The sequence below is a fragment of the Brucella oryzae genome (assembly GCF_041929965.1).
GTDB classification, from domain to species: domain Bacteria; phylum Pseudomonadota; class Alphaproteobacteria; order Rhizobiales; family Rhizobiaceae; genus Brucella; species Brucella oryzae.
Map to the genome: position 1 here is coordinate 56,246 of NZ_JBHEEO010000007.1, position 57,671 is coordinate 113,916.

The following is a 57,671-nucleotide window of genomic DNA, read 5'->3' on the forward strand; positions in this document are numbered from 1 at the left end:
CCACGCAAGGTTTCCGCTGTTATCTCTGTTCCTGGCGAAGCGCGTATCAAGCGCATTGGCTATAAATGGGATGATGTTGCGGTGCGTTGCGGCATCACCAATGGCAAACTACAAGCCATTGAATTCGTGCAGACAAAGGCTGCGAAATAAGCAGATCAGTCTGGCGGAAATACTGGAGCGATCCACTTAATCGCTCCAACTATTTTTATACACATTTCGTTTTTGTGAATATTTCCAGCAAAACTATTTCGCGCTTTTGCTGGAAATACTCCGGAACAATTAGGAATTTTTGTCGTCGGAGACATGGTCCGGCAGGTTTTTTCGTTTGGTTTCTGCAAACTCTTCCAGTTCCTTCTCGGTCATTGATTCATACATTTCTTTCGACGCGCCGAAGAGTTCGCTTTTCTTGATTTCACCCCGTTTGGCAGCAAGCGCTGCGCCGGCTGCTTTCTGTTGGGCCTGTGATTTTGCGGGCATGGGATTTCCTCCTGTTTGAAAGACAAACGCAAACGGAGCGAGACCGGTTCCCTTTTAATCAACGCTTCCATCAAAGCGCGAGCGTGCATCGCGAAGTAAAGCCCGGTTTTTGACGGCCCATTGGCCAAGAACGTCAATGGGAATGGCCAGAGAATGTCCGAGTTCGGTTAGCGCATATTCCACCTCGGGCGGAGATGTCGGGCGAACATGACGGGACACAAGGCCATCCCGCTCCAAGGAGCGCAACGTAACCGTCAACATACGTTGAGAAATCCCCTCAATAGCACGTCGCAATGCATTGAAACGCATCGAGCCTTCCTGAAGATTGAAAATGACGAGGATGCTCCATGTGTCGCCCACGCGGTCCAGCACTTCGCGGATTGGACAGGAACCGTCACCATCGGTTTCAAAAGCAGGTGTCGACGAGAGCAAAGGTGTCTTGCCATCTGGACGTGTCGGTATCGTCATCTTGTTTCTCCGGGGGAACCGGCTTGCAGACCGGCGTTCCTTCTCATTATCGATGCCGGTGCATTTTCAGCATAAATGCGAGGCTTGTTACGGCGAATAGCATTAGAAAACATAGTGTTATACCAGCTCTGGAATGATGACTTTAACACACATCATTCTCGAACCCGTCTTTGAGGCGGTTACTTCCATGTATCCTGACCATGTAAAAGTGCGTTCTTCACAAGCCTGTAGGCATGGCCTATGTGGTTATCCAAAATAACCTGATTATGAAACATACCTTAATTCATTCGATATAAGAAGGTCGGAAAGGAAAATGCCATGACCAAGATCGCACTGATCGGCGCAACAGGTTTCGTAGGCGCTGCAATCCTCAAGGAAGCTGCTGCGCGCGGCGACCAGGTTACGGCACTTGTTCGTCACCCGGAGAAAGTCGAAAAGCTGCCCAATGTGACGGCGGTAACGGCTGACGTGTTCGATACCGATACGCTTGCAAAACAGCTTGCAGGGCATGACATCGTGATTTCCGCCTACAATCCGGGCTGGAGCGATCCAGAAATTCGCGAGAAGCATATCAAAGGCAGCCGTTCGATAACGGAAGCCACCAGGAAGGCAGGCATCAAGCGCCTTATAGCAGTCGGTGGCGCGGGCAGCCTTTCCATTGATGGCAACCAGCTGGTCGACTCGCCTGAATTCCCGGCTGAGTGGAAGCAAGGCGCGCTCGGTGCCCGTCAGGCGCTCGACGATTTGCGCGGTGAGAAAGAACTGGAATGGTCATTCGTGTCGCCCGCGATCATTCTTCAGCCGGGCGAACGCACTGGCAAATACCGGCTCGGCGGCGACGAACCTGTTTTCGACGACAAGGGTGAAAGCAAGATTTCAGTTGCCGATCTGGCCGTCGCTATTCTGGACGAGGCTGAAAAAGGCCAGCACATTCGCAAGCGTTTCACCGCCGCCTATTGATGCCAATCACAAAAACGCCCTATTTTTGACAGGCGTTCGCCGCAAAATCGGTGGTGAAATACGCACATCACCACCGATTTTTAGCGCAAAAAGACGGCAAAACGGGCTCGCCCGCGTTTTGCCTTAATTATCTCAAACCAGCTCCACGTCCACGACGCCCTGAATGGATTTCATGGCACTGGCGATCTGCGGGCTGACGCGATAGCGATGCGGCAGCTCGATCTCGACTTCCCGCTGGCCGTTATCCTTGATGATGATGAAACTCACCTGCCCGTCACCGCGCGTGTTGAAATGCGGGGCGATATGCCGAACCGCATCGGCGGAGCGCAGGTAAAGCCGCAACGCCTTCTGCATGCGGCAGGCTTCGTCTTCAAGCGACTGCACCGTCTGGATGCGCAAGCCGATACCTTCCGGGCGATTTTCCGCCTGAACCGTGATTACCACCGACTTGCCGCTTTCCAGAAGATCACGATATTGCGCGAGCCCCTCAGAAAACAGGACCGCTTCGAACTGCCCGCTGGCATCGGACAATTGCACAATACCCATCTTGTTGCCGGTGCGGGTCTTGCGTTCCTGCCGAGCGGTCACGGTTCCCGCCAGACGACCGGCATTGGCGCCGCGTTTCACGGCTGCGGAAAAATCCGCCCAGCTCTGAACACGCATGCGGTTCAGCACATCACGATATTCATCAAGGGGATGGGCTGAAAGATAGAAGCCGACCGCCTGAAACTCGCGGTGCAGCATTTCCGATGGCAGCCAGGGAGCCGCCTGCGGCAGGATAAGCGTTTCCTTCGGAGCGCCTGACAGGCCGAAAATATCGGACTGGCCGCTTGCGGCATTTTCCTGCGTGCGCTGGGCAAAGCCCATGATGCGGTCCATGCCTGCGCTCATGGCCGGGCGCTCGCGACCGAAACAATCCATCGCCCCGGCATTGATGAGACTTTCCAGCACGCGCCGGTTGACGATGCGCGGATCGACCCGCTCGCAAAAATCCTCAAGGCTTTCAAAAGGCTTCTCGGCACGCACCTCGACAATATGATCGACCGCCGCCTCGCCCACGCCCTTGATGGCGGCAAGCGAATAGAAAATCTGCTTTTCGCCCACTTCAAACGGACGGAAGGACGTCATCACCGAAGGCGGCACGACCTCGATGCCCAGACGGTTCGCCTCGCGGCGGAAATCGTTGAGCTTGTCGGTGTTCGACATATCGTAGGTCATCGACGCGGCGATGAACTCGACCGGATAATGCGCCTTCATATAGGCCGTCTGGTAGGAGACGATGGCATAGGCGGCGGCGTGCGACTTGTTGAAGCCGTAGTCGGCGAACTTGGCCAGCAGGTCGAAGATCATATTGGCCTGTGCCTTGTCGACACCGCCCTCGATCGCGCCATCCACGAAACGGACACGCTGCTTGTCCATTTCCTCGCGGATCTTCTTGCCCATGGCGCGGCGCAAAAGGTCAGCTTCACCGAGCGAATAGCCCGAAAGCACCTGCGCGATCTGCATCACCTGTTCCTGATAGACGATAACGCCCTGCGTTTCCTTGATCAGGTGATCGATTTTCGGGTGAATGGAGGCGATCTCCTCCTCACCATTCTTGCGCGCATTATAGGTCGGGATGTTCTCCATCGGACCGGGGCGATAAAGCGCCACAAGCGCGATGATATCCTCAATCCGGTCCGGGCGCATGCCGAGAAGCGCCTTGCGCATACCGGCACTTTCAACCTGGAACACGCCGACGGTTTCGCCGCGCGACAGCATTTCATAGGTCAGCGGATCATCGAGCGGTATATGAGACAGATCGATGTCGATGCCCTTGCGCGCCACCAGTTTGACCGCCGTTTCAAGAACAGTCAGCGTCTTGAGGCCAAGAAAGTCGAACTTGACCAGCCCCGCCTGCTCAACCCATTTCATGTTGAACTGGGTGACCGGCATGTCGGAACGCGGATCGCGATACATCGGCACCAGTTCCGACAGCGGACGGTCACCGATCACGATGCCGGCGGCATGGGTCGAGGCGTGGCGGTAAAGCCCTTCGAGCTTGAGCGCCATGTCGAGGAGGCGACCGACGACCGGCTCCTTTTCGCGCTCCTCATTGATCTTCGGCTCGGTTTCGATGGCCTGCGCCAATGATACCGGGTTGGCCGGGTTCTGCGGCACCAGTTTGCAGAGACGATCAACCTGTCCGTAAGGCATTTCCAGAACGCGACCGACATCGCGCAACACGGCGCGCGCCTGCAGGGTTCCGAAAGTGATGATCTGTGCGACCTGATCGCGCCCGTACTTTCCCTGCACATAGCGGATCACCTCTTCACGGCGATCCTGACAGAAATCGATATCGAAATCGGGCATCGAGACGCGATCCGGGTTGAGGAAGCGTTCGAAAAGCAGAGAGAATCGCAACGGATCGACGTCGGTGATGGTAAGCGCATAGGCGACGAGAGAACCGGCACCGGAACCGCGGCCCGGCCCGACCGGAATGCCATGGGCCTTCGCCCATTTGATAAAGTCCGCAACGATCAGGAAGTAACCTGGGAATTTCATGCGGGTGATGATGCCGATCTCATATTCGAGCCGTTCGGCATATTGTTCCGTCGTATAGCCTTCTGCGAGACCTGCTGTCTCAAGCCGCATCTTCAGGCCGTCACGGGCCTGGCGCGCCAGCTCGTCGGCCTCTGCCTGAACGGCCGCCTCCGGATCATCGGATTCCCCGGTAAACCGCGGCAGGATCGGCTTGCGGGTCTGCGTGTACCAGCTGCAACGCTCTGCAATTTCGACCGTGTTGTCGAGCGCTTCCGGCAGATCGGCAAAAAGTGCGGTCATTTCCGCACGGCTTTTCAGATGATGGTCCGGCGTCAGACGGCGACGATCATCGTTTGAGAGAATCTGGCCTTCCGCAATGGCCAGAAGTGCGTCATGAGCCTCGAAGTCTTCCGCCTTGAGAAAGAAAGCCTCGTTGGTGGCCACCAAAGGCAGATCCATCTCATAGGCAAGCGCAACCGTCTTTGCTTCAAGCATGCGGTCGTAGCCTGCCTGACGCTGCAACTCGACATAAAGCCGGTCGCCAAAGGCTTCCCGCAGGAAAGCAAGCCGCGCCTGTGCCCTGTCGGGACGGTCGGCAGCAAAAGCGCGCCCGATTGGTCCCAGTGCACCGCCGGAAAGAACAATGACATCTTTCGACAATGGCGGTAGCCAGTCCGCTTCGACATGCACCGGATCACCTGCCGGTGTTTCCAGAAACGCGCGGCTGACGAGCCGCACAATATTCGCATAGCCCACTTCCGTTGCCGCGAGCAGCACGATTGGAGCAAGGTCCAGCACAGTCCTGCGATTGACGCTGCGGCCATTATCATTGTGATCGCCGAAGGCAACATCGAGCTGACAGCCGATAATGGGTTGCAAACCGTCTTTCGATGCCTTCTGCGCAAATTCGAGCGCACCGAACAGATTGTTGGTGTCGGTGACCGCGATAGCCGGCGCCTCGTCGGCAATCGCCTGTTTGATGATCTTGCCGAGCGGCAATGCGCCTTCCAGCAAGGAATAGGCCGAGTGTACCCGCAGATGCACAAAACGTGGCGCCAAAGCACCGTCTTTTGCTGCATTGCCTGCTGCCGCATCACTCATTCCATAGACCCCGATCATCTGCCGAGCCGCCCGGATGGACATACATCCGGCGCTCTAAATCCATGCATCCGGCCCTGCGAAAATCGTTTCCGATCTTCAAGCCGATGCCGAAGCCGCCTGATAGCACATTGCTCCAGTGATGGACCACATTGTCCATCGCGGCTGGCGACTCTGTCGCCCGATAATGTCAGTTTCGGGGAATGACGCAGCGATGTCCAGCGGGACTATCGCTACCTTGCGACGGGTTCACAGGAACCCGCAGAGCATTTCCAGTTTTTCCGGAGTTTCTGGCAATGCTCTATCTCTTCATCACATGTCCCGGTGCTCAAGAACGGTTTCCCCGCTTCTGGCAGACATGCTCTATTTCCTTCAAATAGCGCTCACCCAGATGGCGAAAGTTGCGATGAACAGGCTGATCGAGATGAAAGACAGAATGTCGTAGACAAGATCGGTCATTTGGAAAACTCCTCTGTGTTCACGTATGTTTATTTTTTGTTCTATTTTTGTTCCAAAGTCAACACCCGTTCTACAACGGCATTCATTTTAGGGTTTACGAATAGTGAATACACAACCGGCGGCAGGAGCCGGGAAGCAAACGGCAGCTTCTGCCGGTGTCCGCACCTCGCCCTTCGAGACGCCGCCTGCGACGGCTCCTCAGGATGAAGTGCTACCGTGATCCGGAAACTTAAAGATCGACGACCTTGCCGTCCTTCAACGTCACGCGCCGGTCCATGCGGCGGGCAAGTTCATGATTGTGGGTCGCGATCAGGGCCGCAAGCCCCGACTGACGTACGAGGGCCTCCAGAGCGCCGAAGACGTAAGACGATGTCGTCGGGTCGAGATTGCCGGTCGGTTCATCCGCCAGAAGAACGAGCGGCGCGTTGGCAACGGCGCGGGCAATGGCGACGCGCTGTTGCTCGCCGCCGGAAAGTTCCGACGGGCGATGGGACGCGCGCTTGCCGATCTTCATATATTCCAGAAGCTGCTGCGCGCGCTCCGCCGCGGCCTTCTTGGACAGGCCGCGGATCATCTGCGGCATCATCACATTTTCCAGCGCGGAAAATTCCGGCAGGAGATGATGGAACTGATAGACGAAACCGACATCGTTGCGGCGGACCGCCGTGCGCTCGTCATCGGACAATTTGCTGCAGGAACGCCCATCGAGAAAAACGTCCCCATTGTCGGGACGCTCAAGCAGGCCTGCCGTGTGCAGCAATGTCGACTTGCCCGCGCCGGATGGCGCAACAAGCGCAACCATTTCGCCACGGCGAAGCGTGAAATCGGCATCCTTCAGAATGACCAGTTCGCGGTCGGCTTCCTTATAGGCGCGGCCGACCCGCTCCAGCCGCATGATGATTTCAGCCGCCATTTATTCGTACCTCAATGCTTCAACCGGATCGAGCTTGGCAGCGCGCCAGGCTGGAAAAATGGTGGCAATGAATGAAAGCACCAGAGCCATGACGATAACGGAAATCGTTTCACCGGGGTCCATCTTCGCAGGCAACTGGCTCAGGAAATAAAGTTCCGGATTGAACAGTGTCGTGCCCGAGAGCCACGAGAAGAACTCCCGCAGGCGCTCGACATTGAGGCAGACGACAACACCCAGAACAACACCGGCTACCGTGCCGGTGACGCCGATGGCGGCGCCCGTCATCAGGAATATGCGCATCACCGCGCCACGGGTTGCGCCCATTGTTCGCAGGATTGCGATATCGTGCCCCTTGTCCTTCACCAGCATGATAAGGCCGGAAATGATGTTCAGCGCCGCAACGAGCACGATCAGCGTCAGGATCATGAACATGACATTGCGCTCGACTTCCAGCGCCGAGAAGAAAGTCTGGTTGCGCTGGCGCCAGTCGACAAGCGAGAGCTGGCGACCCGCCGCCTCTTCCACCGGCGCGCGCATCGCGTCCACCTTGTCGGGATTATCGACAAAGATTTCAAGCGATTGCACCTTGCCTTCCTGATTGAAGAAGAGCTGCGCCTCGGACAGCGGCATCATCACAATGGAACTATCATATTCCGACATGCCGATCTCGAAGATCGCCACAACAGGATAAGCTTTCACACGCGGATTGACGCCAAACGGCGTCACATCGCCATCCGGCGAAATCACCCGCAACGTATCGCCGATGGAAAGGCCGAGATTTTCCGCCATGCGGGTGCCGATGGCAACACCGCCACTCTGGTCAAAACCTTTCAGCGTACCCTGACGGATATTGCCGGAAACAAGCTTGAGCTTGTCGAGATCCTCTTCACGGAGACCGCGCACCAATGCACCCGTTCCAGCGCCGATATTCCCCTGAACAAGCGCCTGCCCTTCCACCACGGGAATGGCGAACTTGATGCCCGAAATACCGTCGATCCGCTTGATAAGGCTGGCATAATCATCCAGCGGACGATCAATCGGCTGCATGATGAGATGGCCGTTTATGCCAAGAATTCGGGTCAAAAGCTCGGCACGGAAGCCGTTCATCACCGCCATCACGATGATGAGGGTCGCCACGCCCAGCATGATGCCGGTGAACGAAAAACCGGCAATGACCGAGATAAAAGTCTCGCGGCGGCGCGCTCGCAGATATCGCCATGCGATCATCCGTTCGAAAGCCGAGAATGGACCGGACTTCGGTGCCTTTTGGGCTACCTTTTCCTGGTCCCCGGGTTTTGCTGCCGCCGCGTTGCTCATGCTTCTGCCGTCAACAGGTTGATTGCGGCTTCAACGCTCAGATTCTGGCGCTCACCGGTCTTGCGATCCTTGATCTCGACTTCACCGGCAGCGACGCCGCGCGGGCCGACAATCACCTGCGTCGGCAGACCGATCAGGTCCATCGTGGCGAATTTCGCGCCCGGACGGTCATCCGTGTCGTCGAGCAGCGGGTCGACGCCTGCATTGGTCAGCGCCTCATAGAGCTTTTCGCTGACAGCATCGCAGCCCTCGTCGCCCGGCTTCATATTGACGATACCGGCACCGAACGGCGCAATGGCCTTCGGCCAGATGATGCCTGCATCGTCGTGGAAAGCTTCGATGGCTGCCGCGACGAGGCGCGACGGGCCGATGCCGTAGGAACCCATGGAAACCAGATGTTCCTTGCCGTCCGGACCCTGCACTTTCGCGCCCATCGGTTCGGAATATTTCGTGCCGAAATGGAAGATGTGGCCGACTTCGATGCCGCGTGCCGAAACCTGATCCTCCGGCTTGACCTTGGCCCAGTCGGCCTCGTCGTGCATTTCGTCGGTCGCCGCATAAGGCGTTGTCCAGCGCTTGACGATATCGGTCAGCTGCGCATCGTTGCGGAAATCGGTGTCCGCACCCGGCACGGCGAGATCAAGATAGGCCTTGTCGCAGAAAACCTGGCTTTCACCGGTTTCAGCCAGAATGATGAATTCGTGGGAAAGGTCGCCGCCGATCGGGCCGGTGTCGGCGCGCATCGGGATCGCCTGCAGGCCAACCCGCGCAAAAGTGCGCAGATAGGACACGAACATGCGGTAGTAAGCCATTTTCGCGCCCTCATAGTCGAGGTCGAACGAATAGGCATCCTTCATCAGGAACTCACGCGAACGCATCACGCCGAAACGCGGGCGCACTTCGTCGCGGAACTTCCACTGAATGTGATAGAGATTGAGCGGCAGGTCCTTGTAGGAGCGCACATAGGAGCGGAAAATATCGGTGACCATTTCCTCGTTGGTCGGACCGAAGAGCATGTCGCGCTCCTGACGGTCCTGAATGCGCAGCATTTCCTTGCCATAGGCATCGTAGCGACCGCTTTCGCGCCACAGATCGGCGGACTGGATGGTCGGCATCAGAATTTCATTGGCGCCCGCGCGGTTCTGCTCTTCGCGAATGATAGCGCAGACCTTGTTGAGAACCTTCAGACCGATCGGCAGCCAGGCATAAATGCCGGCTGACTGTTGACGGATCATACCCGAACGCAGCATCAGCCTGTGGGAGACGATTTCCGCCTCCTTGGGGTTTTCCTTCAGAATAGGCAAAAAATACCGCGACAGACGCATCGTAACCACCAATCAAGAGGGACTGCCTGACTGCTTCAAGAATCAGGCAAAAATTAAGCATATTCGTCGGTTTCTTACCGGGTTATACACCGGTTGGAAACCCGCATGAAAAAGCTTTCGCGATAGCGGATTTCCCCATCCACAGCCATGAATGTCAGCCGAATGAACCAGAGACGTAAAATGCGGCCTCCAGATTCACATTCAATTTCAATATATTACAGATATATCACCCTCAGTGAGGAAAATTTGCGAAAGAAATATGACGTCATAGAAGATTTTTCGTGACAAAAGCTGTGCAGTTCGCTATTTTTTTCAGCATAAGAGCAACAACGGAATAAAACCGTTGGTTTCACGCGGTCAAAGTCTTGGGAGGATGGATCCAGGCGCGACTTCCGCAGCCGCCAGTCAAATGGAAACGGATCGAACGCGTATTTGATTAGCAAGGCGAAAGCCTTGCTTTTTTTTTGCACTTCCAAAACCTCCATGATTTTCGCATTTCCGCTATTTTATAGGCCGCAATAACACATTGATTTTGTGGGATTTATCGCAGTGCCCTCTGCGCATCCAAGTATTAAATTTCACTTAAGTATAAATCGATTTATTTGAAGAACTTCGCATATGCGAAGGCATCACCGTCTTAAATGACGCCGGGTTGTGACACGTCGGAAATTCAATATGTTACGTGGACAGGCTCAATATGCGGTACAACCTTTGATTGGCGCATCCACGTTTCTTTATATAAAAGAAAGGCTGCCTATTTTTTAGGCAGCCTCTTTAACCCGAGCTGGGATGGTGTAAAATTCAGGTCAGGTCCGGAAAGAAATGCGGAATATCATCGAGGCCGAAACCGCTGACCTGCGTCAAATAATAATAGAGCAGGAAGATGAGCGTGGCGACAATGGTTGTCCGCAAAAAGGCCCGTCCGATGCGCGGCTTGGCCGGAGCGCTGGCGACCGTGCCCAGCGTCACTTCATTTTCTTCGGCCTGCGTACGCAATCCAACCGGCAACAGCGCAAAAAGCGTCGTCCACCAGATTATGAAATAAATCGCGATGCCTGAAACTAGCGACATGATTACACCTCTTCGAGTTCGATCAGTGTACCGTTGAAATCCTTGGGGTGCAAAAACAACACCCGCTTGCCGTGAGCGCCGATCTTCGGCTCTCCATCTCCAAGGATACGCGCGCCTTCAGCCTTGAGACGGTCGCGGGCGGCAATTATGTCCGCAACCTCATAACAGAGGTGATGCATTCCGCCGGAGGGGTTCTTTTCCAGAAAGGTCGCGATGGGAGACCCCTCGCCCAACGGTTCCAGCAATTCGATTTTGGTGTTGCCGACGTCGATGAAAACCACGGTGACGCCATGTTCGGGCAGTGCTTGCGGCTCAGTAACCTTCGCCCCGAGCTTACCGCGATAAAGCGCTGCTGCGGCATCAATATCCGGAACGGCAATCGCCACGTGGTTCAAGCGTTCGAGCATCAGCACCTCCCATGCCGGTCATCTTGCAATCTGTGTGATTACCGTACCCTATTCACGAATACGGTCACCACGGGCTTTTTGCCCCACGCTTCATTTGCCGCAGCGCGGACTGCACGGCGAACGGACTCCCGCACCAGCTCGATATCCTTGCGGCGAACGCGCGGAATGCTGTCGATGGCCTCGATGGCTGCATCCAGCAGAATATCTTCCAACAGGTCGCCCTGCGCGTTTTCTTCCGGCACGCCGAAAGTCACGAGATCGGGCTCGTCGATGATCTTGTGTTCACGGTCCAGCAATACCGAAACGGCGACATGACCGACATAGGCGAGCTTGCGGCGCTCGACCATGCCGATTTCTTCCTCGTCACCGATCAGCTTGCCGTCCTTGTAGATGCGGCCAACCGGCGCTTCGTCGATAATCTCGGCCTTGCCGGGCGCCAGACGCAGCATGTCGCCGTCACGCACCTGCGCAACCTGCCCGATGCCTTCCATCGCGCCAAGCGAGCCTTGGGCAACCAGATGAGCGGCTTCGCCATGCACCGGCACCAGAATTTGCGGGCGAACCCAGGAATACATGCGGCGCAATTCGCTGCGGCGCGGATGGCCCGACACATGCACGAGCGCGTCTTCATCGCCGATGATCTTGATGCCGCGATCGATCAGGCGGTTCTTGATGTCGAGAATGGCCTTCTCATTGCCCGGAATGGCGCGCGATGAGTAGATGACCGTATCGCCAGCGGTGAGCGCGAGGCTGCGCATTTCGTCACGTGCCAGTTTTGCAAGCGCCGCGCGCGGCTCGCCCTGACTGCCGGTGAGGATCATCACCACGTTTTCGCGTGGAATATAGCCATAATCCTCTTCGCTGAGATATTCCGGCAGGCCTTCCATATAGCCAAGCTCGGTCGCAACGGAGATGGCGCGCTTCATCGAGCGACCGACCACCAGCACCTGACGGCCCGCATCGCGCGCCGCTTCGGTAATCGACCGGATACGACCGACATTGGAAGAGAAAGTGGTGATGGCAACACGTCCGCGCGCATTTTCGATCAGTTCGCGCAGGCTTTCGCCCACCTGACGCTCCGATGGAGATTCCCCCTCGCGCAGCGCATTGGTGGAATCGCAGATCAGCGCCAGCACGCCCGCATCACCGAGGGCGCGAAAACGCGCCTCGTCGATAACGGGTCCAAGCGACGGTTCCGGGTCCATCTTCCAGTCGCCTGTGTGCACGACCGTACCGAGCGGTGTCGTAATGGCCAACGAAACCGGCTCGGGAATCGAGTGGGTTACGGCAACCGCTTCGACATTGAAGGGGCCGACTTCGAATTTTTCGCCCGCCTTGTAGATCGTGATCGGAATCTCGGGCGCGCCGTCTTCCGACTGCCGCTTTGCTTCAAGCAGACCGGCAGTGAATGGCGTCGCATAGACCGGAACCTTGAGGCGCGGCCACAGATCGAGCAAAGCACCGAAATGGTCTTCATGCGCATGGGTGATGACGATGCCGCGCAGATTGTGCTTTTCAGCTTCAAGATAGCGGATATCCGGCAGGATGAGATCAGCACCCGGCTGTTCCGGCCCCGCAAAGCTCACACCCATATCCACGACCAGCCATTCACGGTTATCCGCAGGACCGAAGCCATACATGGCCAAATTCATGCCGATTTCGCCTACGCCGCCGAGCGGCAGAAAGACGAGTTCCGTAGTATTGGATCGGGCCATGAAATTTCCTCTGTGATTAGAGCGCGTTCTTGCGGCATCAACTGGACCTAAACTGGTCCTGTTGCAACCCCGGCAAGATGCAATAAAGCAATTATTTGCGTATCGTAGCAGCAGTTCCGAAATAGACATCGCCAGCCGTTACCGCAACCCGTGAACCGTCGTCTTCGCAAATAACAAAGCGGCATGCTTCATCGATTGTCTCAAAACGACCTTCGATAATGCGACCTTCGACCTGCATGGTGACATTCTGGCCGAGGCCATGGGCGCGCTTCAGCCAGCGCTTGCGAATATCGTCGAGACCGCGCCCCTCGTTCCAGACGCGGTAATTGACCGACCAAGCATCCGACAAAGCTGCAAACAGGGTTTCGGCATCGCATTTGCTGCCGAGTGCCTGCAATGCGGTTGCCGGATAAGGCAGATCATCTGGGAAAGCGACAACATTGGTGCCAATGCCGATGGCAACGGCAAACAGGTCCTTAGCCAGAATGGAAGATTCAAGCAGGATGCCGGTCAGTTTGGCGCCGTTGACCAGAACATCATTCGGCCATTTGAGGCCAATTGTCGGCGGCACGGCAGGCCCCGTTGCTGCGAATACGGCATCGAGCGCATCGGCAAGCGACAAGCCGGCAACGAAACCAAGCGTTGCCGCCGTCTTCATTTCATAGGATTCAACAAGAAGCAGCGTGGAGGCAAGATTGCCTTCCGGCGTGGACCAGGCACGGCCCCGCCGTCCACGGCCGCTTTCCTGCCTCTTCGTGACAAGCCAGAGCTTGCCCGGATCACCGCTCGCTGCCCTTTCCAGTGCAACCGCATTGGTGGAACCTACCGTCTCGAAACTTTCGAGACGGTAGCCATCATTTGCCGCGACAGGCGAAAGCGCAAAACTCATCTATGCTTCCGCCTTGTGCATTGGTCAGAAGAACGTCTTGGCTGCGGCTTCGGCAAGTCCGCCAATCGGACCAGCAAGGAAGACGTAGAAGAGCACGAACGCGCCCGTTACGCCAAGAACGAGACGAAGCTCGCCTGCGACCGGAACGAAACCACCCGTCGGCTCATCGAACCACATGATCTTGATCATGCGCAGGTAGTAGAACGCGCCCACGACCGAAGCCACGATACCGATGATGGCGAGCGGCAGGAGACCGACCTGCACAGCTGCGGCGAAGGTGTACCACTTGCCGAAGAAGCCTGCGAGCGGCGGGATGCCAGCGAGCGAGAACAGGAAGATGGTCATGATCGTTGCCAGCACCGGATTGGTGCGGGACAGACCAGCCAGATCCTCAATGCTCTCCACATTGCCGTCTTTGGTGCGCATTGCGAGAATGAACGCGAAGGTTCCGAGCGTCATGGCAAGGTAGATCGCCATGTAGATCATCACGCCCTTCACGCCGATCACCGTTCCGGCGGCCAGACCAACGAGCGCATAGCCCATATGGCTGATCGAGGAATAAGCCATCAGGCGCTTGATGTTGCGCTGGCCGATGGCGGCAAAGGCACCGAGGATCATCGAAGCAAGCGCGATGAAGATCACGACCTGCTGCCAGTCATGGGTGACCGGGGCAAAGGCTTCCGCGACAACGCGGATGATGAGCGCCATGGCGGCCATCTTCGGAGCGGCGGCAAAGAATGCCGTTACCGGGGTCGGCGCGCCTTCATAGACGTCCGGCGTCCACATATGGAACGGAACGGCGGAAATCTTGAATGCCAGACCGGCCAGAATGAAGACCAGACCGAACACTAGGCCCAGTTCGCGCTGTCCGCCGGAGACGGCCTGCGCGATTTCGGCAAAGCCGATATGGCCGGTATAACCATAGACGAGCGAAATACCGTAAAGCAGCATACCCGAGGACAGCGAACCGAGAACGAAATATTTCAGGCCGGCTTCCGTCGAGCGGACGCTATCGCGGTTGAACGCTGCCAGAACGTAAAGCGCCAGCGATTGCAGTTCGAGACCCAGATAAAGCGACAGCATGTTGGATGCGGAAACCATCAGCAGCATGCCGAGCGTGGAAATCACGATCAGGACCGGAAATTCGAACTTGTCGAATTTTTCCGCCTTGGCGAAGCCGACCGACATCACCAATGTCACGATGGAGCCGATCAGCGTCAGCACCTTCATGAAGCGGCTGAAACCGTCTGTGACGATGGCGCCGCCGAATGCGGCGCCGTTCGTCGGGAAAAGGACAACCAGTGCCAGCGCCGCAATAAGCACCGCGACGGATAATCCGTTGACGAGCGTGGCCGCCCGCTCGCCGGAGAACACGCCAATCATGAGCAGTGCCAAGGCGCCCACAGCAAGGAGAACCTCCGGTGCTGCAAGGGTCAGATGAGCTATGAGATCAGTCTGCATGACCTACGCCTTTATTTCTTACTGTGCCAGCACGGCGCTCGCGGTGCCCGCGAGTGCTGCGTCATAATGTTGGACCAGGGCGTTCACGGCACCGGCGGTCACATTGAAGACCGGGGTCGGATACACACCGAAGAAGATGGTGAGCGCCACAAGCGGGTAGAGAATGATCTTCTCACGCGGGCTCAAGTCGAGGAGCGCCTTCAGGCTTTCCTTGGTCAATGCGCCGAAGACCACCTGACGGTAGAGCCAGAGCGCATAAGCGGCCGAGAGGATGACGCCCGTGGTTGCGAACAGTGCTACCCAGGTATTGACCCGGAACACACCGAACAGCGTCAGGAATTCACCGATGAAGCCCGAAGTACCCGGCAGGCCGACATTCGCCATCGTGAAGATGAGGAAGGCCACCGCATATTTCGGCATATTGTTCACCAGACCGCCAAACGCCGCAATCTCGCGGGTATGCATACGATCATAGATCACGCCGACGCAGAGGAAGAGCGCGGCCGACACGATACCATGCGACAGCATCTGGAAGATGGCGCCCTGGATACCCTGCTCGTTGGCCGCGAAGATACCCATGGTCACATAGGCCATGTGCGCAACCGACGAATAGGCGATCAGCTTCTTCATGTCTTCCTGCACCATCGCGACGAGCGAGGTGTAGATGATGGCGATGACCGACAGCGCGAAGATGAAGGGTGCGAAGTCGGCGGAAGCCAGAGGGAACATCGGCAGCGAGAAACGGATGAAACCGTAACCGCCGAGCTTCAGGAGAATACCGGCCAGAATGACCGAGCCTGCCGTCGGCGCTTCAACGTGCGCGTCCGGCAACCAGGTATGGACCGGCCACATCGGCATCTTCACCGCGAAGGATGCGAAGAAAGCGAGCCATAGCCATGTCTGCATCCCCGCCGGGAAGTCGTACTTCAGCAGCTCCACGATATTCATCGTGCCAGCCTGCCAGTACATGGCCATGATGGCGATGAGCATCAGCACGGAGCCCAGAAGCGTATAGAGGAAGAACTTCAAGCTCGCATAGACGCGACGCTTGCCGCCCCATACGCCGATGATGATGAACATCGGGATAAGGCTTGCTTCGAAGAACACGTAGAACAGGAACAGGTCGAGCGCGCAGAACACGCCGATCATCAGCGTTTCCAGAATGAGGAACGCGATCATGTATTCCTTGACGCGCTTTTCGACCGATACCCAGCTTGCGAGAATGCAGAAGGGCATGAGGAAAGCGGAAAGCACCACGAACAGGACGGAGATACCGTCCACGCCCATGTGGTAGCTAATGCCGCCACCCATCCAGTCGACCTGCTCGACCATCTGGAAGCCAGCGTTCGAATTGTCGAACCCTGCCCAGACGACGAGCGACAGGATGAAGACGAATATCGTCGTCAGCAAAGCGACATTGCGGATATTGCGACGCGAAGCCTCGCTGTCGTCCTTGATCAGAAGGATCAGTAACGCGCCGACGAGCGGCAGAAACGTGACCGTTGAGAGAATTGGCCAGTCGGTCATCAGAAAGAGCTCCCGAGCATCATCCAAGTGACGAGCGCGGCGACGCCGATCAGCATCGCGAATGCGTAGTGATAAAGGTATCCGGACTGCATCTTGACGACACGGTTGGTGACATCGAGCACGCGAGCCGAAATGCCATCCGGGCCGAAGCCGTCAATAAGCCAGCCGTCGCCGCCCTTCCAGAACAAGCGGCCGAGCCAGCGAGCCGGACGTACGAAGAGGAAGTCGTACAGTTCGTCGAAGTACCACTTGTTGAGAAGGAACTGGTAGAGGCCACGGTGACGGGCAGCCAGCGCCTTCGGCGTTTCCGGCGAGCGGATATAGAATATCCAGGCGACGATGAAGCCGAGAACCATCGAAATGAACGGCGACAGCTTAACCCACAGAGGAACATGGTGGTATTCCTCAAGGATCTGGTTGGCAGCCGAGGTGAACAGCGCGCCCTTCCAGAATTCGGCATATTCGTGACCGAAGAAGAGTTCCTTGAACACGACACCGGCAAAGAGTGCACCGACGCCGAGGATCAGCAGCGGAACGAACATGACGGCAGGCGATTCATGGACGTGATGCATGACTTCCGCCGAAGCGCGCGGCTTGCCGTGGAAGGTCATGAAAATCAAACGCCATGAATAGAAGCTCGTGAAGAGTGCGGCAATGATGAGAAGCGTCGAAGCGTAGCCGCTGGCAGCACTGTGCGAAGCGAAGACGGATTCGATGATCGCATCCTTGGAGAAGAAGCCTGCGGTGCCGATAACTGTGCCCGGAATACCGAGGCCCGTAATGGCAACCGTACCGATGACCATCATCCAGTAGGTGATGGGGATCAGCTTGCGCAGGCCGCCCATGCGACGCATGTCCTGCTCTTCCGAAACGGCATGGATAACCGAACCGGCGCAAAGGAACAGAAGCGCCTTGAAGAAAGCGTGCGTGAACAGGTGGAACACGGCGGCGCCATAAGCGCCGACGCCGAGTGCCGCAAACATATAGCCGAGCTGCGAACAGGTCGAATAGGCGATCACGCGCTTGATGTCGTTCTGCACGAGGGCGACCGTTGCTGCAAAGAAGGCAGTGGTGGCGCCGATGATGGTAACGACCAGAAGAGCGGTCTGCGACAGTTCAAAGATCGGCGACATGCGGGCGACCATGAACACGCCCGCGGTAACCATGGTAGCGGCGTGAATGAGAGCCGAAACCGGGGTCGGGCCTTCCATGGCGTCCGGAAGCCAGGTGTGCAGCAGGAACTGCGCCGACTTGCCCATCGCGCCCATGAAGAGCAGCAGGCAGGTGATGGTGATCGCGCCCTGCTTGTCGAGCTGATAGCCGAGGAAGTTCAGAACGACCTGGTTGGCATCGGCAGCGCCTTCAGCCGGCAGGTAATTGGCGGCTGCTGCGAAGATCGTGTTGTAGTCGACCGACTGGAACAGCGCGAACACGCCGAAGATGCCGAGCAGGAAGCCGAAGTCACCAACGCGGTTGACGACGAAGGCCTTCATGGCGGCGGCGTTGGCCGAAGGCTTCTGGAACCAGAAACCGATCAGGAGGTAGGAAGCCAGACCCACGCCTTCCCAGCCGAAGAACATCTGGACCAGATTGTCCGACGTGACCAGCATGAGCATGGCGAAGGTGAAGAGCGACAGATAGGCGAAGAAGCGCGGACGGTGCGGATCGTGGTGCATATATCCAATGGAATAGATGTGCACGAGAGCCGACACCGAGTTCACCACGACCAGCATGACGCCGGTGAGCGTATCGATGCGCAATGCCCAGTCGAAGGAAAGCGTGCCCGACGTCACCCAGTGAAGAACCGGGATGCGGACGGTTTCCGCGTCAGGCCCAAGCGGAATCTGGAAGAACACGACCCATGACAGGATCGCGACGACGACCATGAAACCGGAAGTGATGTATTCGCTCGCCTTGGCTCCAATCTGATTGCCGAAGAGACCGGCAATCAGGAAGCCGAGAAGCGGAAGGAAGACGATCGCGTAATAGAGCATTTGCCCGTCAACCTTTCATAACATTGACGTCTTCCACCGCGATGGAACCGCGATTACGGAAGAAAACAACGAGAATTGCCAGACCGATGGCTGCTTCAGCAGCCGCAACAGTCAGAACGAAAAGGGCGAAGACCTGCCCGACCATGTCGCCGAGCTGGCTGGAGAACGCCACGAAGTTGAGATTGACCGACAGAAGGATCAATTCGATCGACATCAGGATAACGATGACGTTCTTGCGGTTCAAAAAGATGCCGAAGACGCCAAGCGTAAACAGGATGGCCGAAACGGTGAGATAGTGGGCGATACCGATTTCCATATGCTTATCCTCAGATGCCTTTGCCCGTATCGACTTGTCTGATCTCGATCGCCGTTTCGGGCGTGCGAGCTACCTGGGCCGGGATGGACTGGCGCTTGACATTCGGCTTGTGCCGCAGCGTCAGAACGATGGCGCCGATCATCGCGACCAGAAGGACGAGACCAGCAACCTGGAAGTAGAAGACGTAGTCGGTGTAGAGAATGTCGCCCAGAGCAGCGGTGTTGGTCCGCTCGGCGATATTCGGGATCGGCACAGCACCCTGCCCCAGCTTCGGTGCAAACATGTTGCTTGCAAACACGAAGATCAGTTCGCCAAGCAGGATGAGGCCGACCAGAGCGCCAACCGGTGCATATTGCAACGCGCCGCGCTTCAGTTCGGAGAAATCCACATCCAGCATCATGACGACGAAGAGGAAGAGCACCGCCACTGCGCCGACGTAAACGACGAGCAGGATCATGGCGAGAAACTCGGCCCCCGTCAGCAGGAACAGAGCTGCCGCATTGAAGAATGTGAGGATCAGAAACAGCACCGAATGCACGGGGTTGCGTGCCGCGATCACCATGAACGCGGATGCGATCATGATGAAGGCGAACAGATAGAAAAACGCTGCCGCAATACCTGTCAGCATGGGGATCCCCCAACACCTTTCCGTGAGCAGAGCCTTATTGCCTTGCTCGCTTTAGTCTTTGTTTGCCGCGAATATTCGCGAAACCTAAATTCCGGCAACAAGATGGGCCGCCCCTTCCTGTTGCCGCTTTTCAAACCGGATGCCGAAACGAGGTTTCAGCAAAACCAATCAGCGATATGGCGCATCCATCGCGATATTACGCGCGATTTCACGTTCCCAACGGTCGCCATTGGCAAGGAGCTTGTCCTTGTCATAGTAGAGTTCTTCGCGGGTTTCGGTCGCGAATTCGAAATTCGGACCTTCCACGATGGCATCCACCGGGCATGCTTCCTGGCAGAAACCGCAATAGATGCACTTCACCATGTCAATGTCGTAGCGCACCGTACGGCGGGTGCCGTCATTGCGGCGCGGACCGGCCTCGATGGTAATGGCCTGCGCCGGGCAGATCGCCTCGCAAAGCTTGCAGGCAATGCAGCGTTCTTCACCGTTCGGATAACGGCGCAGCGCATGTTCGCCACGGAAACGCGGCGAGACCGGACCCTTTTCATGCGGGTAATTCAACGTCGCCTTGGGCGCGAAGAACTGGCGCATCGAAAGGAAAAACGCACCAACAAATTCCTTGAGAAGGAGCGATTTGGCTGCTTGAGCGAATGAAGTCATTTTTATTACTCCTTACGCCAGACCGAAGACTTTGAGGAAGGTCGCGGTCGCGACAACCATGAAGAGCGAGATCGGCAGGAACACTTTCCAGCCAAGGCGCATCAGCTGGTCGTAGCGGTAACGCGGAACGAAAGCCTTCACCATTGCGAAGAGGAAGAAGCAGAAGCAGAGCTTCAGCATGAACCAGATGATGCCCGGAACCCAGTTGAGGAACCAAACGTCCACCGGAGGCAGCCAGCCGCCGAGGAACAGAACGGTCATCAGGGCACACATCAGCGTGATCGCCACATATTCGCCGAGGAAGAAGAGAAGGAACGGCGTGGACGAATATTCGATCATATGACCGGCCACGAGTTCGGATTCAGCTTCAACAAGGTCGAATGGCGGGCGATTTGTTTCAGCAAGTGCCGAAATGAAGAAGATCACGAACATCGGGAACAGAGCCAGCCAGTTCCAGTCAAGGAACGAACCCGGAAGGCCAAGCATGGTGCCGAGGCCGGTATTCTGCGAAAGCACGATGTCGGTCAGGTTGAGCGAGCCAACCGTCAGCAGAACCGTGACGATCACGAAACCGATGGAGACTTCGTAGGAAACCATCTGCGCAGCGGAACGAAGCGCACCGAGGAACGGATATTTCGAGTTCGATGCCCAGCCGCCCATGATCACGCCATAAACCTCAAGCGAAGAAATGGCGAAGATATAGAGAATGCCGACATTGATGTTGGCGATGGCCCAGCCTTCATTGACCGGAATGACCGCCCAGGTTGCCATTGCGAGAACGGCGGAGACGAAAGGCGCAAGGAGGAAGACACCCTTGTTTGCGCCAGACGGGATGATCGGTTCCTTGAAGACGAACTTCAACAAGTCGGCAAATGCCTGGAACAGACCCCAGGGACCGACAACGTTCGGGCCGCGACGAAGCTGCACCGCTGCCCAGATCTTGCGATCTGCGTAAAGCAGGTAAGCGACGACGATCAGCAATACGACGAGCAGAACGACCGACTTCAGCGCTATGATAAGCGCGGGCAAGACGTAAGCTGCAAAAATTCCTTCCATTGTTCCGTCTCTCTCTCGCTTACTCAGCTGCCTGTTGGAAGCCGCCGGCCGCGAGCGCCGAGCATTCAGCCATGACAGCGGAAGCGCGCGCGATTGGGTTCGTCAGGTAGAAGTCCTTGACCGGGGAAACGAACGCAGCGCCGTTGCCCAGGTTGGATGCCTTAGCTGCCAGCGCGACGAGATCGTCGGCGGAAGCAGGCGTGATGGTGTCGATAGCCAGCATATGCGGATAATCGGCATAGAGCTTGGCGCGAAGCTGCTGCAACGAATCGAACGGCAAACGCTTGCCAAGGCTGTCCGAAAGAGCGCGCAGGATTGCCCAGTCTTCCTTTGCCTCGCCCGGCGCGAAACCGGCGCGGCTGCCAAGCTGCACCCGACCTTCGGTGTTGAGCCAGGTGCCCGACTTTTCCGTATAGGCTGCGCCCGGCAGGATCACGTCGGCGGCGTGTGCACCGGCATCGCCGTGCGTGCCGATGTAAACGACGAAGCTCGAGCCCTTTCTGGTCATGTCGAGTTCGTCTGCGCCGAGCAGGAACACGACATCCAGATTGCCCAGCATGTCGCCAGCCGCCTTGCCGCCCTCACCCGGCACGAAGCCGAGGTCCAGAGCGCCAACGCGCGAAGCGGCAGTGTGCAGAACGGAGAAGCCGTTCCACTCGTCCTTGATCGCGCCAACGTCCTGAGCAAGCTTGGCGGCGGTCGAAAGAACCGCGCGGCCATTCTCGCCGGTGAGCGCGCCCTGACCGATGATAATCAGCGGACGTTCGGCCTTGGCCAGCACGTCGCGGAATGCGTGTTTGCCGGAAGCTACAGCCGCGAGCGTTTCAGCGCCAGCGCCCAGATATTCGTAATCGTAACGCAGTTCAGCCTGTTCGCCGATCAGGGCGACCGGGAAATGGCCCATGCGCTGACGCTTGCGGATGCGAGCGTTCAGAACAGCAGCTTCAACGCGCGGATTGGAACCGATGATGAGCAAAGCATCAGCGTTTTCAATGCCTTCAATCGTCGAGTTGAAGAGATAGGTTGCACGCCCCAGAGCCGGATCGAGAGCAGCGCCATCCTGACGGCTGTCGATATTGGCAGTGCCGAGCGAAGCCATCAGGCCCTTCAGCGCATAGATTTCTTCAACCGAAGCCAGATCGCCAGCGACTGCGCCGATTTTGTCGGCGGAAGCTGCGGAAACCTTGGCGGCAATGGCGGCAAAAGCTTCCGGCCACGATGCTGCGACCAGACGGCCATCCTTGCGAACATATGGGCGGTCGAGGCGCTGGGTGCGCAGGCCGTCCCAGATGAAACGGGTCTTGTCGGAAATCCACTCTTCGTTCACCGCTTCATTGACACGCGGCATGACGCGCATCACTTCGCGGCCACGGGTGTCAACACGGATGTTCGATCCGACCGCATCCATCACGTCGATGGTTTCGGTCTTGTTCAATTCCCACGGACGAGCCTGGAACGCGTAAGGACGCGAGGTCAGAGCGCCAACCGGGCAAAGATCGATAACGTTGCCCTGCAGTTCCGACGTCATGGCGCGTTCGAGATAGGTGGTGATCTCGGCGTCTTCGCCACGACCGATGAGGCCGAGTTCGGAAATGCCTGCAACTTCCGTCGTAAAGCGGACGCAGCGCGTGCAGTGGATGCAGCGCGTCATCACCGTCTTGACGAGCGGGCCGATATATTTGTTTTCAACGGCACGCTTGTTCTCGCGATAACGCGAGCCGTCGGTGCCGAAAGCCATTGCCTGATCCTGCAGATCGCACTCGCCGCCCTGATCGCAGATCGGGCAATCCAGCGGGTGGTTGATGAGCAGAAATTCCATCACGCCTTCGCGGGCCTTCTTGACCATCGGCGTGTTGGTGAAGATTTCAGGCGCTTCGCCATTCGGGCCGGGACGCAGATCGCGCACGCCCATGGCGCAGGATGCCGCCGGCTTCGGCGGTCCGCCCTTTACTTCAACCAGACACATACGGCAGTTTCCGGCGATGGAAAGCCGTTCGTGGAAACAGAAACGCGGCACTTCCGCGCCTGCGGCTTCGGCAGCCTGAAGGAGCGTATAGTGATCGGGTACTTCGATCTCTGTGCCGTCAACCTTGATCTTTGCCATCGCTTATCCAAACCTGCGGCTTATGCCGCATCTTCCAGATCTCAAACTCTTGTCCCTGCCCTGACAGGTCTGCCGGGCAGGCTCACACAACTTATTCAGCCGCTTCCAGACGGATATTGCGGCTCTGAACGGCGTTGCGGGTATAATCGTCAATGCGCTTTTCAATTTCCGGACGGAAATTGCGGATCAGACCCTGAATGGGCCATGCAGCCGCATCGCCAAGCGCGCAGATCGTGTGACCTTCAATCTGCTTGGTCACGTCGAACAGCATGTCGATTTCACGCTTCTGCGCGTTACCCTTGACCATGCGTTCCATCACGCGCCACATCCAGCCGGTGCCTTCACGGCACGGCGTGCACTGGCCGCAGCTTTCATGCTTGAAGAACGCTGCCAGACGGGCAATCGCCTTGATGATGTCGGTGGACTTGTCCATGACGATCAGGCCGCCGGTGCCGAACGACGATTTCTTGTCGCGCATTCCGTCAAAGTCCATGATGGCATCCATCATGTCTTCGCCCTTGATGACCGGGCACGATGCGCCGCCGGGAATAACCGCCAGCAGATTGTCCCAGCCGCCGCGAATGCCGCCGCCATGCTTTTCGATCAGATCGCGGAACGGAATGCCAAGGCCTTCCTCCACGACGCAAGGCGTGTTCACATGGCCCGAAATCTGGAACAGCTTCGTGCCGACATTGTTCGGGCGTCCGATGGACGAGAACCAGGCCGCGCCGCGCCGCAGGATAGTCGGTGCAACTGCAATCGATTCCACGTTGTTCACGGTCGTCGGGCAGCCATAAAGGCCCATATTCGCAGGGAATGGCGGCTTCAGACGCGGCTGGCCCTTCTTGCCTTCAAGGCTTTCAAGCAGAGCCGTTTCTTCGCCGCAGATGTAAGCGCCAGCGCCGTGGGATACGAGAACATCCATATCCCAGCCGCACTTGTTGCCCTTGCCCAGCAGACCGGCTTCGTAGCACTCGTCGATTGCTGCCTGCAGGGCTTCACGCTCACGCATGAATTCACCGCGAATATAAATATAGGCGGTGTGTGCGCCCATGGCGCAACCGGCAATCAGGCAGCCTTCGATCAGCGTATGCGGATCGTGGCGCAGAATTTCGCGGTCCTTGCAGGTGCCCGGTTCGGATTCGTCGGCATTGACGACCAGATAATGCGGGCGACCGTCGTTCTGCTTGGGCATGAACGACCACTTGAGACCCGTCGGGAAGCCAGCGCCGCCGCGGCCACGCAGGCCCGACGCCTTCATCTCGTCGATGATCCAGTCACGGCCCTTTTCGACCAAGCCCTTGGTGTTGTCCCAATGGCCGCGCGCCATGGCACCCTTCAGGGACTGATCCTTGAAGCCGTAAATATTGGTGAAGATGCGATCTTTATCAGCCAGCATGTCTCACCTGTTTCCGTTCGTGTTTGCCAATATCGAAGTCATCATACCGGCTTCTTTCCGAATACCTTGATGTATTCCTCGACGCCGCCCTTGGCCAAAGCCTTAGCCTGCTTTACCCAATCTTCGCGCTCGATGCGACCATGGAAGCTGAGATAACCGTCGACCCATTCGCGCTCGGCCTTCTTCCAGGAAGCGACCTGCTTGAAGGTGAAGATGCCCAGCTCATGCAGGGTTTCCTCGATCTTCGGGCCAACGCCGGAGATCAGCTTCAGATCGTCAACCGCTTCCGGGCGCTCCATGGCAATCGGACGATTGGCATCGTCGAGCTTGAAAGCCTGCTTGCTATCGACCGATGCTGCCTTTTCCGCTGCCTTCGACACCTTGACGTCCGAAGGCGTCTTGAGCGCCGGATCGGTTTCAGGTGCATTGGTCACAGGCTTTGCAGCGTTGGACGGAGCGACGTTCTTCGCTTCCTCGGCAGCTTTTGCAGCAGCTTCCGCCTTTGCCTTTTCCTCAGCTTCGGCCTTCGCCTTGGCTGCGGCGGCATCGGATGCCTTGCGGGTTTCAAGACCGACCTTCTTGTAGTCGAGATCTTCGGTCAGAGCGGTCAGGCCGTTGAGCGGCTCAGACGTCACACGATCAATCTGCGGACCTGGTTTAACGCTGTCACCCTTACCAGCTTCGAAAGCGTCGATGATTTCGGCAAGGCGTTCCGGCGTCAGATCTTCATAAGCGTCCTTGAAGATCATGACCATCGGCGCATTGGCGCAAGCGCCCTGGCATTCCACTTCTTCCCACGACAGGGTTCCGTCGGCATTGAGCTCGAACGGGTCGTGGTTGATCTTGTGACGGCAGACATCCATCAGCGCTTCCGAACCGCGCAACATGCATGGCGTGGTGCCGCAAACCTGAATGTGCGCGCGTGTGCCAACCGGCTTCAGCTGGAACTGCGTATAGAAAGTCGCGACTTCCAGAACGCGGATCAGTGGCATGTCGAGCATGGCGGCGACATATTCGATCGAAGCCTTCGTGACCCAGCCCTGTTGTTCCTGCGCACGCATGAGCAGCGGAATGACAGCCGACTGCTGACGGCCTTCGGGGAATTTTGCAATCGTCTTGTGCGCCCAAGCCTCATTTTCCGCGCTGAACGCGAAAGTAGCTGGCTGGACGGCATCATCTGCGAGACGGCGAACGGACATCAGCGGTCAACCTCACCAAACACGATATCGAGCGAGCCAAGAATTGCCGACACGTCGGCCAGCATATGGCCGCGGCACAGGAAATCCATGGCTTGAAGATGGGCAAAGCCCGGAGCGCGCAGCTTGCAGCGATAAGGCTTGTTGGAGCCGTCCGAGACGAGGAAGACGCCAAATTCGCCCTTCGGGGCTTCAACTGCCGCGTAAACTTCACCGGCAGGCACGTGGTAGCCTTCCGTGTAAAGCTTGAAGTGGTGGATGAGCGCTTCCATCGAGCGCTTCATCTCGCCGCGCTTCGGCGGCACGATCTTGTTGTCGGTGTTGGAAACCGGACCGACGCGCTCCTTGCCGAGCAGAAGATCGACGCACTGGCGCATAATGCGCGCCGACTGGCGCATTTCTTCCATGCGGATCAGGTAGCGGTCGTAGCAGTCGCCGTTCTTGCCGACCGGGATGTCGAATTCCATCTCGTGGTAGCACTCGTAAGGTTGCGACTTGCGCAGATCCCATGCAGCGCCCGAACCACGAACCATGACGCCCGAGAAGCCCCATGCCCATGCGTCTTCCAGCTTCACGACGCCGATATCGACGTTACGCTGCTTGAAAATGCGGTTCGGCGTGATGAGGTCATCAAGATTTTTAAGCGTGGTGAAGAACGGATCGATCCATTTTCCGATGTCTTCCACGAGCTGATCCGGCAGATCCTGATGGACGCCGCCCGGACGGAAATAGGCCGCGTGCATACGCGCGCCGCAGGCGCGTTCGTAGAACACCATCAGCTTTTCGCGCTCCTCGAAGCCCCAGAGCGGCGGCGTCAGCGCGCCAACGTCCATGGCCTGCGTGGTCACGTTGAGAAGATGGTTCAGGATACGGCCGATTTCCGAATAGAGAACGCGGATAAGCTGACCGCGCTTCGGCACATCGATGCCGAGCAGGCGTTCGACGGCAAGCGCATAGGCGTGCTCCTGATTCATCGGCGCCACGTAATCGAGGCGGTCGAGATAAGGCACAGCCTGAAGATAGGTCTTGGCTTCCATCAGCTTCTCGGTGCCGCGATGCAGCAGGCCGATATGCGGATCGACGCGTTCGACGACTTCGCCGTCGAGTTCAAGCACCAGACGCAGCACACCGTGCGCGGCAGGATGCTGCGGACCGAAGTTAATATTGAAATTGCGGACCTGAGTCTCAGCCATGTTCAGCTTCCTGTTTGGCTGCAAGAGCCGCCAAGAACGCCTCGCCGGTCATCCGGTGGGTGTCATTGGCAAAATCGTAATTCGCAGGCTTGTTATCGATGAAGATTTCTTCGGCGAAATGGAACCGTTCCGGCTCGGCGAAAGCCTGCATCGAAACGACCGTCATTCCATCATGGACACCGCGCCAGAACAGCGAAGAACCGCACGTCGAGCAGAAGCAGCGCTCACCCCATTCCGAGGAGGAATAGATCGTCAGGGCAGCTTCGTCCTCGATCTCGACGGACGTGCCGCAATTAACGGCCATAAATGTACCGCCCGACCATTGCCGGCACATGCTGCAATGGCAGACATCCATTTCCATCTTGACCGGAACGGCGGTGAATTTCACCGCTCCGCAAAGACATTGACCGTTCAATCTTTCGCCTGCGCCCATGAGTCTGCCCTCAGTTCGCCTTTGCTTTCTCATCGCCCGGCAGAACGTAATCCGTCCCTTCCCATGGCGAGAGAAAATCGAAATTGCGGAATTCCTGGCGCAGTTGCACAGGCTCATAGACGACGCGCTTCAGCTCGTCGTTGTAACGAACTTCAACGAAGCCGGTGAGCGGGAAGTCCTTGCGCAGCGGATGGCCTTCGAAACCGTAATCGGTCAGGATGCGGCGCAAATCCGGATGACCGGAGAACAGAACGCCGTACATATCGTAGGTTTCACGCTCGAACCATTCAGCACCGACGAAGACCGGCACTGCGGAAGGCACCAGCGTATCTTCGTCAGCCTGTACCTTGACGCGAATGCGCTGGTTCTGGCGCGGAGACATCAGCTGGTAAACGACATCGAAGCGCTTGGCGCGCTGCGGATAGTCGACGCCCGAAATATCCGTCAGGTTGACGAACTGGCATTGCACATCGTCACGCAGGAAGGTCAGAACGCTGATGATGCTCGCGGCCGGAACCGAAAGCGTCAACTCGCCATAAGCAAGCTTCGCCTCTTCGATCACGTCGCCGAGGCGTTCCTTGATGTAACCGGAAAGTTCACCGAGAGCTTCTTCGCTCATTTTCCTAACTTCCTTATTTAGAACTCACACTGCACTTGCCTTGGGAGACTTTTGGGAGAAATCCCACGCGGCGGTGTCAGTCGAACCCTAACAAAACCTGTATGGCGCAAACCGGTCCAGAGACCGGATTAACGCTCGATCGTACCCGTGCGGCGAATCTTCTTCTGGAGAAGAAGAATGCCGTAAAGCAGCGCTTCAGCGGTCGGAGGGCAGCCCGGAACATAGATGTCGACCGGAACCACGCGATCGCAGCCACGCACCACCGAATAGGAATAGTGGTAGTAACCGCCGCCATTAGCGCAGGAACCCATCGAGATAACGTAACGCGGCTCCGGCATCTGGTCGTAGACCTTGCGGAGCGCGGGCGCCATCTTGTTGGTCAGCGTGCCTGCAACGATCATCACGTCGGACTGACGCGGCGATGCACGCGGGGCGATACCGAAACGTTCAGCGTCATAACGCGGCATGGAAATGTGCATCATTTCCACGGCGCAGCATGCGAGACCGAAGGTCATCCACATCAGCGAACCGGTACGCGCCCAGGTAATCAGGGCGTCAGCGGAGGTGACGATGAATCCCTTGTCGGAAAGCTCGCTGTTCAGATCGTTGAAGAATGCATCGTCGGAACCGACAGGCTTGCCCGTGCGCGGGTCAAGAATGCCCTTCGGCTGCGGAGCCACGAGCGTTGTGTTGGCTGTGGTCAATCCCATTCCAGCGCTCCCTTCTTCCATTCATAAATGAAGCCGATGGTCAGAACGCCAAGGAACACCATCATCGACGCAAAGCCGAACCAGCCGATTTCACCAAAGGACACAGCCCATGGGAAAAGGAAGGCGACTTCCAGATCGAAGATGATGAAGAGAATCGACACCAGATAGAAACGGATGTCGAATTTCATGCGGGCGTCATCGAAGGCATTGAAGCCGCACTCGTAAGCAGAAAGCTTTTCGGGGTCGGGCTGTCTATATGCGACGAGGAACGGCGCAACCAGAAGGGCTACACCAATTACCATCGCGATGCCGAGAAAGATGACGATCGGCAAATAGGAACTTAAAAGCTCGTTCATGGTCCTTTATCCGGCTTGAATACGAGGCTGCGCCGCCTGTCATAAGCTTTTTGGGGCCGACGACCATGCGACACATTGCATCTGTGCATCCTCGTCGCCCCAAGCAGCTTCAAAAGGCATGCCGTGCGAACTAAGCGCTTTTCGCCCGGACGGTTATCGCAGCGCGTGCGCAAGCGCAACCCCTCCGGCACTATCTGTTGGGCAAAGACGAGCCAAGATGCTTAACAAGACACGGCATCAAGCCCGTTTACCCCACAGAAACCCCGTATAACATGAAAAGATCATAATTTCGTGAGGAAAAGTCGCACCCTCATCCCCGCCAACTGGTCTGATTCCGACATTGGCATCCGTCGGATATTAGAGTTGAGCAAATGTCGGAATCAAAATGACCACTGGTCACTCCATATATCCAGTGGTTTTTGGGAATTTGACGTTTGAAACGAGATTGATAACGGACGGGTATCAAACCACTGGCAATTATCGGGAGAATCAATGGCCTGCAATTTGGGTATGAAAGCAGTGGGTTTCGGCACTCGCAGTTAGATAAACTCAAGGAGCAGCGGAAGCCGTCACCCCGACTAGTCTGCCCGGCAGATAAAGCACAAGCGATGCGGCTCCCTTGATTGCAGAAGCACCGTCTGCCAGCACCGCTTGCCCTGTCGTTTGGTTTTCCCGTCCGTTCAAAGCGCCCAGCGAAAGAGTGCCGTCACTGACCAGAGCCATGAGCGATGGCGACGATGCAAAGACATTGTGCGCCCCACCATCCACGTCGGTCGCGTCTATCACCGCGATTCCATATTTCTGGAGCGTCGGAATACTGGTGCCGTCCCCTACCCGCGCGTGGCCGCCGGTGATGAAGGAAGAGACACCGAGCGCGCGATCGCTGCGCGATGTCATCACAGCTGTCGGATGCGGCATGGGATCGATATCCTTGATCTGCTTTTCAAAGACATCGAGGTCTATGTCGGGCGCGGCGAGCAACAGAGCGCTGATGCGGCCCAGCACGTTCTTTTCGCCACGCAAGGACAAGGTTCTCAAAGCCTCCATGGTGACGAAGCTGCCCATGGAGTGCCCTAACAGGACAATGTGTTCAGCATTGCTGCGAGCCACAAGTTCCAGCAAGCGCGCCAGACCGTCCCGTGCGAAGTCCGCGCTATCACGATCATAGACATAAAGCCCCAGATCGCCGCCCGACGGCCAGGCATATTCAACCGCCACCGATTTCATCCTGTAGTCATGGACGAATTGCGCCAGACGAAATGTGCTATCGGCAAAATTATTGTTGTAGCCGTGCACAAAGATCAGGATTTCCTTGTCCTTCTGTCCCTGCTTCGCCAGAGCGGCATTCAATTGAGCGAGAAACTGTTCTGCATTGTCATACGGCTGAAATGCCGTGGCAGCGAAATTTTTGGCGGGATCAGGTTTGTAACCGGTCGACTCGACCTGTCCTTTGACATGGGCCGCCGGAATACCGACATCGACCTGCGCAAAATTCAGCGTTTCGGAGCGCTTGGAATTGTAAGGTTGCGAGAAATCATCCGAACGCTGGCGGCTCGTCGCAACATAGATGGGAACCACTGCCGCCGGTTTCGCAGGTTTGACGATGGCGGCATTGGCTGCGGCCACCGATTGCGGGCTTGAATTCGGCCCGTGCCACAGCACGGCGCGGGGTGAGCCACATCCGGCAAGAATCAAAAACGTTGCAAGCACACCAAGAAGAGCGTGTCGGGCCATCGTCGCAGCGATCCGTTCCTGTCATCCGTTTCCACGCGATTGAAAACAGGAAATTCGCTCCATGGCAATGCATTGGCGCAGCCGCCGGCTTTTTGCCATGCAAACCGCTCCGGGGGGCCAATGGTCCGCAGGTGAAAAATTCCGTTCGCATTTACAGGTAAAGTTGGAATGGAACCGTTCCAATTGCTGAAAGCTTTGCGAAGCCATGCCTTCAGATCGCATTCGCCCCAGCTATCATGAAACGCAGTCTCAGCCGAAGCATCGCAAGGAGGTCACGCATGAGCCAGTACCTGCTCGCCAGCGGCGATCTTCTCGCCATTGCAGCGATCATTCTGTCGGTCGCTTATCTGTCCTGGAAGCAATTTTCCAAATAACAAGTGCGCGGCTCGACGAAGTCGCTACGCCTTGGCAATTCCCATGAAGATTCTTGAAGATAAGGCGGTAGCGCCACTTTCGTATCAACGTTCAATCTATCGATTTGTTGAGAGGAAAGTGGCGCGAGTGACGGGGCTCGAACCCGCGACCTCCGGCGTGACAGGCCGGCACTCTAACCAACTGAGCTACACCCGCGCATTTCTCGGCAACCTTGCGGCTGCGTCGCACCGGCGTTTCCGCCCGGTGTGAGCGGTCGTTTAAGGGGTTCTCGAACAAGTGTCAAGCGCGTGTTTGGAGAAGAATTGCGATATTACAAAAATCATTCACAGGACGCATCAACGTCCCTTCGGTATCAGCAATTTGGGTTTGAAAAAGAAGCAAAAACGGCGGTGGGCGCCACTTTCGTGTCAACGGTCAATCTATCGATTTGTTGAGAGGAAAGTGGCGCGAGTGACGGGGCTCGAACCCGCGACCTCCGGCGTGACAGGCCGGCACTCTAACCAACTGAGCTACACCCGCTCATTTCTCGGCAACCTTGCGGCTGCGTCGCACCGGCGTTTCCGTCCGGTGTGAGCGGTCGTTTAAGGGGTTCTCGGACGAGTGTCAAGCAAGGGTCACGAAGAAAGAATAAGAATTTTCGATTTTGCTGCAGAACGCCCGATTTTCGGGCATTTTCAATGACATCAACTTATCCACAAACTCAGTCTGGCTCTCGAATCCAAACCTGTTTCAAGAATCATCCACGTCGCACCTGCCGACAAGCGCCTCCTTACAGCAATTAGCAAACTGCAATTGCCCACTTGATTTCATACCAACTGGTTGGTATTGTATTTATAGGAGTAAGATTATGGCACGCAAACAAAATCCGTTGACCCGGTCCAACCTGCTTGATGCGGCATTGAGCGTTATTCGCACCAAGGGTTACACTGCAACGACGGTTGATGACATCTGCACGAAGGCATCCTTATCGAAAGGCGCTTTCTTTCATCATTTCTCCAGCAAGGAAGATCTGGCGGTAGCCGCCGCGAACTACTGGTCGGAAATGACGGGCGCGTTCTTTGCAGATGCGGCTTACCACGCTCCTGAAGACCCGCTTGAGCGCGTACTGGCCTATGTCGAGCTGCGTAAGCAACTGATTCAAGGCGACCTGCCCGACTTCACCTGTCTCGTCGGCACTATGGCGCAGGAGGTCTACGAGACCAATTCCGTAATTCGGAATGCCTGCTGGGACAGCATTTCAAGCCATGCGGATACGCTTGTTCCCGATATCGCGGCCACGATGGAGCGCTATCCGGCCGCAGGCGATTTCACCGCCGAGAGCCTCGCTCTTCATACCCAGGCCGTTATTCAGGGGGCTTTCATCATCGCCAAGGCCAGCGGCGATCCGCGGCGCGCGGTCGAAAGCATCGACCATCTCAAGCGATATATAAGCCTGCTCTTCAAACAGCCTGCCAACCATTGAACCGAAACGACAAAGGAGGAAACCATGCCCAGCACTATTCGCCTGCACCGTGTATTCGCCGCCAAGCCGGAGAAGGTTTATCGCGCATTCATCGAGCCGGATGCGGTGGCCAGCTGGCTCCCGCCATATGGCTTCACCTGCACCGTCCACGAGCTTGAGGCAAAGGTCGGCGGCAAACACAGAATGTCATTTCGCAATTTCACGACCGGCGGCGGCCATTCCTTTGGCGGCACATATGTCGAACTCGTTCCGGGAGAACGGCTGGTCTATACGGACAGTTTCGACGACCCGAACCTGCCGGGCGAAATGAAAGTCACGATAACGTTGAAAGCAGTTTCGGTTGGAACGGAAATCAACATCGAACAGCAAGGCGTACCCGATATCATTCCGGCTGAAGCCTGCTATCTCGGCTGGCAAGAATCTCTGGAGAAGTTGAAGAAGCTCGTTGAGCCTGAAATCAACCAGTAACGCTGTTTCAACAGTGACGCACGGCTTGCTGTCTGCCGTGCGTCACCGATCAGGCAATCCCTATACTGCCTGTGGCTGCCTCAGCGACGAAAGGTGGCGAACCACAACCGGCACCAGTAACAGCAGTCCCACGATCGATGAGTAGATCTCCGGTGCAACCAGGAGAATGGCCGCAAAAACCATCAGGACATTTTCCCACGCCTTGGTGCGCACCAGGAAAAAGCCTGACAATGCGGCGCCCAAAGCAGTGATGCCTATGGCACAACCGAGGAATGCCACCAGGAAATCAGGCCAGTTGAAGTTCGACGTAACCAGCAGAAGCGATGGGGAGAAAACGAAAACAAATGGCACCAGCACCTTGCCGAGGCCGAGCCGGAAGGCCGTATTGCCAGTCTTGAACGGATCAGCACCTGCCATACCCGCCGCCGCATAAGCCGCGAGCGCAACAGGCGGTGTAATATCTGCCAACACCCCATAATAGAAAACGAAGAAGTGGGCCACAATCGGCTCAACGCCCAGCAGCCCCAACGCGGGTGCGGCAATTGTGGCCATGATGATGTAATTGGCTGTCGTCGGAATGCCGCAGCCCATCAGAATGCAGACAATCCCCGTCATGATGAGCGTGAATAGCAGCGTCAATGTTTGTGGGCCAAACCAGGCCGCGGGCAGAACAGTGCCGAAATAGGTCGCAAGCTGCGCGGCCGTCGATGTCACGATGTAGGAGATCTTGAAGCCGACACCAGTAAGCGTCACCACACCGACGATGATGCCGACAGTCGCCGCCGCCGCGCCAACGGCAAGCGCATATTTGGCCCCGTCGCGCAGTCCGTCAAAAATCTCGCCTATCGACATGCGCTTGCGCGGATTGAGCAATCCCACCGCAATACAGAGCGTAATACCCCAGAATGCAGCCAGATAAGGCGTATAACCCGACAGCAGAACGCCAATCAGCACGATCAGCGGAATGACGGTCGGCCAGTCACGCTTGAAGGCTTCCTTCAGGTCAGGCAGCTCTTCCTTCGTCATGCCGCGCAAGCCGTTACGCTTGGCTTCGAAATGAACCTGCATCAGCACACCGAAGAAGTGCATGAAGGCAGGCACGATGGCAGCCAGAATAATTGTCGTATAAGGCAGATTCAGGAATTCGATCATCAGGAACGCGGCTGCCCCCATGATCGGCGGCGTGATCTGCCCGCCTGTCGATGATGCGGACTCCACGGCGGCGGCGAAGTGGCGCTTGTAACCGAGCCGGATCATCGCCGGGATCGTCAGCGAACCCACCGTCACCGTATTGGCGACCGACGAACCCGAAATCATGCCGAACAGAGCGGACCCGAAAATGGAAACCTTTGCTGGGCCGCCTGCGAAACGGCCCGCTACCCAGGCCGCGCAATCCAGAAACAGCTGACCGAGGCCGATGCGGGTGGCAAAAACCCCGAACAGCACGAAATGAAAGACGTAAGTTGCAACCACGCCGAGCGCGATACCGTAGATACCTTGTGTCGTCAGATAAAGATGATTGACAAGCTGGCTGACCGTCGCGCCGGGATGCACGAGAATGCCCGGCATATGCTGCCCATAGATCGCATAAAGCATGAACAGGACAGATATGATCGGAAGTGGCCAACCGACGGAACGCCGCGTCGCTTCCAGAAGGATCAGAATGAGAAGACCGCCGAGAACGACATCCGTCGTTGTTGGGTTGCCGACACGGAAAGCCAGATCGTCGAGCGGTATCAGCGGAACATGCGCAACGGACACGACCGCGATGATTGCCAGGGCCCAATCGATGATGGAAATGCCAAGTGGTCTCAGCCATGACGATGTGGTGGGCTTGTCGTATCCCTTGCGGGAAAACGGGAAAACAAGGAAAACGAGGCCGAGCACAAAGGAAAGATGAATGCCGCGATGCACCATTTCCGACAGAAGGCCGAAACCCGCAGTGTAATAGTGGAAAATGGAAAGCGCGATCAACAGCGCGCCGACTATACGGGCTGCGAGCGGCCCCAGCGGGCGAAAGCGAATCTCTGAGTCGAACTTCTCTTCCAGTTCGCGCGCCTTGGCTTCATCCAGTTCCATGGGCGACAGTTTCGCCTCTTGCTCGCTCACCATACTGGCCTCTCCATTCAGAGCGTGGTTGATCCAACTGAATCAAAAACTGCCCTAACCACTTGTTTTAATGTTTCTTTGTTGGCTGGAAGCAAATGCACGGAGTTCTGGTGAAACTCCGTGCATCTTGTTCATCCAAACCGGAACGGCGACTTATTTCAGAACGCCTGCTTCCTTGTAGAAGCGCTCCGCACCGGGATGCAGCGGAATGCCGAGGCTGGTCGTTGCCGTATCAAGCTTGATAAGCTTGCCTTTTGCGTGCCCGGCATCGAAGGCTTTTCTGCTGTCGTCGTTAAACAGGGTTTTGGTGATATTGTAGACGAGCTCTTCCGGCTGCTTGGCGCTCGTTACCCATTGTGCGGCGACTGCCAGAGTGTCGGTCTGGCCCACATCCTTATAGGTATCGGCCGGAACTGTATCCTTCGAGAAGAACGAGTATTTTTCGAGAATCTTCTGCGCTTCAGGGCCGGAAATCGGAACCAGCGAAATGCCATTCGACGTAGCCAGCTCCGAGATTGCGCCGGTCGGATAACCACCGACGAAGAAATAGGCATCAAGGGCGCCATCCTTCAGACGTTCTCCCGCCGGTCCCGGCTTCAAATGCTCGGCCTTGATGTCGCTTTCGCTCAATCCGTAAGCTTCCAGCACAATGCGAGCATCGACGATCGTGCCCGATCCCGGCTCATCGATGGAAACGCGTTTTCCCTTGAGATCGGCCACGGATTCGATTCCCGCGCCCTTGCGCGCGACCAGATGGATGGTTTCCGGATAGAGCGTAGCAATCAGGCGCAGATCTTCCACCTTGCCCTTGCCGTCATAAAGCCCCGTGCCCGTATATGCCCAGTAAGCCACATCCGACTGGGTAAAACCGGATTCCAGCGAGCCGGACTGGATAGCGTTGATATTGGCGACCGAACCGTTCGATGAAACCGCCGTGGCCACCAAACCCGGAACGCCTTTATCGCCTGCTCCGGAAATCGCATTCGCGATCAGTCCGCCAATCGGATAATAGGTGCCCGCTGTTCCTCCGGTGCCGATGCGGAAGAAGGCCGGAGCTTGCGCAACGGCGATACTGGCCCCGACAACAAAAATCCCGGCAAATGCAGCAACCACGCCACGCCGAGTGAGTTTTCCGATTGTCATAACTGCTCTCCGTTCCCTGAATAATCTTGTTCAAATTGTGTCACCGAGCATGGAAAGCCGGGCACGGCTTGTCAAGCGCTCCCTCCAACATTGGTCATATCCGCTGACACTGGAGCATAATTTGACCGAAGCGAAACGAAGGCCGATCCGATCCGGTCAGATCGAAACACACCCCAAATGAAAACAGGAAATAACGATAAATAATCGTTCGATTGAAACTGATCGCTTAAAATATATACAAGTAAATAATTGATACTACTCATACATATCCCCAAATCGAAAGCAATCAATTCGAAACTATTATTGATGGAATGAAATGCGATGCGATTTCTTTCAATAATTGAATCGCGGCTTCATAAAGCGACTTGAAACCGCAGAATTTGTCGCTATCTTGGCATCATGGCGTGTGCTGCGTGCGCCCAGGGATTACCCTGAATACGGAGACTGTTCTTAACCGTTTCTGTCAGGGAGCTGCCATGGCTGGTCGCATTCAAAATACTATACGCAATTTTCTTGACAGCGAGTCGTCGGGCGGGCTGCTGCTTATAGCTGCAGCCATAGCCGCATTGCTGGTTGCAAACTCGCCATTTTCCGAAACTTATTTCAGCGCTCTTCATGCCTATCTTGGGCCACTTTCGGTTCAACATTGGGTCAATGATGCTCTCATGGCGGTGTTCTTCCTGATGGTCGGACTGGAGATCAAGCGTGAGATGGTCGATGGCCATCTTTCGTCGTGGCCACGCCGCATTCTGCCCGGTGTAGCGGCTGCAGCGGGCATGGCAGTGCCTGCTCTGGTCTATCTTTCGTTCAATCTCGATAATGGTGCTTCCCACGGCTGGGCGATCCCGGCTGCAACGGATATCGCATTCGCGCTTGGCGTCATCTCCCTGCTGGGACCAAGAGTTCCAACCTCGCTTAAAGTGTTTCTTGCAGCGCTTGCCATCATTGACGACCTTGGCGCTGTGATCGTCATCGGACTATTCTATACAACCGGTGTTTCCTTGATGGATCTGGGGTTGGCTGCGGCGGTTGTCGCGGCCCTGATCGGCTTGAATCTTGGCGGCGTGAAGCGTCTGACACCCTATCTGCTACTGGGCATCGTACTGTGGTTCTTCACCTATCGCTCCGGCGTCCACGCGACCATTGCAGGCGTTTTGCTGGCACTGACCATTCCGATCAAGCGCACGCCCGCGAAACCTGAAGCAACCGCCTCCGAAAGCCCGCTGCATCTGCTTGAGCACAGTCTGATCAAGCCGGTGTCGTTCATCATCGTGCCCATATTCGGCTTCGCCAATGCGGGCGTCAGCTTTTCCGGTCTCGGCATGGAAGCCTTCTTCGCACCGGTTACCATGGGCGTTGCCGCCGGTTTGGCCATTGGCAAGCTGATCGGCATTTTCGGCGCAGTGTTGCTGCTGGTGAAAGGCGGAATCGTCGATTTGCCCGCCGGGGCAAGCTGGCCGCAAATGCTCGGAACGACCCTGCTATGCGGCATCGGCTTCACCATGAGCCTGTTTATCTCGCTTCTCGCATTCGATGATGTGCTGTTGCAGAACGAAGCGAAGATCGGAATATTGATCGGTTCGCTTGTTGCCGGACTTGCCGGTTTCATCGTGCTGCGTTTTGCAAAACGCGCCGACGGACGAAACTTCAGCCAATAGGCCTGACAATATAGGGCGCCGATCCGATTGAATCGGATCGGCGCCCCAATTTGTTTGTTTTTAGCGCGAATCTCGGCCCGATACCGTCGTTTGACACAATCAGAGCCGCAAGCGCTCCGTAGCAAACGCTTTACAGCGTAGACGCCCCCAACTTTGGGCAACATGCTCTACTTTATTGTTTTACGTGCACCTTATCCTGAAAACTATCTAACGTTTTCGGAACAGGCTTTAACGGCAACGTGCTTCAAAAACACGGCCATACTGATCACGATAGCGGCAGTACTGAACACCATTACGGGTCTGAGCGACGCCGACGAGCGTGCCTGCTGCTGCGCCAATAGCTGCACCGGTCAGCGCGCCACGCGTGTTACCTCCAATGGCAGCTCCGGCAAGACCGCCGATCGCGGCACCGCCGACACCATAACCGGCTGTTCGTCGTTCCTCCGTCGTACATCCGCTCGCAGCGGCGCCTATTACGGCCATCGTCAAGGCGCTGTACAGGATCATCCTCATTGAATTCTCCTTCCCATTTTTTTAGGCACAATATTACATAGGCCGCTTCGTGAAAGGTCAAGGCAACTGGCCAGGGCGGTCCGGTTGAGTGGCCGCTATATCGAGCGCAGCTGATTTCTCCGGCATATAAGTGGCAGATTGTACCAATATGCACTGGAACAGCTCTGCAGTATTTCAGCAGCAGCCCGCCATTCCATCCCCAAGGGGAACCATTCGAGCCTCAGCTTCGTTAATCCTCATTCACCGACTTGATACGACAACACGCGAATATCTCGACTGCAAAATATCCATATGCGCACGGATGACGGCTGGCTGGCGGAAGAGGCTTCATTCGAATGAGCGCAGCACTTCCTTGCGCATCACGTGCAAATCGGCGGAGGAATGCGGGAGAAAACGATGATAGAGAATGGATATAAACTTCAAAAGAATGGCGACGGCACGTGGTCGGTGATTGATGCCTTCAAGGGCCATCCAGTCACCTTTGAGGGTCGACTGCAGATCGCCCTGAACGAGGACGAGGCAAAGCGGGTTCTCGAGTGCCTTAACCGCCAGAATCTCGAGCGCCATCCCGAAGACGGCAGCGGTCGCTTGCCCTGAATTGCGGGCGCCGTCGAAACATGAAGTGAACAAACGGGGCTATCTTAAATATTCAGGAAGCGTATCGTTGATGTTTCCGGAAGGAGGATATCGTACTCGGCGTTCCCATTGGTGCACTGTTCGCCGAACCTAACACCAACGACGCGAAACCCACCGGGCTCAAAGCGGGCAGAAAGCCGAAACGCAGTTAGCAAACTAATCGCACCGCAATTATTACCCCGCCTTACTAAACCCTTCTCTCAGCACACGCCGCGACAGCATAGAGAGCAGCGCAGCCATTGATGCTCGTTTTACATATTATAGTTAATAAACTTATAGTATGTAAAGTGCCAACAATTCACGCATGGATGTGCGAAAAATCGTTGGCGATAATTTTGCCCGGATACGAAAAGAAAAAGGCCTGACACAGGAACAAGTGGCGGAGCGTTCAGGCTTCAGCCAGCAGTATCTGAGCAGCCTTGAAAGGGGACAGCGCAACCCGACAATCATAACGATTTACGAGCTTTCATTGGCGCTTGGAACAACTTATTCCAACCTGATTTTGCCTGAAAATACCCAAGCTAGGTAATATCGTTGAAGGTCTATAGCCTCCGACTGAACGCGGTTTCGGTAGCCTCTAAGCTGCCAGTCCGCTTTGCGCCCCCAAGCCGGACATTCAGACTCTAATTAGCGCTCCCCAAAAGCGGACGAATGTCACTCCAATAGGCTCGCAGCCATCAGATGGTTCGAATCCTGCCGGGCGCGCCGGAAGAGATTCGAACCTACTTTCTATCTCGAACGCAAACGCATGTCTGCTTTTTTAGTTTCGCTCCCGGAAAGCTGACAGTCCGATCTCGGCCCCTTTCCAGTCAATATGAACGCTAGTTTGACGCGACCACATATGGCAAAATTCCCCTTTTGCCATATGATGTATTTCATGAATAACTTTTAAGCAGTGACTTTAACTCAATACGATACCCCCATCGACATTGAGACTCTGCCCCGTTATGAAAGCGGCATCATCGGACGCAAAAAATGCAACTGGTCCCACTACATCTTCGGGATCACCGATCCGTCGCATGGCGGTCTTCTCCTGCCAGGCTTCACGTATTGCAACGTCATCAAGATTGACGCGGCCCATATCGGTCAAAATGATACCGGGGCAGATGCAGTTTGCCGTGATGCCAAAAGTGCCCACCTCCTGCGCGAGCACCCGCGTAAAGCCCATCACAGCGGCCTTCGATGCGGAATAATGCGCCTGTTCCGGTGCGCCATGCTTGCCGCCGATAGAGGCGATATTCACGATGCGACCGTATTTCTGTTTCTTCATGTAAGGTAAAACGGCCTGCACGACGAGGAATGTGCCCTTGGCATTTACGTCGAGAACGCTGTCCCAGTGCTCTTCCTTGAGATGTTCGACGTCGCTGGCAATCAAAATGCCCGCATTGTTGACAACGGCATCAATGCGGCCAAAAGTGCCGACAGCTTTCTGTACCATCGCCTCGACATCGCCCTTGTTACTTACATCGGCATGAACCGCCAGAGCGCGACGACCGATAGCAGTGACTTCTTTCGCGACCTCTTCGAGCGCATCTTTCTGGCGTTCAATGTCATTGATCACCACATCGAAGCCGCGTTGGGCCATACCCACAGCAATTGCGCGCCCAATACCCCGACTGGCGCCGGTAACAAGCGCGATCTTTGCCGGATGTTCCATTTTAACTCCTCCAGAAATTCAAAGAGCCGTATAGCCGCCATCAACCGCCAACACAGTGCCGGTTACGAAGCTTGCAGCATCGGACGCGAGAAACAAAACCGCATTGGCGACTTCTCGCGGCTCACCCAACCGCCCCTGCGGCGTCATGGCAAGCCAGGTAGAAAACCATTCTTTATTGCTGCGTCCGGCCAGTGTCAGTTCCGTCGCGGTGTAACCGGGGGCGACAGCATTCACCCGTACGCCCTGCTTCGCCCACTCAACCGCCAGTGACTTCGTGATGAGATTTACACCCGCCTTGGCGGCGTTATAGGCGATCTGCGGTTGAGGGTGGACAACGATTGCTCCGCACATGGAAGAGATATTAACGATCGCCCCACGCCCGACCGAGGCCATGCGCTTTCCAAACGCTTGCGCGCAGTAGAAAACGCCATTGAGATTGACGTCAATCACTGTACGCCAGTCCGCTTCCGTGACATCGCTTGCAGGCCCATTCCTGACGATACCTGCATTATTGATGAGGATGTCGGGCGCGCCGATATTACGCGTTATAGCTTCGGCCACCTGTTCGCTGGCATCCCGGTCTGTCACATCCAGCGCATAGAATTGCGCCGAAGCTGCTCGATTGGTGTTTAGCTCGGCAACAGCCGCTTCACCCGCGACCACATCGCGGTCGATAATGATAACAGTTGCACCCGCCTCGACGAAGAGTTCGGCGATGGCCCGTCCGATCCCTTTTGCGCCGCCCGTGATAACGGCGTTTTTACCGGTCAGCTGAAAATCTTTGAGCATCAGTCCACCTCAACAGTCTTTATCAAGCGGAGCGAACGGACTTCAAAGCCGGATAAAGCGCCCGATATTGCTGATAAATCTCGTTATAGATCTCTGTTTCGCGCGGGCGAGGCTCAATGCATGTGCCCGGTTTGACCATGGCGGCAATACCATCATCGATACTCGCAAAATGTCCGGCGCCGTGTGCTGCCAGAACGGCGGCGCCTACCGAAGGCGCATCGCGCGACCGTGGCACGCAGACAGGCAAACCGGCTGTATCCGCATGTATCTGGAGCCAAAGCGGCGAAGCACTGGCACCACCCCCGACCGTGATTTCACGTCCGCGATAGCCAGCATCTGCCATAGCATCGAGAATGGCGCGGGTGCCGAAACTGATGCCTTCCATGATCGCGCGGAATACGTGATGTGGCTCATGCGCAAGCGTCAGCCCGACGATTGCGCCTCGCGATAGCGGATCGGTATAAGGCGTGCGATTGCCCTGAAAATGGTCCTGCACAAGCAAGCCATCCGCACCCGGTTCCAGTGCCGCCGCCTTGCGGTTCAGTTCTTCCATATCCATGGTGCCGTTCATCATCCGACCAAGCCAGGCGATGATCGAACCCGTCGAGGTTTGGCCCCCTTCGATAATATAGCGCTTTGGATAAACCATATCCGGATAGCTGCCCCAGATCCCAGGCGCGTGCAAAGGCTTGTCGGAAACGCCAAATTGCAGATGCGACGAGCCGGTGATCAGTGCCAGCTGTCCAGGTTTGGCAACGCCGAGACCGATCATGCCGATCAGCGCATCGGCCCCCCCCTGAACTACTTTCACTTTCTGCGAAAGACCAAGTTCAGTCGCTGCCGCCGCGCACAGATTGCTAATGACCTCACTCGGCGCGACAACACGAGATGGCCATTTCTGCAGCAGGGCTTCAAGGCCGAGCTTTTCCAGAAGCGTCTTGGGAAACCCACCGCGATCCGTGGAATAATGCCAGCGCAACGACACATTGTTGAGGCTTGCGGCTTTTTCACCCGTCAAACGCAATGTCATGAAATCCTGATACTCGCAGATAGTTTCTGCTTTATTGAATATCTCTGGCTCATTGCGAGCGAGCCAAAGCGCCTTGGGGATCATCCATTCCGCCGAAACAGGACCACGCCCGCCGCCATTGGCGAGCAGCGCGTCGTCGCCCGTGGCAAGGACTGCTTCGGCCTCAGCACTTGCGCGAACATCCATCCAAATAATCGAGGGACGCAAGGGGTTGCCCTCACCATCGAGAGCAACGACGGTACAACTCGTCGTTGCAAGCGTAATGGCTTCAATTGCTGTCGGGTCAATTGCGGATTCTGAAATCGCTTTGCGCGCAGCCTGAACGAAAGAAGACCACCAGTCTTCCGGGTTCTGCTCCGCACGCGCTCCGCTCGAAAATTTCGTTTCGTAGGGCACGGCGGTACTTGCCAGACACGTGCCAGAAAGGTCATAGACCCGCGCGCGGATGCTTTCCGTGCCGCCATCTGCGGTCAGAAAATAAGCCATTCAAATCCTCCCGAATGGATCCCGGAGACACTCCCTGTTTTCGGAAAGTCTCATCGTACAACATTTCACGTCAGTCCGCGGAACACTTCCAACGCCTTACCTGCATACATTACAGCCGGGCCGCCGCCCATTTCGACCGCAACCTCAAGCACCTCGACCAACTCCGGCTCGGTTGCGCCATGGCGGATGGCGGCGTCGACGTGATAAAGAATGCAATCCTCGCATCCCTTGGTGACCGCAATACTAACGGCGATCAGTTCGCGCTGTGCCGACGAAAATGCTCCAGAAGTCGTTGCAGTTTTACTGACCTTGGCAAAGCCCGTCATCAGATCTGGCGTTGCTTTGGCGAAGGCACCAAGCCGCGATTGTGCTTCCTTGAGCCGAGCTCTCACGTCATTCATTGTCTTCTCCCATGACACTCAAAATCAGATCGAGAACATCCTTTGTCTCATCCCATTGCGGCATATGCCCCGACTGAGCGAAGAAGTGAACACCAATAAAAGGTGACAATGCGGTTACCTGCTGCCACGGTATGATACGGTCCTGAAGGCCAAACAGAACGCGGACAGGTTTTGAACGTGACTGCCTTTCGAGCAAAGCAACAATATCTGCGCGCTGGCCTGAAGGCCCTATGATTGCCTTCGCAAGTTCCTTAAGACGCCCGTTTGCCATGGTTGCGGCAATCTCTCCTGCCAGAGCAGCCGTCAACTCTACGGACTTGGCTGCAACGCGGCGCAGCAGATGTGCAACCTCACCGGCACTCGTTGCCTGCGCCATGCCCGATACAAAGCCTGCGTCAATCTCCGAACCAAGGCCGGCAGGCGCAACAAGTGTCAGGCTTGAAACACTGGCAGGGTGGGCCGAGGCAAAAGCCGCCGCCGCGACTGCTCCCAGCGAATGGGCCACGATATCCACCTGACGAATGGAAAGGGCATCGAGGAAAGCGGGCAGGAATTCGCTCAATTCTTCCGGGTGTGAAGCATCGATCGTCGTCAGGCCATGGGCTGGAAGATCGGGAACGATAACGCGGAAACCCGCACGACGCAGGCCGGAGGCTATGCCGCTCCATGTCGTTCGATCGCCTGAAAAGCCATGAAGCAGCAGCAGGGTCCGCGCATTTTGGGGACCGATATCCGTATAGGCCACACGGCCTTTTGCCAGCGCCACGAATTTTACGTCAGTGTCGGCCTGCGTTCCGCTTGCGGCTGCCAGCACATCCTCTTTTTCGACACGTCCTCTGCGGCCAGATCCTGAAAGACTGTTGATATCAAGGCCTTTCTGGCGGGCCAGCCGGCGAGCCAACGGCGTAGCACGCGTGCGACCAGCATTGCCGGAAGCCCCAGGCTTTTGCGCAACGCGCGCCGGTACATCTGCTGGTGCAACCGCTTCAGGGTCTACCACTTCGCCCTTCTGCACAACTGCATCTGTCGCGACCTCAATACGGGCGATAGCCTCACCAACCGTCACCATGTCGCCTTCAAGACGCAGAACCTCGATCAGCTTGCCGCTCACAAGAGCTGGAAATTCTGCAACCGTTTTATCGGTTTCAATTTCGAGTACAGCTTCGCCACGCTCGAATTGATCGCCCGCAGCCTTCAGCCAGCGTACGATACGCCCCTCTTCCATCGTCTCACCAAGACGCGGCATATCCAGATCGGCTATAATGAGCGCATTGCTGGAACCGGCTGTGCGTGCGGGATGCAACGCAGCCGGCTCCTCAGGAGAAGACGCGCTTTCGCCGCCATCATCCGTCCAGTCTGGACCACTGCCAATGTCGATGCGCGCCAGAGGCGCGCCGACCACGACATGATCCCCTATAGCGCCGATCCATTCATTGAGCGTGCCGTCGCCAAGCGCCGGGAATTCCGCAACCGTCTTATCGGTTTCGATCTCGATAATTGAATCCCCGCGCCTGAAACTGTCGCCCGGCTTGACGAGGAAGCCGACAATCTTGCCTTCATCCATCGTTTCGCCAAGACGCGGCATTTTGAGAATACGTTCTGTCATGACAGCATTCTTTCCGCGACAGACCGGATAAGTTCTGCGGTCGGCACGCTGCCAGCTTCAAGCTCCTGCGAAACGGAGATCGGGATGTCTTCGCCCGCAACACGCACAACCGGTTGTTCCAGATAATCGAAACATTCTTCCGTGATGCGGGCGGCAAGTTCTGCGGCAACACCTGCGGTCAAGACGCCTTCGGAAACAACCATGGCCTTGCCTACACGCTCGACATGTTCACGCACCGTATCAAAATCGAGCGGATTGAGCGTGCGAAGATCGATAACGGTTGCTTCAATTCCCTTGGCCGAAAGTTTTTCAGCTGCATCAAGCGCGTAAAAGAGCTGGCGCGAATAGGTGACGATAACCAGATTCTTGCCTGTACGACGAACCGCAGCCTTGCCCCATGCCAAGGGCTCAGCATCGAGATCAACCTCTTCCTTGCGTGTGTAGAGTGCCTTGTGCTCGATAAAGACGACCGGATCGGGTTTTGTGAGGCTCTGACGCAGCATGTGATAGGCATCCTGAACCGTAGCAGGCATGGCGAGCCGCAAACCTGGCGTGTGCATGATCCATGCCTCTAAGCTCTGCGAGTGTTGCGCGCCAGCGGAGCGTCCTGTGCCGCCCTGCGTTCGCAACACCATCGGCACTCCGGTCTGCCCACCGAACATGTAGCGGATCTTTGCCGCCTGATTGGCCAGTTGATCCATGGTCATTCCGAGAAAATCGATATACATGAGTTCAGCGACCGGGCGCAGCCCGGTCATTGCTGCACCCACGGCAGCACCAATAATTGCAGGTTCTGAAATCGGTGTATCGATCAGGCGTTCAGGGCCGTATTTGCCGATCAGATCTTTGGTAACACCGTAGGCCCCCCCATAACGGCCCACCTCTTCGCCGATCACAACGATAGTGTTGTCTTCAGCCATGGCATCATCCAGCGCTTTACGCAGCGCATCGCGGTAAGTCATGGCAACCATTATGCTTCATCCCTGGAAAGTACGCGGTCGATACGGGCACGAACCGGCTCTGGTTCAGGTTCACCCACGGCGTAAACATCTTTGAACATGGAGGTGAGTGCCGGAGCTTTGGATTCGACTGCGAAATCGATCGTCGCGTCCATCTCCGCAGCAACTGCGCTGTCCATCGTGTCGAGGGCTCCTTCCTGCGCAAGACCTGTCGAGATCAGCTGATCGCGCGTGAACTTCACCGGATCTTTCTTGCGCCCTTCCGTCTCTTCCGCTTCTGCGCGGTATGGGCTCTTGTCCATGCGCGCATGGCCGAAGAAACGATAGCAGGTGACGGAAAGAAAGCCCGGTTTGCCCAGACGCGCATCATCGATGAGCCCTTGTGCTGTGGCCTTCACTTCTTCCACATCAAGGCCATCGACCACGGCACCGTTAAGCCCGAAAGCATGCGCGCGCTGTTCAAACGCCGTGTTGGCAGTTGCCTGATCGACACGAGTTCCCATGCCGTATTGATTATTGATGCAAACAAAAACCACCGGCAGGCCCCAAAGCGCCGCCATGTTCATGCTTTCATACAAAATGCCCTGCTGCATCGCGCCATCGCCAAAAAATGCGAGCGAGACAGAGTTCTTCTTGAGATAATTGCTGGAAAGACCAGCCCCCACAACAGAAGGAATACCGCCGCCGACAATTGCGTTCGCGCCAAGGTGGCCAAGCGCCATATCGGCAATATGCATGGAACCGCCCTTGCCACGGCAATACCCGGTTTCCTTACCGCCGATTTCCGCCATCATCTGTTTCGGATCGGCCCCGCGCGCCAGAAATATTCCGTGTCCGCGATGGTGGGTCGTGAATGTATCCTGCGGCTGCATCGCTGCACAAACACCGGCGGCAGCGGCTTCTTCACCGATGGACAGGTGAAGCATCGAACCTGCCGTCTGGCCGCGCACGAACAATTCGCCCACGCGTTCTTCAAAAGTGCGGATGCGCCGCATCGTTCTGTATAGTTCGAGGAGATTAGAGTTACTCGGATTTTGCACGTGCGCCTCCGACAGACCTGTCTGTTGCAAATGTTTCATGATGTTTGGTTCAATGCCTAACGCAGTTCCTCAAAGGAGCTTCAGTTTGGTGGTACGCGAAACGACCGCGACCGCGACGAGAATGATAAGACCCTTCACAATGCTCTGGATGTATGTGTCCATCCCGATGAGGTTGAGGCCGTTATTGATGACGCCGATGAAAAGTGCACCGAAGAAAGTTCCTGCAATTGTTGCAGTACCCGGACGGAACATGGTCATTCCGATAAACACCGTGGCGAGGCCGTCGAGCAGATAGCGTTCACCCGCGTTAGGTTGGCCAGAGCCCAGACGTGCTGCAAGAAGCGCGCCGGCAACGGCTGCGAAAATTGAACAGACCACAAGAGCGGCAGCGCGATAAAAACGACCGTTAACGCCGGAAAGTTCCGCTGCTTTGAGATTGCCGCCGACCGCATAAATGTACCGGCCGAATACGGTCCGTTCCATCAGAAACCAGGCCACAAAAACAACGATCACCATAGCATAAGCAAGAACCGGGATACCAAACAGCTGGCCTTGTCCAAGCCAGAGATAGCTGGCCGGAAGACCACCATAGATGGCGCGCCCGCCAGTCATCAAAAAGTTGATGCCGTAAAGAATGGACCCTGTTGCGAGTGTGGCAATCAACGAAGGCACCCCCACCAGCGTTACAAGCGCTGCATTGACGGACCCCACCACCAGACCAGCACCGAGACCGGCAAGCAATGCCAGCGGCAAAGGTGTGCCGGCAACCAGCAGAAGGGGGACGATAATACCCGCCATTCCGACCATATAGCCGACCGACAAATCCATCTCACGGGCAGCAAAGCCGAAAGTCAATCCTGCTCCGACGATGGTCAGCATGGAAATCTGCTGGATGATGTTGAGAAGATTATTCGCTGTCAGAAAGCGGTCAACCGTGAGTGAAAAGCCGGCGAACAGGAGGAAAAGCACAAAAAGCGTACTGTATTTGAGCAGCCACTCGCCTTTGAGTTTTTTGCTGAAACTCTGCGCATGGCGAGCAGATTGCGGTGTGACCGCTGAGGATCGGGCGTTCATTGGGTAACTCCTGCCATTGCAGCAATAAATTTCGCTTCAGAAAACGCATCGCGTCCAATTTCTGGCCCGGGACGTCCGTTCACAAAGGGGATGACACGGTCAGCCACATCCGCGACTTCCATGAGGTCTGACGAGGTGACAAGAACGGCAACGCCCTTCTCTGCCAAACGGCGCATCTGCGCGTGAATTTCACGCTTGGCACCGATATCGACGCCTTCCGTCGGTTCGATGAAGATCATCAGGCGATAGTGATCGTCGGCTCCGTAAAGCCACTTACCGATCGAAACCTTCTGCTTGTTACCGCCACTCAGATCTTTAACAAACTGACTGCGCGAATGCGCCTTGACGTTCATAAGCTCCATCATCCGGTCTGCCTCGCGGGCTTCACGGCGCATGAACAATATGCCGGTGCCAGCAAAAGTCGCGTAAGACGGGTGCACCATTGCAAGGTTTTCACGTACGTCCCAATCACCAACAAGCGCGTTTTCCATGCGATGGTCTGGCACCAGTGCCACACCCTTTTTCTGCATGGTCCGCGCATCGACTTTCGCCTGCACCTCCCCCTGAAACCGGTACGTTCCGTCGGTCACACCGCTTGCGGCATAAAGCGAGCGCGCAAATCCGAAATGTCCCGCCCCTGTCAGGCCGATAAGCCCGACAATCTCACCGGCGTGAATGGCAAAATGCTCGACCTCTACACCGCCTGCTTTCCAGTCGCTCACGTCCAGAACAACGTTGCCAAACGCACGTACAGGCTGAATTTCCTGTTCGCTTGCATCCTCACCACCTGTCCGCTGGAGCATGTGGTCAATCAGTTGCGCCTCGCTCGAATCTTCAGCCTGAAGCGTTGCAATGTGTCGGCCATCGCGCAGAACGGTAATACGATCGCTTAGCGCCTTGATTTCAGAAAGAAAGTGACTGATCAGCACAATGCCGACACCCTGTTTGGGCAGGGTCTTGATGATTTCCCAAAGACTCTCTTTTTCGCGAGCAGGCAAGGTGGCCGTCGGCTCGTCAAGGATCAGTAGCCTCACATTACCGCGCAGTGCGCGGACAATTTCGATAATCTTCTGGTCGGCCATGGGCAGCATATCGACCTGCTGATTAAGGTCGATAGAAACCTGGGGAAACCAGCGGCCCAACAGCTCGTTCGCACGGGCCAGGAGCTTCCGGCTATCGATGATGCCAACCCCCATGCGTGGCTCGTCGCCCAACAGAATATTCTGCGCACCCGTCAGACCGGGAACGAGGCTGCCTTCCTGCGAAACATGTGCGATCCCCTTGCGCAAGGCATCGCCGGCGCTGCTCAGTTTCACCTCAGCTCCATCAATCGTTATCGTGCCGGATGTTGGGCTTTTGCTACCGCCGAGAATGCTGACCAGCGTGGTTTTTCCCGCGCCGTTTTCTCCGATCAGTCCGTGCACCTCATCGAACCGGAATTCAGCGCTGACCTGATCAAGCGCCAAAGTACCGGGATAAGACATCACGATCTGCGAAAGGCTTACAGCCATCGAAGAACTCCATGAATTGAATTGCTAGAGCATGCCTCCAAAATAGGGATCCAGTTTTGGAGTAACGACATGCGGAAAAACAAGAAGGTAGAGCGGTTGCAACGACTCCGTTTTAGCCGAGACAGCTCTAAATCCTGAAAAAAGGCCGGAACGTGGAACGGTCACGCCCCGGCCAGTGGCAGGCAATGGGGTGCCTACTTCTTCGGGAGGAAATCCTTGCAGTTCTGCTTCGTGACAAGTGGCGCATCAAGATAGACAGTCTTGGAAGGAATGACGGTGTCGGCATCTTCCTTCTTCACGACGATGCTTTCGATCCACTCGCCGGTCTGCGCGCCCATCTTTTCAAACGGCTGCGAAACAGTCGCGATCATCAGGCTGTCCGGCTTGCAGACTTCTTCAATTGCCTGTGGGTGGCCATCGATACCAATGACCTTCACATTTTTCAGGCCTGCTGCGGTGAGTGCATTGATGGCTGCCTGTGCCGGTTCATCCCAAGGTGCCCACACGGCATTGATTTCTTCTCCAAAGCGCGATGCATAATCCTGCACCGTGCTGGTCGTGTCTTCGAAGAAGGCAGTGTAGTCGATATTATGTTCGGCAATGACCTTCACTTCAGGATATTCCTTCACCACGGCGGCCATAACGTCACCGCGCTTGCGGGTGCCATGATGCTCTGCCATGCGCAGGAAAATCATATTGCCTTTGCCGCCCATCTCATTGAGCAGGTAAGGGGACACAGAAGCAGACATTGCCCAGTTGTTGGTTGTAACGTCAACGAGCACACCGTCTACCTGACCACTATCGATGGCGAAGACTGGAATTTTCGCAGCAACCGCAGCGTCAATCGCTGCACGCGATGCTCGGAGATCAGACATGCTTACGATAATGGCATCTACTCCGCGCGATGCGGCATCCTGAATGTTCGAAGCAGTGCGTTCGCCCGAGCCGCCGCTATCGAGAACGCTGACGTTCCAATCCTTGGCGGTTTCCTTGAGCCAGGCGTCAAATCCAGCCTTGGCACGTTGTTCAGATTGCGCAGCAGCGTTGGAATGCACCCAGGCTACATTGGTCGCGGATGCGCTGGCAGTACCCATAAGCATGGTTAAAGCGACCGCCGCGATGGACTTCTTGAAAAATCCCGTATTCATTTATTCCTCCCAGAAGCGGCGTGGTTGAGCCCACTACCCGCCTCACATTGTTGAACCCCGGCTCAGAGCGTCTCCGGCGACATTTCTATGATGTCGGCTTTCCGCCCTCCTCCAAGCCTGTCGCTTCGGCGCCTGTCAGGTTCAGATCCTCACGAACCAGACGCGGCTTTTGTGCTTTAACCTCGGCTTTCCATTCCGGTTGACCCACCTGCTCAATCGCGCTCTTGTCCACCGGAACAGTTCGAATTAAGCAATGGTTGGTTACAAATGTCAAACTAAATTACATTTGTATCAGTGTAGGAAAACGACAAGAGGAACCGATGAACGAATCTGAAGACAGCCTTATGGTGCGTGTCGCGTGGCTATATTACATCGGTGGATTCAACCAGGAGGCGACTGCCGCACGGCTGGGCCTGACCCGGGCACGCGTAAATAAAATTCTCGGAGAAGCCCGCGAAAGTGGTCTTGTCAGCATCTCCATCGACCACCAGAATGCTGGCACGCTGCCGCTCGAAAATAAACTTATGCGTCGCTATGGGCTGGATTTCTGCATTTCAACGCCACCATTCGACTTCGATACAGATGACACAGCGTCTGAAATCCGTAAGCAAGTTTCGTTTCGCGCAGTTGGCGTCGCTGCTGCGACCTACCTCAAGAATTTTCTTGCGGACAATCAGGAAGCGACCATTGGCACCGGCTGGGGACGCACGATAGAGCAGATGACGCTACAACTTGCCGGTGTGCGAGCACCGCAAGCGCGCTTCATTTCCGTCATGGGATCGCTGACCGCCAACTCTGCCTATAACCCATTCGAAGTTGTGCATATGTTGGCACGCCGCACTGGCGGACAGGGCTTTTTCCTCCCCGTGCCGTTCATTGCCGATTCTGCCGAGGACCGAAAAGTTCTGATTTCCCAACGATCTGTAGCGCGCGCGATGGAAATTGCCCGCACGGCTTCGGTCTGTTTCATCAGTGCTGGTGAGTTGACAGAAGATTCATTGTTGCGCCGCCAAAACATGTTGAGCAAACCGGAGCTTGAAAGCCTCCGGGCCGCAGGCGCAATCGGTGACACCAACGGCATTTTCTTTGATAAGGAGGGCCGTCAGGTCGACCATGAAATGAACCAACGCACTATCGCTCTCGGATTTGCCGAATTGCAGAAGGTTCAGGTCGTCCTGCTCATCGCGGGCCAGGAAAAGGCTATCGCTACCAGAGCTCTTTTGAAGAGCGGTATAGTCAACGGCCTCATCATAGACGGTGATGCAGCCGAAGCGCTACTGAAGCTAGACAGCTCCAAAACTGACCTGCCGTAAGTATTTTCTCTCAGATTGGATTAGATCCCGGCTCGTTAAAGGATGGCCGAATGAAGAAGCAGAGCTTTACATAAGAGCAGATCAGTGCGGTTCAAAAGAAGACAACCTTTAAGACTTTTAGTCTGGGACACCTTACCCATGACAATAGCTCTAAATATTTTCATTGGAGATAATGGAACAAGATTGGTCGAGAAAGTATCACATATGGCAAAAATCACATTTTTCCATATGTCTATTTTCATGTTTGGACGTGTTTCAATCTAGCGCCAATATGCTGGAGGCGTCCAATTGGCACCCGAATTGTTGACGAGTGTACAGATCGACGTCGACATGTGGTCTGTGAAAAACAAAAGCTGTATATTCATCGCCGCCCTCCCTGTACCTCTGCTTCGCTTAGAGTGAAAATTACGAACTCTTCACTGTGCTGTTCGTCAATCGCCGGGCGTTGAGTTCTTTCAGCGCTCGGAACCAGCTCGGCGTTTCTCATCTAGATCGTCACCCAGCGTAGGGGCGGTTCTCCAACGCGCTTCATCGATTGATTCGTAGCAACTAAGGGCGAACCGGGATTTTCCAGGACGTCATGTGTAAAAATTCGAGCGCATATCCGATATCATCTCAAATTTAATTGAATGATGCCGCAGGAACTTTGGGGAGTTTTGAGGAAGAAAGCTCGCGCCGTCGCGCAATAGGTTTGCCCTAGCTGCAGCAATACAGTTGCTAGGCAAAAAATGCAAACAACCGCACATTCTATTCAGTCAAAATTTGCAAGCAATTTCAAGGGGGTAAGTGGTGGGCGATGAGAGACTCGAACTCCCGACATCTTCGGTGTAAACGAAGCGCTCTACCAACTGAGCTAATCGCCCGACTGTTGCGCCAAGTGTCTGGCCAGTCGCTGTGAGAGCCGTTTAGGCAATTCGCGCGACAAGCGCAAGTGCAAAAATCAGCATTCGGCGTGTTTCTTGTGTTTTTCTACAATCCCTTTCACGCTTCTGCCGACGGATAAGCCAACGAGAGAATAGCCAACCGAAAAACACCGTGAAAAGGTGCAGCGAGATCGGCAATCTGGCGTCAACAATGCCGGCAAGCGGGTAAGTGGATTGTCCAGCGGCGAGCATTCTGCCGCCGCTCCGAATAATTATCCAGCCAACCGGTCCGGCGAACACAGGATGGATGCGCCACCTGCTGCCTGTACGGCAAGGCTTCCATATTCGATACCGGCTGCAAGCGCCCGATAGGCATCGTGACCTTCGAGCCATGCATCGATGAAGCCTGCATTGAAAGCATCGCCTGCTCCGGTTGTATCGATAACCGGTACATCCTTTGCCGCCATGTGAAGGTCCGCTTCAGCAGTGCACAGCCACGCCCCTTCTCCGCCCCCCTTGAGAGCCACGACCGGGAAATACCCGGCCAGCGCATCAAGCGCCTTTGCCGGATCGTCATGGCCGGTGATAGCCTGCGCTTCCTCACGATTGGGAAGGAATATATCGACACCTTCGCAGGCAGCGAGCAGGCCGGGGTCGTAGATCAGCGTTTCATCCCAGCTCGGGTCGAGCGAGACGGAAAGACCTGCTGCCTTTGCCCGCCGCACGAGATCAGGGATTTCATGCAGCGTGGCGAATTCGGCGATATGCAGATGCCCTGCATCCTTCCATTGCAGTGCGGCTTGAAGCGTTGAGGGAAGCGCTGAACCGGCGCGGCGCGAGAGGAATGCGCGGTCATTGCCGATCACACTGGCCACTGTCACCTGCGGTCCGGCATCGTCGGCCCGCTCCAGAAAGCGCAGATCGACACCATCGATCTTCAGGTCCGGCTCCAGCCCGCGTGACAGGCCATCAAAGCCGAGACGTGCGACCAGCGCGACCGCCCTGCCCGCATGGGCAAGATGGGCGGCGGAAATGAAGGCCCCGCCACCTGCCGCCATTTTCATATTTTCGGCAAAAACCTCGCGCCCCGGCTGCGGTAGTGATTGCAGCCCGGTGAAGATTAGGTCGCAGTAAATCCGCCCGATGCTGAGAACTGCCGGACGCCTGAATTGTTGCGGCATCATAGGCGGCCCAGACTTTTCTCGGTCTTGGCATCGAAGAGATAGAGGCTTCCCGCCGGTGCGGACACGGAAAGCGTCCCGCCCGTTGCGGGAATGACCTTGCCCGGAGCCGTTGCAATCACCGAAACGCCGTTGACATCAAGATGCACCAGCGTTTCCGCGCCAAGCGGCTCTACCGCCGTCACCGTGCCGGTGAGCGATAGACCATTGGCCGTCCCCTCCTCGACTTTCAGGTCATGCGGGCGAACGCCGACCAGAATGTCGCCATCAGGTGCAAGTTCCACGCCCGATCCATTGCGGCGCCCCGCAATCAGGTTCATCGACGGGCTGCCGATGAAGCGCGCCGTGAACACGTCGGTCGGGTTTTCATAAAGCTCGGTCGGCGTACCGGTCTGGAGAATGCGGCCGTCACGCATAACAACGATGCGGTCAGCCATGGTCATGGCTTCAACCTGGTCATGGGTCACGTAAACGGTCGTCGTCTCGAGACGCTGATGCAAGCGCTTGATTTCAATACGCATCTGCGCGCGAAGCTGGGCGTCGAGGTTCGACAGCGGCTCATCGAAAAGGAAGGCTGACGGATTGCGCACCATGGCGCGACCGATGGCAACGCGCTGGCGCTGGCCACCGGACAATGCCGCCGGGCGACGGTCGAGATAGGGTTCCAGCCCCAGCGCCTTGCCGGTTTCCTCAATGCGCTTGTCCTTCTCGGCCTTGGACAGTTTCGACGTATAAAGCCCAAAGCCGATATTCTGGCGCACGGTCATATGCGGATAGATCGCATAGTTCTGGAACACCATGGCGATGTTGCGCTGCTTCGGATCGCGTTCGTTGACAACTTCGCCGCCGATCTTCAGATGACCGCCGGAAATGTCCTCAAGCCCGGCAATCATGCGCAAGGTCGTAGACTTGCCACAGCCCGAAGGGCCGACAAAAACGACGAACTCGCCATCCTTGATCTGGAGATCGATTGCCCGGACCGCCTCGACCTTGCCATAACGCTTGACCAGCTTTTCAAGTTCGATGGTTGCCATCAGCGTGCCTCCACAAGTGCACTGAATTTTTCATTAAGTTCGCGGGCAGCCTTTGCTTCGGCGGCCGCATGGTCGAAAGCAACCGCCTTGAAGCGGTCCGCTTCCGCCTTGTGTCGCGCGAGTGCCGCGTTCATCGCGGTTGGTGCCGGACCGCCAAGACGGTCGCGCACGGCTACGAAATGCTGCGGCGACACCAGTTCCTCGAACTTCTCGCCCCCGAAGGATGGTTCGCGCCCGGCAGACTCGCGGAAAGCATCGAGGAAAGGTTCAAAACCGTCCTTCTCCAGACCGCCGCCCATCGCGACGACAGCGCGCGCGACCCTGGCTGCGATTTCATGCGCCTGCCGGAACGAAAGCCCTTCGATGCGCACCAGCGAATCCGCCAGTTCGGTGATAGTGATGCAGGAGCGGCGGATATTTTCCGCCACACGGGCCGGATCGATCCGGATCGCGCCGATGAATGCGGCCAGAAGATCGAGCACGCGACCAGCGGAGGCGAATGCCTCATAGCCCATCGCTTGAGTCTCGCCCTCACTGTCATTCATGTCGGTGAAAGGTGTGTTGTGCATGACGTCCAGAACGGTGCGGGCGCGGCCCATGGTCTGGCTTGCCAGGTGGCGCATATGTTCGATTGGAACAGGATTGCGCTTCTGCGGCATGATCGACGATATCTGCACGAAGGCGTTCGGCACATAAATCTGGCCGACCTCGAAACTGGTCCAGAACTGGAAGTCCTGAATGAGGCGCCCCAGATGCACGAACATCAGTTCCAGCGCCGAATAGGTCGAGGTGATGTAATCCACCGCCGCAATGCAGCTATAGGAATTGGATAAGGGGGCAGCAAAGCCCAACAGGCTTGCCACTCGTGCGCGATCGATCGGGAAGCCCGAGGTGGTGATGGCCGCCGCCCCCATGGGTGACAGGTTGACAACGGCACGTGCGGCTTCCATCCGTTCCATGTCGCGAATGAGAACCTCGATTGCCGCCGAAAGATAATGACCGAAGGTCGATGGCTGTGCAGGCTGGCCATGCGTATAGGCGACGATCAGCGTCTCCTTTTCGCGGGTCGCGGCTGCAATCAGGCTATCCAGCAGATTGCGGGCCTGCGTCATCAGCGTATCGATGCGATCCTTGAGGCCAAGCTTGAACAGCGTGTGGTCAATATCGTTGCGCGAGCGCGCCGTGTGAAGGCGACCGGCAGTATCGACACCAATGCGCGCCTTCAGCTCCTTCTCGATGAGAAAGAAAAAGTCTTCCACTTCACCCGTATAGGTCAGCTTCGCAGGATCGATTTCCCGGTCGATGGCTTCCAGCGCACCCGCAATGGCTGCGGCCTGTTCGCGGTCGAGAATGCCGGTTTCGGTCAGCATGACGAGATGGGCGCGGTCGATGCGGCGAAAGCCGTCGACGTAATGGGTCTTGGCGCCGTCAAAAAGCGGGCGAAGCACGGTTTCCTTATAAACCGGATCGGGAAAGACGCTTTTATCGGACATCCGTGGATCGAGATCGGACATGGTTCAACCCTTGAGGCCAGCAAGCATGACACCGCGCACGATGTAACGCTGGAGAAGAAGAAAGACGACGAGCGTGGGAAGCGTGGCGATTGCCGCGCCGGTCATAATCATTTCCCACTGGATGGATTGCTCGACGGCGAAGCTCGAAAGTCCGACCGGCAGTGTATAAAGCTCCGGGCTGGTTGCAACGATCAGCGGCCAGAAGAATGCGGTCCAGTTGCCGAGGAAGGTGAAGATCGCAAGCGCCGAGAGCGCAGGCGTCACCAGCGGCATAGCCACTTTCCACCAGATCTGGAATTCGTTGAGGCCGTCGACGCGGGCCGCCTCCAGAAAGTCGTTGGGAACGCCTTCAAAGAACTGCTTCATGAGAAACGTGCCGAAGGCCGTCATCATGCCGGGGAACATGATGCCCCAGTAGCTGTCCAGCCAGCCGAGCTTGCTCGACATCAGATACCACGGGATCACCAGCATTTCGGTGGGGATCATCAGCGTGGACAGGATGGCGAGGAAGATGAAATAGCGCCCGCGGAACTGGAATTTCGCCAGCGTATAGCCGACGAGACTGTCGAAGAAGACGTTCGACAGCGTGACCACGACCGCAACGATCATGGAATTCAGGAACCAGCGGATAAAGCGGCCATCCGCAAGGATGGTGACATAGTTCTGCAATGTCGGCTCTGTCGGGATCAGGCG

Annotated in this window: 51 protein-coding genes and 3 tRNA genes (2 of these 54 running past the window's edge); 7 read left to right on the forward strand and 47 right to left on the reverse strand. The window is 56.4% G+C overall.

What is annotated here, in order from left to right; translation table 11 throughout:
- Positions 1 to 150, forward strand: partial view of a type IV secretion system effector BspC gene (gene bspC / locus JNC70_RS09240; RefSeq protein WP_104754054.1) — the end only. 276 nt of this gene lie to the left of the window's left edge; 150 of the gene's 426 nt are visible here — the last part of the coding sequence; its start codon lies off the left edge, out of view; the stop codon is at positions 148 to 150.
- Positions 151 to 279: 129 nt separating this feature from the next.
- On the opposite strand, the gene JNC70_RS09245 is transcribed toward bspC, so the two are convergent.
- Positions 280 to 477 carry a DUF3008 family protein gene (locus JNC70_RS09245; protein ID WP_104754053.1) on the reverse strand — a complete coding sequence of 66 codons (198 nt, stop codon included), beginning with the start codon at positions 475 to 477 and terminating at the stop codon, positions 280 to 282.
- Positions 478 to 531: 54 nt separating this feature from the next.
- Positions 532 to 945, reverse strand: a complete 414-nt coding sequence (locus tag JNC70_RS09250; protein ID WP_104754052.1) for a winged helix-turn-helix transcriptional regulator — start codon at positions 943 to 945, stop codon at positions 532 to 534.
- A gap of 318 nt (positions 946 to 1,263) precedes the next feature.
- Here JNC70_RS09250 and JNC70_RS09255 point away from each other — a divergent pair, with 318 nt between their 5' ends.
- Positions 1,264 to 1,905, forward strand: a complete 642-nt coding sequence (locus JNC70_RS09255) for an NAD(P)-dependent oxidoreductase (RefSeq protein WP_104754051.1) — start codon at positions 1,264 to 1,266, stop codon at positions 1,903 to 1,905.
- 132 nt (positions 1,906 to 2,037) lie between these two features.
- On the opposite strand, the gene dnaE is transcribed toward JNC70_RS09255, so the two are convergent.
- From dnaE to JNC70_RS09385, 26 genes are all read right to left on the reverse strand, one after another.
- Positions 2,038 to 5,529 (reverse strand): DNA polymerase III subunit alpha, encoded by a 3,492-nt coding sequence (gene dnaE, locus JNC70_RS09260; RefSeq protein WP_104754111.1) that lies wholly within the window; start codon positions 5,527 to 5,529, stop codon positions 2,038 to 2,040.
- A gap of 685 nt (positions 5,530 to 6,214) precedes the next feature.
- On the reverse strand, positions 6,215 to 6,898 hold the full coding sequence (locus JNC70_RS09265) for an ABC transporter ATP-binding protein (RefSeq protein WP_012092252.1): 684 nt from the start codon (positions 6,896 to 6,898) through the stop codon (positions 6,215 to 6,217).
- Complete coding sequence (locus JNC70_RS09270; RefSeq protein ID WP_104754050.1) at positions 6,899 to 8,215, reverse strand: lipoprotein-releasing ABC transporter permease subunit; 1,317 nt, start codon at positions 8,213 to 8,215, stop codon at positions 6,899 to 6,901.
- The gene (gene proS, locus JNC70_RS09275; RefSeq protein ID WP_104754049.1) at positions 8,212 to 9,540 is read right to left on the reverse strand and encodes a proline--tRNA ligase; all 1,329 of its coding nucleotides are present in this window, start codon (positions 9,538 to 9,540) and stop codon (positions 8,212 to 8,214) included. The genes JNC70_RS09270 and proS overlap by 4 nt, the downstream gene beginning before the upstream one ends.
- A gap of 801 nt (positions 9,541 to 10,341) precedes the next feature.
- Complete coding sequence (locus JNC70_RS09280; RefSeq protein WP_104754048.1) at positions 10,342 to 10,611, reverse strand: DUF1467 family protein; 270 nt, start codon at positions 10,609 to 10,611, stop codon at positions 10,342 to 10,344.
- A 2-nt stretch (positions 10,612 to 10,613) separates the two neighbouring features.
- The gene (gene mce / locus JNC70_RS09285; RefSeq protein WP_104754047.1) at positions 10,614 to 11,018 is read right to left on the reverse strand and encodes a methylmalonyl-CoA epimerase; all 405 of its coding nucleotides are present in this window, start codon (positions 11,016 to 11,018) and stop codon (positions 10,614 to 10,616) included.
- A gap of 38 nt (positions 11,019 to 11,056) precedes the next feature.
- Positions 11,057 to 12,733, reverse strand: coding sequence for a ribonuclease J (locus JNC70_RS09290; protein WP_104754046.1), 1,677 nt, complete (start codon positions 12,731 to 12,733; stop codon positions 11,057 to 11,059).
- Positions 12,734 to 12,824: 91 nt separating this feature from the next.
- Positions 12,825 to 13,622, reverse strand: a complete 798-nt coding sequence (locus JNC70_RS09295) for a biotin--[acetyl-CoA-carboxylase] ligase (RefSeq protein ID WP_104754045.1) — start codon at positions 13,620 to 13,622, stop codon at positions 12,825 to 12,827.
- Between the two features lie 24 nt (positions 13,623 to 13,646).
- Positions 13,647 to 15,083 (reverse strand): NADH-quinone oxidoreductase subunit NuoN, encoded by a 1,437-nt coding sequence (gene nuoN, locus JNC70_RS09300; protein ID WP_104754044.1) that lies wholly within the window; start codon positions 15,081 to 15,083, stop codon positions 13,647 to 13,649.
- Positions 15,084 to 15,101: 18 nt separating this feature from the next.
- Positions 15,102 to 16,610, reverse strand: a complete 1,509-nt coding sequence (locus tag JNC70_RS09305) for an NADH-quinone oxidoreductase subunit M (protein WP_104754043.1) — start codon at positions 16,608 to 16,610, stop codon at positions 15,102 to 15,104.
- Positions 16,610 to 18,604: an NADH-quinone oxidoreductase subunit L gene (nuoL, locus tag JNC70_RS09310; protein WP_104754042.1), complete on the reverse strand. Its 1,995-nt coding sequence runs from the start codon at positions 18,602 to 18,604 to the stop codon at positions 16,610 to 16,612. The genes JNC70_RS09305 and nuoL overlap by 1 nt, the downstream gene beginning before the upstream one ends.
- 7 nt (positions 18,605 to 18,611) lie before the next feature.
- Complete coding sequence (gene nuoK / locus JNC70_RS09315; RefSeq protein WP_006466598.1) at positions 18,612 to 18,920, reverse strand: NADH-quinone oxidoreductase subunit NuoK; 309 nt, start codon at positions 18,918 to 18,920, stop codon at positions 18,612 to 18,614.
- Between the two features lie 10 nt (positions 18,921 to 18,930).
- On the reverse strand, positions 18,931 to 19,548 hold the full coding sequence (locus JNC70_RS09320; RefSeq protein WP_104754041.1) for an NADH-quinone oxidoreductase subunit J: 618 nt from the start codon (positions 19,546 to 19,548) through the stop codon (positions 18,931 to 18,933).
- Positions 19,549 to 19,716: 168 nt separating this feature from the next.
- Positions 19,717 to 20,208 carry an NADH-quinone oxidoreductase subunit NuoI gene (gene nuoI / locus JNC70_RS09325; RefSeq protein ID WP_104754040.1) on the reverse strand — a complete coding sequence of 164 codons (492 nt, stop codon included), beginning with the start codon at positions 20,206 to 20,208 and terminating at the stop codon, positions 19,717 to 19,719.
- A 12-nt stretch (positions 20,209 to 20,220) separates the two neighbouring features.
- Positions 20,221 to 21,264, reverse strand: a complete 1,044-nt coding sequence (nuoH, locus tag JNC70_RS09330) for an NADH-quinone oxidoreductase subunit NuoH (RefSeq protein ID WP_104754039.1) — start codon at positions 21,262 to 21,264, stop codon at positions 20,221 to 20,223.
- Between the two features lie 19 nt (positions 21,265 to 21,283).
- Positions 21,284 to 23,368 carry an NADH-quinone oxidoreductase subunit NuoG gene (gene nuoG, locus JNC70_RS09335; RefSeq protein ID WP_104754038.1) on the reverse strand — a complete coding sequence of 695 codons (2,085 nt, stop codon included), beginning with the start codon at positions 23,366 to 23,368 and terminating at the stop codon, positions 21,284 to 21,286.
- A 91-nt stretch (positions 23,369 to 23,459) separates the two neighbouring features.
- Positions 23,460 to 24,767: an NADH-quinone oxidoreductase subunit NuoF gene (nuoF, locus tag JNC70_RS09340; RefSeq protein ID WP_104754037.1), complete on the reverse strand. Its 1,308-nt coding sequence runs from the start codon at positions 24,765 to 24,767 to the stop codon at positions 23,460 to 23,462.
- A 41-nt stretch (positions 24,768 to 24,808) separates the two neighbouring features.
- Positions 24,809 to 25,966 (reverse strand): NADH-quinone oxidoreductase subunit E, encoded by a 1,158-nt coding sequence (locus JNC70_RS09345; protein ID WP_104754036.1) that lies wholly within the window; start codon positions 25,964 to 25,966, stop codon positions 24,809 to 24,811.
- Positions 25,966 to 27,156 (reverse strand): NADH-quinone oxidoreductase subunit D, encoded by a 1,191-nt coding sequence (locus JNC70_RS09350; RefSeq protein WP_104754035.1) that lies wholly within the window; start codon positions 27,154 to 27,156, stop codon positions 25,966 to 25,968. Before JNC70_RS09350 ends, JNC70_RS09345 begins: the two co-directional genes overlap by 1 nt.
- Entirely contained in the window at positions 27,149 to 27,589 is a 441-nt protein-coding gene (locus JNC70_RS09355) for a GFA family protein (protein ID WP_104754034.1), read from the reverse strand. Before JNC70_RS09355 ends, JNC70_RS09350 begins: the two co-directional genes overlap by 8 nt.
- 10 nt (positions 27,590 to 27,599) lie before the next feature.
- Positions 27,600 to 28,208, reverse strand: coding sequence for an NADH-quinone oxidoreductase subunit C (locus JNC70_RS09360; protein WP_104754033.1), 609 nt, complete (start codon positions 28,206 to 28,208; stop codon positions 27,600 to 27,602).
- Between the two features lie 128 nt (positions 28,209 to 28,336).
- Positions 28,337 to 28,918: a NuoB/complex I 20 kDa subunit family protein gene (locus JNC70_RS09365; RefSeq protein WP_078338423.1), complete on the reverse strand. Its 582-nt coding sequence runs from the start codon at positions 28,916 to 28,918 to the stop codon at positions 28,337 to 28,339.
- A complete protein-coding gene (locus JNC70_RS09370; protein WP_006466588.1) occupies positions 28,909 to 29,274 on the reverse strand; it encodes an NADH-quinone oxidoreductase subunit A in 366 nt (121 codons plus the stop codon). The genes JNC70_RS09365 and JNC70_RS09370 overlap by 10 nt, the downstream gene beginning before the upstream one ends.
- Before the next feature lie 549 nt (positions 29,275 to 29,823).
- Positions 29,824 to 31,008 (reverse strand): alpha/beta hydrolase, encoded by a 1,185-nt coding sequence (locus JNC70_RS09375; protein ID WP_104754032.1) that lies wholly within the window; start codon positions 31,006 to 31,008, stop codon positions 29,824 to 29,826.
- Between the two features lie 493 nt (positions 31,009 to 31,501).
- A tRNA-Asp gene (locus JNC70_RS09380) sits at positions 31,502 to 31,578 on the reverse strand.
- A 247-nt stretch (positions 31,579 to 31,825) separates the two neighbouring features.
- Positions 31,826 to 31,902 (reverse strand) — tRNA-Asp (locus tag JNC70_RS09385).
- 328 nt (positions 31,903 to 32,230) lie between these two features.
- Here JNC70_RS09385 and JNC70_RS09390 point away from each other — a divergent pair.
- On the forward strand, positions 32,231 to 32,845 hold the full coding sequence (locus JNC70_RS09390) for a TetR/AcrR family transcriptional regulator (RefSeq protein ID WP_104754031.1): 615 nt from the start codon (positions 32,231 to 32,233) through the stop codon (positions 32,843 to 32,845).
- A 24-nt stretch (positions 32,846 to 32,869) separates the two neighbouring features.
- Positions 32,870 to 33,313: an SRPBCC family protein gene (locus JNC70_RS09395; protein ID WP_104754030.1), complete on the forward strand. Its 444-nt coding sequence runs from the start codon at positions 32,870 to 32,872 to the stop codon at positions 33,311 to 33,313.
- A 60-nt stretch (positions 33,314 to 33,373) separates the two neighbouring features.
- Here JNC70_RS09395 and JNC70_RS09400 read toward each other — a convergent pair whose 3' ends face one another.
- Entirely contained in the window at positions 33,374 to 35,425 is a 2,052-nt protein-coding gene (locus JNC70_RS09400; RefSeq protein WP_104754029.1) for a TRAP transporter permease, read from the reverse strand.
- A 150-nt stretch (positions 35,426 to 35,575) separates the two neighbouring features.
- A complete protein-coding gene (locus JNC70_RS09405; protein WP_104754028.1) occupies positions 35,576 to 36,565 on the reverse strand; it encodes a TAXI family TRAP transporter solute-binding subunit in 990 nt (329 codons plus the stop codon).
- Positions 36,566 to 37,041: 476 nt separating this feature from the next.
- Between JNC70_RS09405 and nhaA the strand changes: the two genes are divergently transcribed.
- Positions 37,042 to 38,223: a Na+/H+ antiporter NhaA gene (gene nhaA, locus JNC70_RS09410; protein WP_104754027.1), complete on the forward strand. Its 1,182-nt coding sequence runs from the start codon at positions 37,042 to 37,044 to the stop codon at positions 38,221 to 38,223.
- A gap of 228 nt (positions 38,224 to 38,451) precedes the next feature.
- Here the strand turns inward: nhaA and JNC70_RS09415 are convergent, their stop codons facing one another.
- Positions 38,452 to 38,736 (reverse strand): YMGG-like glycine zipper-containing protein, encoded by a 285-nt coding sequence (locus JNC70_RS09415; protein ID WP_104754026.1) that lies wholly within the window; start codon positions 38,734 to 38,736, stop codon positions 38,452 to 38,454.
- A 327-nt stretch (positions 38,737 to 39,063) separates the two neighbouring features.
- Entirely contained in the window at positions 39,064 to 39,366 is a 303-nt protein-coding gene (locus tag JNC70_RS09420; protein ID WP_167394004.1) for a hypothetical protein, read from the reverse strand.
- A 310-nt stretch (positions 39,367 to 39,676) separates the two neighbouring features.
- On the opposite strand from JNC70_RS09420, the gene JNC70_RS09425 reads away from it, so the two are divergent.
- Positions 39,677 to 39,901: a helix-turn-helix domain-containing protein gene (locus tag JNC70_RS09425; protein ID WP_104754024.1), complete on the forward strand. Its 225-nt coding sequence runs from the start codon at positions 39,677 to 39,679 to the stop codon at positions 39,899 to 39,901.
- A gap of 372 nt (positions 39,902 to 40,273) precedes the next feature.
- On the opposite strand, the gene JNC70_RS09430 is transcribed toward JNC70_RS09425, so the two are convergent.
- From JNC70_RS09430 to JNC70_RS09475, 10 genes are all read right to left on the reverse strand, one after another.
- Positions 40,274 to 41,029 (reverse strand): SDR family NAD(P)-dependent oxidoreductase, encoded by a 756-nt coding sequence (locus JNC70_RS09430; protein ID WP_104754012.1) that lies wholly within the window; start codon positions 41,027 to 41,029, stop codon positions 40,274 to 40,276.
- Positions 41,030 to 41,047: 18 nt separating this feature from the next.
- On the reverse strand, positions 41,048 to 41,818 hold the full coding sequence (locus tag JNC70_RS09435) for an SDR family NAD(P)-dependent oxidoreductase (protein WP_374788582.1): 771 nt from the start codon (positions 41,816 to 41,818) through the stop codon (positions 41,048 to 41,050).
- A gap of 22 nt (positions 41,819 to 41,840) precedes the next feature.
- The gene (locus JNC70_RS09440) at positions 41,841 to 43,334 is read right to left on the reverse strand and encodes an FGGY-family carbohydrate kinase (protein WP_104754010.1); all 1,494 of its coding nucleotides are present in this window, start codon (positions 43,332 to 43,334) and stop codon (positions 41,841 to 41,843) included.
- Positions 43,335 to 43,399: 65 nt separating this feature from the next.
- Positions 43,400 to 43,735 carry a carboxymuconolactone decarboxylase family protein gene (locus JNC70_RS09445; RefSeq protein WP_104754009.1) on the reverse strand — a complete coding sequence of 112 codons (336 nt, stop codon included), beginning with the start codon at positions 43,733 to 43,735 and terminating at the stop codon, positions 43,400 to 43,402.
- Positions 43,728 to 45,341 (reverse strand): acetoin dehydrogenase dihydrolipoyllysine-residue acetyltransferase subunit, encoded by a 1,614-nt coding sequence (locus JNC70_RS09450; RefSeq protein ID WP_374788583.1) that lies wholly within the window; start codon positions 45,339 to 45,341, stop codon positions 43,728 to 43,730. The genes JNC70_RS09445 and JNC70_RS09450 overlap by 8 nt, the downstream gene beginning before the upstream one ends.
- Complete coding sequence (locus JNC70_RS09455) at positions 45,338 to 46,312, reverse strand: alpha-ketoacid dehydrogenase subunit beta (protein ID WP_167394003.1); 975 nt, start codon at positions 46,310 to 46,312, stop codon at positions 45,338 to 45,340. The genes JNC70_RS09450 and JNC70_RS09455 overlap by 4 nt, the downstream gene beginning before the upstream one ends.
- The gene (locus JNC70_RS09460; RefSeq protein ID WP_104754110.1) at positions 46,312 to 47,340 is read right to left on the reverse strand and encodes a thiamine pyrophosphate-dependent dehydrogenase E1 component subunit alpha; all 1,029 of its coding nucleotides are present in this window, start codon (positions 47,338 to 47,340) and stop codon (positions 46,312 to 46,314) included. Before JNC70_RS09460 ends, JNC70_RS09455 begins: the two co-directional genes overlap by 1 nt.
- A 69-nt stretch (positions 47,341 to 47,409) precedes the next feature.
- The gene (locus JNC70_RS09465) at positions 47,410 to 48,414 is read right to left on the reverse strand and encodes an ABC transporter permease (protein WP_104754006.1); all 1,005 of its coding nucleotides are present in this window, start codon (positions 48,412 to 48,414) and stop codon (positions 47,410 to 47,412) included.
- Positions 48,411 to 49,925: a sugar ABC transporter ATP-binding protein gene (locus JNC70_RS09470; protein WP_104754005.1), complete on the reverse strand. Its 1,515-nt coding sequence runs from the start codon at positions 49,923 to 49,925 to the stop codon at positions 48,411 to 48,413. Before JNC70_RS09470 ends, JNC70_RS09465 begins: the two co-directional genes overlap by 4 nt.
- Before the next feature lie 194 nt (positions 49,926 to 50,119).
- On the reverse strand, positions 50,120 to 51,073 hold the full coding sequence (locus JNC70_RS09475; protein WP_104754004.1) for a sugar ABC transporter substrate-binding protein: 954 nt from the start codon (positions 51,071 to 51,073) through the stop codon (positions 50,120 to 50,122).
- Positions 51,074 to 51,393: 320 nt separating this feature from the next.
- Here JNC70_RS09475 and JNC70_RS09480 point away from each other — a divergent pair, with 320 nt between their 5' ends.
- On the forward strand, positions 51,394 to 52,386 hold the full coding sequence (locus tag JNC70_RS09480; RefSeq protein ID WP_104754003.1) for a sugar-binding transcriptional regulator: 993 nt from the start codon (positions 51,394 to 51,396) through the stop codon (positions 52,384 to 52,386).
- 787 nt (positions 52,387 to 53,173) lie between these two features.
- On the opposite strand, the gene JNC70_RS09485 is transcribed toward JNC70_RS09480, so the two are convergent.
- From JNC70_RS09485 to JNC70_RS09505, 5 genes are all read right to left on the reverse strand, one after another.
- Positions 53,174 to 53,249: transfer RNA gene (locus JNC70_RS09485), tRNA-Val, on the reverse strand.
- 272 nt (positions 53,250 to 53,521) lie between these two features.
- On the reverse strand, positions 53,522 to 54,433 hold the full coding sequence (locus tag JNC70_RS09490; protein ID WP_104754001.1) for a carbohydrate kinase family protein: 912 nt from the start codon (positions 54,431 to 54,433) through the stop codon (positions 53,522 to 53,524).
- Positions 54,430 to 55,464, reverse strand: a complete 1,035-nt coding sequence (locus JNC70_RS09495; protein WP_104754000.1) for an ABC transporter ATP-binding protein — start codon at positions 55,462 to 55,464, stop codon at positions 54,430 to 54,432. Before JNC70_RS09495 ends, JNC70_RS09490 begins: the two co-directional genes overlap by 4 nt.
- The gene (gene argH, locus JNC70_RS09500) at positions 55,464 to 56,978 is read right to left on the reverse strand and encodes an argininosuccinate lyase (RefSeq protein WP_104753999.1); all 1,515 of its coding nucleotides are present in this window, start codon (positions 56,976 to 56,978) and stop codon (positions 55,464 to 55,466) included. Before argH ends, JNC70_RS09495 begins: the two co-directional genes overlap by 1 nt.
- A gap of 3 nt (positions 56,979 to 56,981) precedes the next feature.
- A protein-coding gene (locus JNC70_RS09505; RefSeq protein ID WP_104753998.1) for a carbohydrate ABC transporter permease crosses the window boundary here: on the reverse strand, positions 56,982 to 57,671 show its 3' portion. The gene runs 162 nt beyond the window's last position; only the last 690 of its 852 coding nucleotides appear in the window; its start codon lies off the right edge, out of view; its stop codon occupies positions 56,982 to 56,984.

Excerpts from the sequence above, each read along its gene's own strand:
- JNC70_RS09245 (WP_104754053.1), bottom strand. The coding sequence starts at position 477 with ATGCCCGCAAAATCACAGGCCCAACAGAAAGCAGCCGGCGCAGCGCTT.
- JNC70_RS09250 (WP_104754052.1), bottom strand. The coding sequence starts at position 945 with ATGACGATACCGACACGTCCAGATGGCAAGACACCTTTGCTCTCGTCG.
- JNC70_RS09255 (WP_104754051.1), top strand. The coding sequence starts at position 1,264 with ATGACCAAGATCGCACTGATCGGCGCAACAGGTTTCGTAGGCGCTGCA.
- dnaE (WP_104754111.1), bottom strand. The coding sequence starts at position 5,529 with ATGAGTGATGCGGCAGCAGGCAATGCAGCAAAAGACGGTGCTTTGGCG.
- JNC70_RS09265 (WP_012092252.1), bottom strand. The coding sequence starts at position 6,898 with ATGGCGGCTGAAATCATCATGCGGCTGGAGCGGGTCGGCCGCGCCTAT.
- JNC70_RS09270 (WP_104754050.1), bottom strand. The coding sequence starts at position 8,215 with ATGAGCAACGCGGCGGCAGCAAAACCCGGGGACCAGGAAAAGGTAGCC.
- proS (WP_104754049.1), bottom strand. The coding sequence starts at position 9,540 with ATGCGTCTGTCGCGGTATTTTTTGCCTATTCTGAAGGAAAACCCCAAG.
- JNC70_RS09280 (WP_104754048.1), bottom strand. The coding sequence starts at position 10,611 with ATGTCGCTAGTTTCAGGCATCGCGATTTATTTCATAATCTGGTGGACG.
- mce (WP_104754047.1), bottom strand. The coding sequence starts at position 11,018 with ATGCTCGAACGCTTGAACCACGTGGCGATTGCCGTTCCGGATATTGAT.
- JNC70_RS09290 (WP_104754046.1), bottom strand. The coding sequence starts at position 12,733 with ATGGCCCGATCCAATACTACGGAACTCGTCTTTCTGCCGCTCGGCGGC.
- JNC70_RS09295 (WP_104754045.1), bottom strand. The coding sequence starts at position 13,622 with ATGAGTTTTGCGCTTTCGCCTGTCGCGGCAAATGATGGCTACCGTCTC.
- nuoN (WP_104754044.1), bottom strand. The coding sequence starts at position 15,083 with ATGCAGACTGATCTCATAGCTCATCTGACCCTTGCAGCACCGGAGGTT.
- JNC70_RS09305 (WP_104754043.1), bottom strand. The coding sequence starts at position 16,610 with ATGACCGACTGGCCAATTCTCTCAACGGTCACGTTTCTGCCGCTCGTC.
- nuoL (WP_104754042.1), bottom strand. The coding sequence starts at position 18,604 with ATGCTCTATTACGCGATCGTCTTCCTTCCGCTTCTCGGCTTCCTGATT.
- nuoK (WP_006466598.1), bottom strand. The coding sequence starts at position 18,920 with ATGGAAATCGGTATCGCCCACTATCTCACCGTTTCGGCCATCCTGTTT.
- JNC70_RS09320 (WP_104754041.1), bottom strand. The coding sequence starts at position 19,548 with ATGCTGACAGGTATTGCGGCAGCGTTTTTCTATCTGTTCGCCTTCATC.
- nuoI (WP_104754040.1), bottom strand. The coding sequence starts at position 20,208 with ATGACTTCATTCGCTCAAGCAGCCAAATCGCTCCTTCTCAAGGAATTT.
- nuoH (WP_104754039.1), bottom strand. The coding sequence starts at position 21,264 with ATGGAAGGAATTTTTGCAGCTTACGTCTTGCCCGCGCTTATCATAGCG.
- nuoG (WP_104754038.1), bottom strand. The coding sequence starts at position 23,368 with ATGGCAAAGATCAAGGTTGACGGCACAGAGATCGAAGTACCCGATCAC.
- nuoF (WP_104754037.1), bottom strand. The coding sequence starts at position 24,767 with ATGCTGGCTGATAAAGATCGCATCTTCACCAATATTTACGGCTTCAAG.
- JNC70_RS09345 (WP_104754036.1), bottom strand. The coding sequence starts at position 25,966 with ATGTCCGTTCGCCGTCTCGCAGATGATGCCGTCCAGCCAGCTACTTTC.
- JNC70_RS09350 (WP_104754035.1), bottom strand. The coding sequence starts at position 27,156 with ATGGCTGAGACTCAGGTCCGCAATTTCAATATTAACTTCGGTCCGCAG.
- JNC70_RS09355 (WP_104754034.1), bottom strand. The coding sequence starts at position 27,589 with ATGGGCGCAGGCGAAAGATTGAACGGTCAATGTCTTTGCGGAGCGGTG.
- JNC70_RS09360 (WP_104754033.1), bottom strand. The coding sequence starts at position 28,208 with ATGAGCGAAGAAGCTCTCGGTGAACTTTCCGGTTACATCAAGGAACGC.
- JNC70_RS09365 (WP_078338423.1), bottom strand. The coding sequence starts at position 28,918 with ATGGGATTGACCACAGCCAACACAACGCTCGTGGCTCCGCAGCCGAAG.
- JNC70_RS09370 (WP_006466588.1), bottom strand. The coding sequence starts at position 29,274 with ATGAACGAGCTTTTAAGTTCCTATTTGCCGATCGTCATCTTTCTCGGC.
- JNC70_RS09375 (WP_104754032.1), bottom strand. The coding sequence starts at position 31,008 with ATGGCCCGACACGCTCTTCTTGGTGTGCTTGCAACGTTTTTGATTCTT.
- JNC70_RS09390 (WP_104754031.1), top strand. The coding sequence starts at position 32,231 with ATGGCACGCAAACAAAATCCGTTGACCCGGTCCAACCTGCTTGATGCG.
- JNC70_RS09395 (WP_104754030.1), top strand. The coding sequence starts at position 32,870 with ATGCCCAGCACTATTCGCCTGCACCGTGTATTCGCCGCCAAGCCGGAG.
- JNC70_RS09400 (WP_104754029.1), bottom strand. The coding sequence starts at position 35,425 with ATGGTGAGCGAGCAAGAGGCGAAACTGTCGCCCATGGAACTGGATGAA.
- JNC70_RS09405 (WP_104754028.1), bottom strand. The coding sequence starts at position 36,565 with ATGACAATCGGAAAACTCACTCGGCGTGGCGTGGTTGCTGCATTTGCC.
- nhaA (WP_104754027.1), top strand. The coding sequence starts at position 37,042 with ATGGCTGGTCGCATTCAAAATACTATACGCAATTTTCTTGACAGCGAG.
- JNC70_RS09415 (WP_104754026.1), bottom strand. The coding sequence starts at position 38,736 with ATGAGGATGATCCTGTACAGCGCCTTGACGATGGCCGTAATAGGCGCC.
- JNC70_RS09425 (WP_104754024.1), top strand. The coding sequence starts at position 39,677 with ATGGATGTGCGAAAAATCGTTGGCGATAATTTTGCCCGGATACGAAAA.
- JNC70_RS09430 (WP_104754012.1), bottom strand. The coding sequence starts at position 41,029 with ATGGAACATCCGGCAAAGATCGCGCTTGTTACCGGCGCCAGTCGGGGT.
- JNC70_RS09435 (WP_374788582.1), bottom strand. The coding sequence starts at position 41,818 with ATGCTCAAAGATTTTCAGCTGACCGGTAAAAACGCCGTTATCACGGGC.
- JNC70_RS09440 (WP_104754010.1), bottom strand. The coding sequence starts at position 43,334 with ATGGCTTATTTTCTGACCGCAGATGGCGGCACGGAAAGCATCCGCGCG.
- JNC70_RS09445 (WP_104754009.1), bottom strand. The coding sequence starts at position 43,735 with ATGAATGACGTGAGAGCTCGGCTCAAGGAAGCACAATCGCGGCTTGGT.
- JNC70_RS09450 (WP_374788583.1), bottom strand. The coding sequence starts at position 45,341 with ATGACAGAACGTATTCTCAAAATGCCGCGTCTTGGCGAAACGATGGAT.
- JNC70_RS09455 (WP_167394003.1), bottom strand. The coding sequence starts at position 46,312 with ATGGTTGCCATGACTTACCGCGATGCGCTGCGTAAAGCGCTGGATGAT.
- JNC70_RS09465 (WP_104754006.1), bottom strand. The coding sequence starts at position 48,414 with ATGAACGCCCGATCCTCAGCGGTCACACCGCAATCTGCTCGCCATGCG.
- JNC70_RS09470 (WP_104754005.1), bottom strand. The coding sequence starts at position 49,925 with ATGGCTGTAAGCCTTTCGCAGATCGTGATGTCTTATCCCGGTACTTTG.
- JNC70_RS09475 (WP_104754004.1), bottom strand. The coding sequence starts at position 51,073 with ATGAATACGGGATTTTTCAAGAAGTCCATCGCGGCGGTCGCTTTAACC.
- JNC70_RS09480 (WP_104754003.1), top strand. The coding sequence starts at position 51,394 with ATGAACGAATCTGAAGACAGCCTTATGGTGCGTGTCGCGTGGCTATAT.
- JNC70_RS09490 (WP_104754001.1), bottom strand. The coding sequence starts at position 54,433 with ATGATGCCGCAACAATTCAGGCGTCCGGCAGTTCTCAGCATCGGGCGG.
- JNC70_RS09495 (WP_104754000.1), bottom strand. The coding sequence starts at position 55,464 with ATGGCAACCATCGAACTTGAAAAGCTGGTCAAGCGTTATGGCAAGGTC.
- argH (WP_104753999.1), bottom strand. The coding sequence starts at position 56,978 with ATGTCCGATCTCGATCCACGGATGTCCGATAAAAGCGTCTTTCCCGAT.